Origin of the sequence: Corynebacterium sp. c8Ua_99 (assembly GCF_039907185.1) — a bacterium.
GTDB classification, from domain to species: domain Bacteria; phylum Actinomycetota; class Actinomycetes; order Mycobacteriales; family Mycobacteriaceae; genus Corynebacterium; species Corynebacterium jeikeium_D.
In genome coordinates, this window is the sequence record NZ_JASBOG010000014.1 from 1 (window position 1) to 57,237 (window position 57,237).

The 57,237-nt window shown below is 59.1% G+C and carries 54 protein-coding genes and 1 riboswitch (1 of these 55 only partly in view); of the genes, 30 read left to right on the forward strand and 24 right to left on the reverse strand.

What is annotated here, in order from left to right:
- Together QKE19_RS08505 and QKE19_RS08510 are read left to right on the forward strand one after the other, a co-directional pair.
- Window positions 1-450 (forward strand): hypothetical protein (locus tag QKE19_RS08505; RefSeq protein ID WP_347890818.1); only part of this gene is annotated, 450 nt, incomplete at its 5' end.
- A gap of 126 nt (window positions 451-576) precedes the next feature.
- Complete coding sequence (locus tag QKE19_RS08510; RefSeq protein WP_005511580.1) at window positions 577-1,419, forward strand: DUF4442 domain-containing protein; 843 nt, start codon at window positions 577-579, stop codon at window positions 1,417-1,419.
- 9 nt (window positions 1,420-1,428) lie between these two features.
- Here the strand turns inward: QKE19_RS08510 and QKE19_RS08515 are convergent, their stop codons facing one another.
- The 3 genes from QKE19_RS08515 to QKE19_RS08525 form a co-directional block, all read right to left on the reverse strand.
- Entirely contained in the window at window positions 1,429-2,202 is a 774-nt protein-coding gene (locus QKE19_RS08515; protein ID WP_347890819.1) for an alpha/beta fold hydrolase, read from the reverse strand.
- A complete protein-coding gene (locus tag QKE19_RS08520; RefSeq protein WP_336314284.1) occupies window positions 2,192-2,959 on the reverse strand; it encodes an alpha/beta fold hydrolase in 768 nt (255 codons plus the stop codon). The genes QKE19_RS08515 and QKE19_RS08520 overlap by 11 nt, the downstream gene beginning before the upstream one ends.
- 122 nt (window positions 2,960-3,081) lie before the next feature.
- A complete protein-coding gene (locus tag QKE19_RS08525; RefSeq protein ID WP_347890820.1) occupies window positions 3,082-3,504 on the reverse strand; it encodes an HIT family protein in 423 nt (140 codons plus the stop codon).
- 80 nt (window positions 3,505-3,584) lie between these two features.
- On the opposite strand from QKE19_RS08525, the gene purD reads away from it, so the two are divergent.
- The 3 genes from purD (at window position 3,585) to QKE19_RS08540 (ending at window position 7,177) form a co-directional block, all read left to right on the forward strand.
- A complete protein-coding gene (gene purD, locus QKE19_RS08530) occupies window positions 3,585-4,859 on the forward strand; it encodes a phosphoribosylamine--glycine ligase (protein WP_070601145.1) in 1,275 nt (424 codons plus the stop codon).
- A gap of 221 nt (window positions 4,860-5,080) precedes the next feature.
- Window positions 5,081-6,208, forward strand: a complete 1,128-nt coding sequence (locus QKE19_RS08535) for an aminotransferase class I/II-fold pyridoxal phosphate-dependent enzyme (protein WP_256886825.1) — start codon at window positions 5,081-5,083, stop codon at window positions 6,206-6,208.
- Between the two features lie 813 nt (window positions 6,209-7,021).
- Window positions 7,022-7,177: a hypothetical protein gene (locus QKE19_RS08540; RefSeq protein WP_162837147.1), complete on the forward strand. Its 156-nt coding sequence runs from the start codon at window positions 7,022-7,024 to the stop codon at window positions 7,175-7,177.
- A gap of 66 nt (window positions 7,178-7,243) precedes the next feature.
- Here QKE19_RS08540 and trpB read toward each other — a convergent pair whose 3' ends face one another.
- Window positions 7,244-8,569: a tryptophan synthase subunit beta gene (gene trpB / locus QKE19_RS08545; RefSeq protein WP_069359118.1), complete on the reverse strand. Its 1,326-nt coding sequence runs from the start codon at window positions 8,567-8,569 to the stop codon at window positions 7,244-7,246.
- A 422-nt stretch (window positions 8,570-8,991) separates the two neighbouring features.
- Here trpB and QKE19_RS08550 point away from each other — a divergent pair, with 422 nt between their 5' ends.
- Together QKE19_RS08550 and QKE19_RS08555 are read left to right on the forward strand one after the other, a co-directional pair.
- On the forward strand, window positions 8,992-10,422 hold the full coding sequence (locus tag QKE19_RS08550; protein WP_070856070.1) for a potassium transporter TrkG: 1,431 nt from the start codon (window positions 8,992-8,994) through the stop codon (window positions 10,420-10,422).
- On the forward strand, window positions 10,415-11,116 hold the full coding sequence (locus tag QKE19_RS08555) for a TrkA family potassium uptake protein (RefSeq protein WP_070833248.1): 702 nt from the start codon (window positions 10,415-10,417) through the stop codon (window positions 11,114-11,116). Before QKE19_RS08550 ends, QKE19_RS08555 begins: the two co-directional genes overlap by 8 nt.
- 270 nt (window positions 11,117-11,386) lie before the next feature.
- On the opposite strand, the gene QKE19_RS08560 is transcribed toward QKE19_RS08555, so the two are convergent.
- Window positions 11,387-12,145, reverse strand: coding sequence for a thiamine phosphate synthase (locus QKE19_RS08560; protein WP_347890821.1), 759 nt, complete (start codon window positions 12,143-12,145; stop codon window positions 11,387-11,389).
- A gap of 70 nt (window positions 12,146-12,215) precedes the next feature.
- Window positions 12,216-12,338: riboswitch (TPP riboswitch) on the forward strand.
- 7 nt (window positions 12,339-12,345) lie between these two features.
- Here QKE19_RS08560 and thiO point away from each other — a divergent pair.
- From thiO to QKE19_RS08580, 4 genes are read left to right on the forward strand one after another with little or no spacing between them, the layout of a single operon-like run.
- Window positions 12,346-13,521: a glycine oxidase ThiO gene (gene thiO, locus QKE19_RS08565; protein ID WP_347890829.1), complete on the forward strand. Its 1,176-nt coding sequence runs from the start codon at window positions 12,346-12,348 to the stop codon at window positions 13,519-13,521.
- A gap of 13 nt (window positions 13,522-13,534) precedes the next feature.
- Entirely contained in the window at window positions 13,535-13,768 is a 234-nt protein-coding gene (gene thiS / locus QKE19_RS08570; RefSeq protein WP_016421421.1) for a sulfur carrier protein ThiS, read from the forward strand.
- Window positions 13,769-13,797: 29 nt separating this feature from the next.
- Window positions 13,798-14,643 carry a thiazole synthase gene (locus QKE19_RS08575; RefSeq protein ID WP_070603984.1) on the forward strand — a complete coding sequence of 282 codons (846 nt, stop codon included), beginning with the start codon at window positions 13,798-13,800 and terminating at the stop codon, window positions 14,641-14,643.
- Window positions 14,643-15,845, forward strand: a complete 1,203-nt coding sequence (locus QKE19_RS08580) for a ThiF family adenylyltransferase (protein ID WP_347890822.1) — start codon at window positions 14,643-14,645, stop codon at window positions 15,843-15,845. The genes QKE19_RS08575 and QKE19_RS08580 overlap by 1 nt, the downstream gene beginning before the upstream one ends.
- Window positions 15,846-15,881: 36 nt before the next feature.
- Here the strand turns inward: QKE19_RS08580 and QKE19_RS08585 are convergent, their stop codons facing one another.
- On the reverse strand, window positions 15,882-17,468 hold the full coding sequence (locus QKE19_RS08585; protein WP_016421418.1) for an alkaline phosphatase D family protein: 1,587 nt from the start codon (window positions 17,466-17,468) through the stop codon (window positions 15,882-15,884).
- 209 nt (window positions 17,469-17,677) lie between these two features.
- Between QKE19_RS08585 and QKE19_RS08590 the strand changes: the two genes are divergently transcribed.
- Window positions 17,678-19,489, forward strand: a complete 1,812-nt coding sequence (locus QKE19_RS08590) for a BCCT family transporter (protein ID WP_049193825.1) — start codon at window positions 17,678-17,680, stop codon at window positions 19,487-19,489.
- Between the two features lie 216 nt (window positions 19,490-19,705).
- Here the strand turns inward: QKE19_RS08590 and QKE19_RS08595 are convergent, their stop codons facing one another.
- From QKE19_RS08595 to QKE19_RS08615, 5 genes are all read right to left on the reverse strand, one after another.
- Window positions 19,706-20,644, reverse strand: a complete 939-nt coding sequence (locus QKE19_RS08595) for an amino acid ABC transporter permease (protein ID WP_016421416.1) — start codon at window positions 20,642-20,644, stop codon at window positions 19,706-19,708.
- The gene (locus tag QKE19_RS08600) at window positions 20,644-21,330 is read right to left on the reverse strand and encodes an amino acid ABC transporter permease (RefSeq protein ID WP_042388211.1); all 687 of its coding nucleotides are present in this window, start codon (window positions 21,328-21,330) and stop codon (window positions 20,644-20,646) included. The genes QKE19_RS08595 and QKE19_RS08600 overlap by 1 nt, the downstream gene beginning before the upstream one ends.
- 19 nt (window positions 21,331-21,349) lie before the next feature.
- Entirely contained in the window at window positions 21,350-22,291 is a 942-nt protein-coding gene (locus tag QKE19_RS08605; protein ID WP_070429293.1) for a glutamate ABC transporter substrate-binding protein, read from the reverse strand.
- Between the two features lie 15 nt (window positions 22,292-22,306).
- Window positions 22,307-23,035: an amino acid ABC transporter ATP-binding protein gene (locus tag QKE19_RS08610; protein WP_076773177.1), complete on the reverse strand. Its 729-nt coding sequence runs from the start codon at window positions 23,033-23,035 to the stop codon at window positions 22,307-22,309.
- Between the two features lie 120 nt (window positions 23,036-23,155).
- Complete coding sequence (locus QKE19_RS08615; RefSeq protein ID WP_347890823.1) at window positions 23,156-24,427, reverse strand: MFS transporter; 1,272 nt, start codon at window positions 24,425-24,427, stop codon at window positions 23,156-23,158.
- 259 nt (window positions 24,428-24,686) lie between these two features.
- Here QKE19_RS08615 and QKE19_RS08620 point away from each other — a divergent pair, with 259 nt between their 5' ends.
- The 4 genes from QKE19_RS08620 to QKE19_RS08635 all read left to right on the forward strand — a co-directional run bounded on the left by QKE19_RS08620 (window position 24,687) and on the right by QKE19_RS08635 (window position 30,032).
- Window positions 24,687-25,136, forward strand: coding sequence for a MarR family winged helix-turn-helix transcriptional regulator (locus tag QKE19_RS08620; protein WP_070862583.1), 450 nt, complete (start codon window positions 24,687-24,689; stop codon window positions 25,134-25,136).
- 34 nt (window positions 25,137-25,170) lie between these two features.
- Window positions 25,171-26,601, forward strand: coding sequence for an adenylosuccinate lyase (purB, locus tag QKE19_RS08625; protein ID WP_069359129.1), 1,431 nt, complete (start codon window positions 25,171-25,173; stop codon window positions 26,599-26,601).
- Between the two features lie 185 nt (window positions 26,602-26,786).
- Window positions 26,787-27,716 carry an alpha/beta hydrolase gene (locus QKE19_RS08630; protein WP_049193820.1) on the forward strand — a complete coding sequence of 310 codons (930 nt, stop codon included), beginning with the start codon at window positions 26,787-26,789 and terminating at the stop codon, window positions 27,714-27,716.
- A 336-nt stretch (window positions 27,717-28,052) separates the two neighbouring features.
- Window positions 28,053-30,032, forward strand: coding sequence for a VWA domain-containing protein (locus QKE19_RS08635; RefSeq protein WP_347890824.1), 1,980 nt, complete (start codon window positions 28,053-28,055; stop codon window positions 30,030-30,032).
- Between the two features lie 2 nt (window positions 30,033-30,034).
- Here QKE19_RS08635 and QKE19_RS08640 read toward each other — a convergent pair whose 3' ends face one another.
- The 7 genes from QKE19_RS08640 to QKE19_RS08670 all read right to left on the reverse strand — a co-directional run bounded on the left by QKE19_RS08640 (window position 30,035) and on the right by QKE19_RS08670 (window position 37,030).
- Window positions 30,035-30,730, reverse strand: a complete 696-nt coding sequence (locus QKE19_RS08640; RefSeq protein ID WP_347890825.1) for a VOC family protein — start codon at window positions 30,728-30,730, stop codon at window positions 30,035-30,037.
- Window positions 30,731-30,850: 120 nt separating this feature from the next.
- Complete coding sequence (locus QKE19_RS08645; protein WP_016421405.1) at window positions 30,851-31,426, reverse strand: NADPH-dependent FMN reductase; 576 nt, start codon at window positions 31,424-31,426, stop codon at window positions 30,851-30,853.
- 42 nt (window positions 31,427-31,468) lie between these two features.
- Entirely contained in the window at window positions 31,469-32,473 is a 1,005-nt protein-coding gene (gene nrdF, locus QKE19_RS08650) for a class 1b ribonucleoside-diphosphate reductase subunit beta (protein WP_080971523.1), read from the reverse strand.
- Window positions 32,470-32,934, reverse strand: a complete 465-nt coding sequence (gene nrdI, locus QKE19_RS08655; RefSeq protein WP_080971522.1) for a class Ib ribonucleoside-diphosphate reductase assembly flavoprotein NrdI — start codon at window positions 32,932-32,934, stop codon at window positions 32,470-32,472. The genes nrdF and nrdI overlap by 4 nt, the downstream gene beginning before the upstream one ends.
- Window positions 32,935-33,285: 351 nt before the next feature.
- Complete coding sequence (locus QKE19_RS08660) at window positions 33,286-34,248, reverse strand: MaoC/PaaZ C-terminal domain-containing protein (RefSeq protein ID WP_016421402.1); 963 nt, start codon at window positions 34,246-34,248, stop codon at window positions 33,286-33,288.
- 53 nt (window positions 34,249-34,301) lie between these two features.
- Window positions 34,302-35,660: a 3-oxoacyl-ACP reductase gene (locus tag QKE19_RS08665; RefSeq protein WP_049173074.1), complete on the reverse strand. Its 1,359-nt coding sequence runs from the start codon at window positions 35,658-35,660 to the stop codon at window positions 34,302-34,304.
- Window positions 35,661-35,707: 47 nt separating this feature from the next.
- Window positions 35,708-37,030 carry an acetyl-CoA C-acetyltransferase gene (locus tag QKE19_RS08670; RefSeq protein ID WP_016421400.1) on the reverse strand — a complete coding sequence of 441 codons (1,323 nt, stop codon included), beginning with the start codon at window positions 37,028-37,030 and terminating at the stop codon, window positions 35,708-35,710.
- Between the two features lie 296 nt (window positions 37,031-37,326).
- On the opposite strand from QKE19_RS08670, the gene QKE19_RS08675 reads away from it, so the two are divergent.
- From QKE19_RS08675 to QKE19_RS08695, 5 genes are all read left to right on the forward strand, one after another.
- Window positions 37,327-38,220, forward strand: a complete 894-nt coding sequence (locus tag QKE19_RS08675; protein WP_016421399.1) for a phosphoribosylaminoimidazolesuccinocarboxamide synthase — start codon at window positions 37,327-37,329, stop codon at window positions 38,218-38,220.
- 50 nt (window positions 38,221-38,270) lie between these two features.
- On the forward strand, window positions 38,271-40,457 hold the full coding sequence (locus tag QKE19_RS08680) for a S9 family peptidase (protein ID WP_076773412.1): 2,187 nt from the start codon (window positions 38,271-38,273) through the stop codon (window positions 40,455-40,457).
- A 4-nt stretch (window positions 40,458-40,461) separates the two neighbouring features.
- Window positions 40,462-41,133, forward strand: coding sequence for a 5,6-dimethylbenzimidazole synthase (gene bluB, locus QKE19_RS08685; RefSeq protein WP_048732096.1), 672 nt, complete (start codon window positions 40,462-40,464; stop codon window positions 41,131-41,133).
- Window positions 41,134-41,266: 133 nt separating this feature from the next.
- A complete protein-coding gene (locus QKE19_RS08690) occupies window positions 41,267-42,076 on the forward strand; it encodes a polysaccharide deacetylase family protein (protein ID WP_222865203.1) in 810 nt (269 codons plus the stop codon).
- 46 nt (window positions 42,077-42,122) lie between these two features.
- Window positions 42,123-42,614 (forward strand): glutathione peroxidase, encoded by a 492-nt coding sequence (locus tag QKE19_RS08695; RefSeq protein WP_048732101.1) that lies wholly within the window; start codon window positions 42,123-42,125, stop codon window positions 42,612-42,614.
- Between the two features lie 6 nt (window positions 42,615-42,620).
- On the opposite strand, the gene QKE19_RS08700 is transcribed toward QKE19_RS08695, so the two are convergent.
- Window positions 42,621-43,559 (reverse strand): hypothetical protein, encoded by a 939-nt coding sequence (locus QKE19_RS08700; RefSeq protein ID WP_224783816.1) that lies wholly within the window; start codon window positions 43,557-43,559, stop codon window positions 42,621-42,623.
- 119 nt (window positions 43,560-43,678) lie between these two features.
- Here QKE19_RS08700 and QKE19_RS08705 point away from each other — a divergent pair, with 119 nt between their 5' ends.
- Entirely contained in the window at window positions 43,679-44,386 is a 708-nt protein-coding gene (locus QKE19_RS08705) for a hypothetical protein (protein ID WP_049193818.1), read from the forward strand.
- Here QKE19_RS08705 and QKE19_RS08710 read toward each other — a convergent pair.
- A complete protein-coding gene (locus QKE19_RS08710) occupies window positions 44,383-45,390 on the reverse strand; it encodes an acyl-CoA thioesterase (RefSeq protein ID WP_016421392.1) in 1,008 nt (335 codons plus the stop codon). The genes QKE19_RS08705 and QKE19_RS08710 overlap by 4 nt on opposite strands.
- 29 nt (window positions 45,391-45,419) lie before the next feature.
- Between QKE19_RS08710 and QKE19_RS08715 the strand changes: the two genes are divergently transcribed.
- The 3 genes from QKE19_RS08715 to purM all read left to right on the forward strand — a co-directional run bounded on the left by QKE19_RS08715 (window position 45,420) and on the right by purM (window position 48,702).
- Entirely contained in the window at window positions 45,420-45,860 is a 441-nt protein-coding gene (locus QKE19_RS08715) for a sterol carrier family protein (protein ID WP_016421391.1), read from the forward strand.
- A gap of 101 nt (window positions 45,861-45,961) precedes the next feature.
- Window positions 45,962-47,479, forward strand: a complete 1,518-nt coding sequence (purF, locus tag QKE19_RS08720; protein ID WP_222865207.1) for an amidophosphoribosyltransferase — start codon at window positions 45,962-45,964, stop codon at window positions 47,477-47,479.
- Between the two features lie 158 nt (window positions 47,480-47,637).
- Entirely contained in the window at window positions 47,638-48,702 is a 1,065-nt protein-coding gene (purM, locus tag QKE19_RS08725; protein WP_016421389.1) for a phosphoribosylformylglycinamidine cyclo-ligase, read from the forward strand.
- Window positions 48,703-49,072: 370 nt separating this feature from the next.
- Here the strand turns inward: purM and QKE19_RS08730 are convergent, their stop codons facing one another.
- On the reverse strand, window positions 49,073-49,255 hold the full coding sequence (locus tag QKE19_RS08730; protein ID WP_005511943.1) for a DUF3073 domain-containing protein: 183 nt from the start codon (window positions 49,253-49,255) through the stop codon (window positions 49,073-49,075).
- A gap of 260 nt (window positions 49,256-49,515) precedes the next feature.
- On the reverse strand, window positions 49,516-50,670 hold the full coding sequence (locus QKE19_RS08735; RefSeq protein ID WP_016421388.1) for a folate-binding protein YgfZ: 1,155 nt from the start codon (window positions 50,668-50,670) through the stop codon (window positions 49,516-49,518).
- A gap of 80 nt (window positions 50,671-50,750) precedes the next feature.
- Here QKE19_RS08735 and QKE19_RS08740 point away from each other — a divergent pair, with 80 nt between their 5' ends.
- A complete protein-coding gene (locus tag QKE19_RS08740; RefSeq protein ID WP_049190238.1) occupies window positions 50,751-51,638 on the forward strand; it encodes an aminodeoxychorismate lyase in 888 nt (295 codons plus the stop codon).
- A 77-nt stretch (window positions 51,639-51,715) separates the two neighbouring features.
- On the opposite strand, the gene QKE19_RS08745 is transcribed toward QKE19_RS08740, so the two are convergent.
- Both QKE19_RS08745 and QKE19_RS08750 read right to left on the reverse strand, forming a co-directional pair.
- On the reverse strand, window positions 51,716-52,396 hold the full coding sequence (locus QKE19_RS08745; RefSeq protein WP_049173064.1) for an FABP family protein: 681 nt from the start codon (window positions 52,394-52,396) through the stop codon (window positions 51,716-51,718).
- Between the two features lie 101 nt (window positions 52,397-52,497).
- On the reverse strand, window positions 52,498-53,355 hold the full coding sequence (locus tag QKE19_RS08750) for a DUF2993 domain-containing protein (RefSeq protein WP_070438789.1): 858 nt from the start codon (window positions 53,353-53,355) through the stop codon (window positions 52,498-52,500).
- A gap of 81 nt (window positions 53,356-53,436) precedes the next feature.
- On the opposite strand from QKE19_RS08750, the gene mshD reads away from it, so the two are divergent.
- The 4 genes from mshD to pstA form a co-directional block, all read left to right on the forward strand.
- Window positions 53,437-54,345 carry a mycothiol synthase gene (mshD, locus tag QKE19_RS08755; protein ID WP_347890827.1) on the forward strand — a complete coding sequence of 303 codons (909 nt, stop codon included), beginning with the start codon at window positions 53,437-53,439 and terminating at the stop codon, window positions 54,343-54,345.
- 377 nt (window positions 54,346-54,722) lie between these two features.
- Entirely contained in the window at window positions 54,723-55,784 is a 1,062-nt protein-coding gene (gene pstS, locus QKE19_RS08760; RefSeq protein WP_224433877.1) for a phosphate ABC transporter substrate-binding protein PstS, read from the forward strand.
- A gap of 237 nt (window positions 55,785-56,021) precedes the next feature.
- Window positions 56,022-57,065, forward strand: coding sequence for a phosphate ABC transporter permease subunit PstC (gene pstC / locus QKE19_RS08765; RefSeq protein ID WP_323633034.1), 1,044 nt, complete (start codon window positions 56,022-56,024; stop codon window positions 57,063-57,065).
- Window positions 57,066-57,142: 77 nt separating this feature from the next.
- Window positions 57,143-57,237, forward strand: the start of a protein-coding gene (gene pstA, locus QKE19_RS08770; RefSeq protein ID WP_256881912.1) for a phosphate ABC transporter permease PstA. The gene runs 799 nt beyond the window's last position; the window shows 95 of its 894 coding nt (coding positions 1-95); the start codon lies at window positions 57,143-57,145; the stop codon falls past the right edge of the window.

A 57,237-nucleotide genomic window follows, 5' to 3' on the forward strand; every position in this document is an offset into this window, starting at 1 on the left:
GCTGGGGTGATTTCTCTGAGAAAAATATTCTACGATAGAGCCATGTCAGAGGTGCTCTTTGTCAGTAGTTCAAACATGGGACTCTCACGCGTACTAGAAGGGCTGCTGCGGCAAGCTGCCCCGGGCCTGACAGTTTTGTCAGCAGGTATCAGCATCGATGATGATGACCGCGGTCTGGATGAAGACGCGCGGCGTGCACTCTGTGAGGTGGGGGCACGGTGCGATGGAGATCCTCATCAGCTCACGCCATCTCTCGCGGACAGTGCGGATGTGGTCATTGTTGTGGGGAAAATCGACGTTTCGGACTACATCGCACCAGATGTAGAGACGGAGCGCTGGGAATATGATGACCCGGCTGACCGCGGCATTTATGGTTATCCCCGCTACGCGCAATTGCGGGATTTCTTCACTCGGCGCGTCAATACGCTGGCGGAACGGTTTGCTGCCTAAATAGTCGCTGACTTCATAAAAGGTGGGGCGCGGGAACCGTCGTAAAGCATGTGCTGAAGCCGACACACTTTTGTTTTCGGACAATAATACCCGCGTCCGTCCGGTCAGCACCTAATGTAAGTAGTTATGTCTATTGGTCCCTCGCTGCGACGCACCCTGTACAAGCTTGCTGAGAAAGAGATGTCCCCGGCTAAGGCAAAGTTCTTGCTGAACATTTGGCCGCCGCTGTTTGGCACCGGCATCCGTATCACCGAGATTGCGGATGACTGGTCGGCAGGTCGGCTGGAGCTGCGCCTAAACGCTCTGACTGCGAATATGCATGGCGCGGCATTTGGCGGTGCGCTGTTTTCGATGACGGATGTGCTGTTTGGCACGCTGGTTATGCAGCGCCTGGACGTCAAGAAGTACGAGGCATGGACCCGAACTGGGTCGTTTGAATTTATCCGCCCAGGTAAGAACGGTGCGTACCTCGAGGTAGAGGTGCCGGATGAGATGGTCGAAAAGCTTAAGGCCGAAACTGAAGGCGGCTATTCGACGGTCGTTCCATACACCTCTGTAATCCGAAACCGCGATGGTTCCCTGGTCGGTATTGGCCAGCAGGAGCTCTACGTGCGCCGTCGCGGCCGCAAGAAGCCGCCGGCCAACCCGAATCAGCAGGATCGTGTTGCCGGTGAGAACCTTATCTCTGCTGCTCGCACTCTTGCTCGGCTGGGGATGCGCGGGGTGGAAAACCGCGATGTGCTCGTGCAGCAGGAACGCACCGCACGACGCTGCATTTCGCCAGAGTCGCGTGCAGTCGCATGGCTCCACGGCGTCCTTGAGTACGGCGATGTCACTGTCGACGACTACCGCGCCGCAGGGCTTCCCGACGTCGTCATCGAGGCCCTCACCTCCGATAACCCCTCGCCAGCTGCGCAGCAGCTGCTTGCGGATGTCGTCACCGCGCGCGAGTCGTTGACCAAGTTCTAGGTCGAAGCTCTACGCCAATAGCCGAGTGATCAGATCGATCACTTCGGGGTCTGTTTGCTGCTTCCAATGCGCAACAGACCTGCCCTCCAGCTCGGATTCGAGCAAAATAGTTCGACTGTCTGGCAGGAAGCTCTGTGCGGTATCGGACCATGGAATGACCAGACTGTCATGGTGGCTGATGACATTAATCCAGTCAGGTGCAGTTGCCTTGCGCCCGCGGAGGTGCGGGGCAGTGTTGGCGGCAGGAAGTTCGTATTTTCCTGCCGCTACCGCAATTTGATCGGCTAAAGCCTGTCCCATTAGCCAGCGGGCAAGAGACCCATTTCGCCAGCCCAAAATGCGGGAAATTCCAGTCAGATTTACGCCGCCGACAGAGCCCGAGACACTGATGACACGCCGAAACGAAAATCGCTCGTATTCAAGGTTCTCTAGGCGTGTAAATAACAGGAAAGCCAATAGCCCACCCTGAGAGTGAGCCACAATGTCGACCGTGTCCGAGTTCGTTTCAGCGCAAACTCCGTTGATATAGTCCTCGACTTCGGCGACAGAATCCGCAAGGGCAGCAGTGCCGCGGTTTCCGTAGGCCGGTACATAGACTCGGCGGCCGAGGGAACGGAGCCCGTCGGCAAGCGGTGCCCACGCGCCGGGACTATCGAGCGTGCCATGTAATGCGATAACCGGAACGGGGTCGCTGAGGTTCCCCGCTGCCGGACTCGGATTTGGCAGGGACGGACGAGCGGCTGTCGGCGGGAAGATCCGCGTTAGGAGCGGTCTATTCCGCATGCTCGGTTGGGTCAAAATCCTCGCCTACCAGCTTGAATAGTGCCTCGCGAGTAAGAGTGCGGGGACGCCAATCGTGTGCCATCTGCTCATGCAAAACGATGGCTTGAGGGAACGTGTCCTGCACATAGAGATTGGTGACCATGTCTGTGTCACCGTCATCCAAGAAACAGGACTGTGGCGGGGAAATGAGCTGGTCATACTTAGTGGCAATGCAGGTATAAGTAACGCCGGGGCCGAGAATGTCGTGGGAATTGGAGTTCAAAACCATCTTTGAGCCCGTGAGCTGTTCCAAGCCGGAAACGCCCCAGTAGCTCTGAACAAAGTTGCTCATCAGCGACCTCGTGCCGGGAATCTTAGTGATGCCGGAAGCGATGCCGCCCAGGTTGGTGCCGTGATTGGGGGCGGCAAGACAGACAACATGCTTGATGTACTTGGAAATGCGTAGAGAAAGCAGGGTGGCAATTAAGCCGCCTTGCGAGTGCCCCACGATAACGGCGTGCTTGGCGTCAGTCGCGTGCAGGACAGCCTTGATGTAGGGCACGAGCATGTCGATGGACTGATTGATGGGGTCTGTTGCACGGTGCCCAAAATCTGGCGCGAAGACAGCCCAGCCATCTTCCCGCAACTGACCGCCAAGGGTCTCCCAAATGCCCTTGACCTGGCCTGTTCCGTGCAGGAGGATGACCGGCCACGGCCGGGACTTGGATACTTTGGCTCCCCAGTTATCTTCGAAAACACCGCGCAGCGGACGGAAGATGGCATAGGGAAGCGATGCTGATCCTTCAGCTGCAGCCGGTTTATGCGCCTCCGGTTCCTGCGCTTCAGGGGCAGGGGCTACCGGAAGTTGTTCTTCCCGAAAATCCTCGTTTGAAGCGGCGATTAGCGCACCAACTTTCCGTCTTCGTCAGTCCCGAGGGCCTCCCGTAGCTTAGCGGCGGCCTCATCCATGGACTCTGCGGAAGGATTGCGATTCACCGACTGCAGGTTGTACCCGGACATATCGTGGGCAGGGAAGATATGAATGTGGGTGTGCGGAACTTCGAAGCCGGCGATGAGGTAGCCAGCACGCGGAGCGTCAAAAGCGGAGACAACAGCCTGACCAAGCTTCTGGGCAACCTCATTGAGGTGGGCCCATAGCTCAGGCGAGGCGTCCGTCCACTTGTCCACCTCTTCAACAGGGACGACCAGCGTATGACCAGGCGCAATTGGCTCGATGGTCAAAAATGCGACGACCTTGTCATCGCGGTAGACAAAACGACCGGGGAGTTCACCGTTGATGATCTTGGTAAATACTGTGCTCATGTGCCAAGGGTAACCCGAATAGCGGATTGAGGGGTTGGGTGCGATGAGAGTTATCCGGGCTGATTAGTAAGATGATTGCTATGCGCATCCTCGTAATTGGCTCCGGTGCCCGTGAGCACGCCCTGTTGTACGCAATGAGTAAGGACCCGCAGGCTACTGATCTTCACGTAGCCCCTGGTAATGCGGGTATGAGTGAAATTGCAACCATGCATCCACTGGTCGTGGATGACCCCGCTGGCGCTGTTGCGCTGGCCAAGGAAATTGGGGCCGATTTGGTTGTTATTGGCCCTGAGGTTCCGCTGGTCGCGGGTGTCGCAGACGCGCTGCGCGACGCTGGTTTCGCAGTCTTCGGACCGAACGCTGATGCAGCTCGGATTGAGGGGTCCAAGGCTTTCGCTAAGGACGTCATGAAGGCGGCTGGGGTAAAGACCGCCTCGGCAGAGGCCATTCAGCCGGAGGCCTCCGACGAAGACATCGAGGCCGCCATTGACCGCTTTGGCCCGAACTGGGTCGTGAAGGATGACGGTCTGGCTGCTGGCAAGGGCGTTGTGGTCACTAAGGACCGCGCTGAAGCTCTCGAACACGCAAAGGCGGTGCTGGCAGCCGGTAACCCGGTGCTGCTGGAGTCCTTCCTGGACGGCCCGGAAGTTTCCCTGTTCTGCCTGGTCGACGGCGAAACCGTCGTCCCGCTGTTGCCGGCTCAGGATCACAAGCGCGTCGGTAATAATGACGAGGGGCCGAACACCGGTGGCATGGGTGCTTACAGCCCGCTGTCCTGGCTGCCGGAAGGCGCAACTGAGCGCATTGTCGCCGAGGTCTGCGAACCGGTCGCTCGTGAAATGGCTGCTCGCGGCTGCCCGTTCCAGGGTCTGCTGTACGCGGGTCTGGCCTGGGGCGAGGACGGCCCGGCTGTCATTGAGTTCAACTGCCGTTTCGGTGACCCGGAGACCCAGGCCGTGCTGGCGCTGCTGGAGTCCCCGGTGGCGCAGCTGCTCAACGCCGCTGCTACCGGAACATTGGCGGACTTCGGTCCGCTGTCTTGGCGTGATGGTTACGCTCTGACTGTTGTACTGGCCGCTGAAGGCTACCCGGTATCGACTCGCACGGGTGATGTCATTGAAGGTGCAGAGCCTGGCCGCGAGGAAGATGGCATTCTCCACGCTGGTACTGCCCGCAACGCTGCAGGTGAGCTGGTCTCCGCTGGTGGTCGTGTGCTCAACGTCATCGGCGTTGGTGACACGCTGGAAGAGGCCCGCGACAAGGCGTACGAGACCATCAAGACCATTAAGCTCGAGGGCTCGCACTACCGCACCGACATTGCACTACCTGCAGTTGAGGGCCGCATTTCCATCTAAATAATGCCCGAGGTGTTTAGGCTGCACTCGGATACCTCACTGGTGCACCCACCCGGGTTGAACTGGATTTCCCGGGTGGCCTCGGTGGCTGCAAAGATGAAGGTATGCACGCCGAATCTCCGCAGTCACCGCAGCCGTTAAACTCCTCGCAGTCACCGCAGGCATCCCAGCCCCAGCGCAACCTAGCATCCCGCCGCTGTGAGGTCGCACCCTTCCATGTGATGGATGTTCTCGCGCTCGCACAGGAGCGTCAGCGTACTCACGGTGACGCTCTATTCCTCTGCGTGGGACAGCCCGCGACCGCGGCCCCGGCTGCCGCGATTGCCCGTGCGCGTGCTGATTTAGAAAATCAGGTTCTGGGCTACACAGCGGCCGTCGGCACGCCTGAGCTGCGCGAAACCATCGCCGCCTGGCATCGTGAAAACTACGGCACGGCCACGGAGGCTGCTGATGTTGTCATCACTACCGGTTCTTCCGGCGGTTTCGTGGCACTCTTCCTCGCAGCGCTCGACGTCGGCGACGATATTGTGCTCGCGCGCCCGGGCTATCCCGCATACCGCAATACGCTGCAGGCGCTCGGCGCCAACATTGTTGAGATTGACTGCGGTCCCGAGACTCGTTTCCAACTCACTGCCCAGCACCTGGAGGCACTTCCGCGCGTGCCCAAGGCCGTGATTGTCACCAGTCCGGATAATCCCACTGGCACCATTATCGATGCCGACGAGCTGCGTGCCATTGCGAAGTGGTGTGAGCAGCACGATTGCCTGCTCATTTCCGACGAGATTTATCACGGCATTACTTATGGCCGACAGTGTGCGTCTGCACGCGAGTTCTCCGACGCGGCGGTCGTGGTCGGCAGTGTCAGTAAGTACTTCTCGATGACCGGCTGGCGCGTCGGCTGGCTAATCGTTCCCAAGTGGCTGCGTGCGCCGCTTGATCGCCTCGAAGCCAACCTCACTGTCTGTCCACCGGCAATTTCGCAGGCAGCGGCGGTGGAAGCGTTCAACTCCGAGTCCATTGCCGAGCTCAATTCGCACGTGACGCGTTACGCACGCAACCGCGACGTTTTGCTCGAGGGGCTGCCCCGCGTCGGTCTCGGTAATATCGCTCCGCCCGACGGCGGTTTCTATATCTATGCCAATATCGCAGGGCTTTACGACGACCCGAACTCCGTCGACTCCATGACATGGGCACGGGAACTGTTGGCTGCAACGGGCGTGGCCGTTGCCCCTGGAATCGACTTCGACACAGAGAACGGCCATGAGTGGGTTCGCCTCTGCTTCGCCGGTGAGACTTCCGAGATGGAAGAGGCTGTTCGGCGTATTGGGGTATTTACTGGTCGTCGTTAAAGCGGCTTTAGTGGCGCTCACGGTGTGATTTACCTCACCCTTTCAGGGGTGTTTTTCAGCCGGTCGAGATAGGGAGCTCGACGGGCGAATCGCTGCTTTAAATCCTCTACCGGCGGCCACTGGTAGAGCCGATGTTGGGGCATTCCTGGAAGGAGCCGTTGGGCCTCTGTTTTCTTGATCGCCCGTTCGCTCTAAAGGCGGAAAAACTGCCTCAGATTGAGGGCTCTGTGGCTGCAGTCACATCAAGTGAGGCTGGGGTTGGGGCGATAGTGGAGTGGGGTGGGCTTCGTGGCAGCATCTTTGACAGCCGGCAGCTCTGTCGGTGGTCTATTTCCGCTGGCAGGGGGACCCTTTTTCTTTAATTGCCGATGGGGTTGACCTCTGAGGAGTTGACGGCTATCCCCGCACGGGGTGACGATTGAGCGCGGTGTGTAACTCATGTTCAACGATGGTTGCAAGCGCTTTTAGTGGGGATAGTTTATGTCCGACCGAAAGATGCTTCCGCGCCCTGTTTTTGGCTGTGTAAAAGCGCGATTTTTGAAGCCGCTGTCGGGAGCGGTAAAGCGAGGCATGGGGTGGCGTTGGGGCGCTGTTTGTGGCTCAGTGCCTGAGCTAAAAAGCGTCCAAAAGTTAACAAAAGGTTAACTAAAAATAAAGTTTAGTGCTTGCCAGGTCTTGTGTTGTCGTCTACGGTTGCAAGTCATAAGTTCCAAACGGTTCGATGAAACATTGTTTCAACTGCGGAATCGCAAAGAATCGGTTGGATAAGTCCAACAATAAAGATCAAAGAGATCTTAAGAGAGGTGACCTCTGATGAACGCATTCAACGAGATTATGGATACTGTGTCCCCGATTTTCCAGGACGGCAAGGAATCCAAGCAGGATGCGCTGGCATCGCTGCTTGCCGAAGCCATCGTGGAGGCGAACCCGAAGCAGGGCATCGCCGCCGACGATCGCCGTGCTGCCTAACAAGAATTAGCTTTGGTCCGATTCCTGCTAGGCAGCTAGTGGGGAAGCAATCCCTACTGGTTATTCCTACTGGTTCAGGAACTCCCGGACCTGCTCCATATCCTTATCACCGCGACCCGACAGGTTCACGAGCAACAGCAAAGGCTCATCGCCTTCGTGAACCGGCAGCCCGAGCTCGCTACCAGCGGCAGGGTTGGTTTCACGGAGCCGCGCAATCTTAATGGCCTGCGCCAGCGCATGCGAGGATTCCATCGCCGGAATAATGCCCTCCATGCGGCTGAGCAACTGGAACGCTTCCAGCGCCTCCTCGTCGGTAATTCCGACATAGCTGGCGCGGCCATTCTCCTTCAGCATGCCGTGCTCCGGGCCAACGGACGGGTAATCCAAGCCCGCCGAGATGGAGTGCGATGGCAACACCTCGCCGTCGTCGGAAAGCATGACAAATGAGCGCATGCCGTGAAGGACACCAGTCTTGCCCCCATTGATGGGCGCGCCATGGCGGTCGGTGTCGAGTCCCTCACCTGCAGGCTCGACGCCAATGAGGGCGACATCGGAGTCGTCGATGTAGTTAGCAAATGCGCCAATGGCGTTGGAGCCGCCACCGACGGCTGCGATGACAGCGTCGGGAAGCTTGCCGTAACGCTCGACCATCTGACTGCGTGACTCCTCCGAGATGACCTGCTGGAATTCACGCACGATAGTGGGGAATGGGTGCGGCCCGGCGGCTGTGCCCAGCAGGTAGAAAGTGGAGTCGAGAGTCTTGCTCCACTCGACCAGTGCCTCGTCAATAGCATCCTTCAAACCGGCCTCGCCGGTGGTGACGGGAACGACCTTCGCGCCCATGAGCTCCATGCGCTCGACATTGGGGTGCTGGCGGGCGACATCGTGCGCGCCCATGTAAATCTCGCACTCAAGTCCCAGCAGCGCTGCGGCCATCGCGGTGGCCGTGCCGTGCTGGCCTGCGCCCGTCTCAGCAATGAGACGGGTTTTTCCCATGCGCTTTGCCAGCAGCGCCTGGCCGACCACGTTGTTGCCCTTGTGCGCGCCGCCGTGGTTCAAGTCCTCGCGCTTGAGCACAATCGTCGTGTTCGGCGTGGATAGACGTCGGCATTCGAACAGCGGGGTTGCGCGGCCGAGGAAATCGCGACGCAGTTCTTCCAGCTCGCGCTGGAACTCCGGATCGCTCATCGCCTCGATGTAAGCCGCTTCCAGCTCATCGAGTGCTGGCAGCAGGAACTCCGGCACTTCCTGTCCACCGAAGCGACCGAAAAATGCAGGCAAGAGGGTTTCGCGCACCTCGCCCGCGCCGTTAACGCTTGCCGACGGCACCCTGGTTGCAGTCGGTGCTGAAGCCTTAGCGATGGCATCCGCGCTGGGGTTGTAATCAGTCATTGAAGAGAGCCTTTCGTTGCTGTTGTTTATTTCAGCGGGCCCTGGTTCTCTTCGCCGAACCGATAAAAGAAAAGAGCCCGCCAGATTTATCTTCTTGCGAGCTCGTACTTGACGGGTTTGCCGTCGACATTAATGAGATGACGTGACGTTGCTCGCGGACTTAAGCGAGCCACCACCACTGTGCGCCGCACGGCGCGGGTGTGTTCATCAGGGGTGTCATCATGAATCTGACCATAACTCAAGGTTTCCGCAGTAGCCAAAGCGGGGTGGGGTGTGGGGGCGGGGATGGGGCGCGAAATGTGTACGGGATATTGCAACGGTGTCTGGGGTCGTAAAGCAGCTCCCCGCTAAGTCCCGGCATATGCAGAGGCGGAATATCAGCATTCCCCTCGACATCGCTGGCCACGAGGACTAACGTTCCGATGGTGATTACGCTGTCGCGGCACGCCACTAAATCACGTCGGGGAGTTCGTCCCACGACGTTGGTGGTGTGGTGTTATGTCGCCCTGATAACCGCTGGCACGGTTTTGTTAATGCTGCCGATTTCGGCGGCCAATAGCCATCCCACGGGGCAGTGTGCCCCGAGCCCTGGGGATATGTGTTTGCCCACGGCGCTGTCTGATGCGCTGTTCACAGCCACCTCAGCAACAAGCCTGACCGGCCTGATCACCGTAGATACGGCCACCCATTGGTCAACCTTCGGCAAGGTCGTCATCATGTTGTTGATTCAGCTGGGTGGTCTCGGGTTCATGACCTTGGCTTCACTTTTCGGCCTCTTCGTAGCAGGAAGGCTCGGCCTTAACCGCCGTGCCGGTGCCCGCGTTGAAGGCCGCGGTATGGACATGGGGGAAATCTCATGGGTTGTCCGTGCTGCTGTTAGCTTCACTCTGTTGGTGGAGTTTGTGGTCGCAGTGGCACTAACGCTGCGGTTCCACTTCGGTTATGAGTACAGCTGGGGAAGAGCTGTGTGGGAAGGCTTGTTCCATGCCATCTCCGGCTTTAACAACGCCGGCTTCGCTCTGTATACCGACAATGTCATCGGGTTCTATAGCGATGCCTGGGTGCTTTTGCCACTGGCCTTCGCCCTCATCGTGGGTGGTCTGGGTTTTCCTGTTTTGCTCGAGGCCTGGCGGCACGGCAAAGCGTGGCTTAGTGTCTGCACTCGAGGACAGCTGCCTAAACGCTGGTCGCTGACTACTCGCTTCACCATTAAAGGCACGATTCTGCTGATTGCTTTGGGTACGCTTATGGTGGCTTTTGGGGAGTGGTCCAATGCCATGTCTGGATTCACTACGGGGGAGAAGATACTCAACTCATTCTTCGCTGGTGTGAGCCCGCGTACCGCGGGGTTCAACGCGCTCGATTACGCGGATTTCCACCCGTCCACACTGCTGGGCACTGACTTCCTCATGTTCATTGGTGGCGGCACCGGTGGTACCGCAGGTGGCGTGAAAATCACGACGTCGGCAGTCATTCTCGCCGCTGTTCTCGCGGAGATTCGCGGTGACACCTCCGTGTCCGTGGCTAGGCGGCGCCTCAACCCAAAGGTGCTGCGCCAGGCCCTCGTCGTCCTGGCCTTCGGTATTGGCCAGGTATTCCTGGCAGTAATCGCCGTCAGTTTCCTAGCGCCACAGTTTTCTACTGACCAAATCCTTTTTGAAGTAGTCAGTGCTTTCGCCACGGTGGGCCTTTCCACAGGTATCACCGCTGACCTGCCGGTGGCGGCACAGGCAATCTTCATCGTGCTGATGTTCACCGGTCGTGTTGGCCCAATCGCCTTGGCGACGGCCTTGGCCGCCCGCCCACGCCAGCGCGTCTATGAATATCCGGAAGAAAGGCCCTTCATTGGCTAACTCGAAATTCAATCCGTTCGCAGGTTTCGCGGAGCATTTCTCCAACCAAGCCAGCTCTTCGCCTGTTGTCATCCTCGGTATGGGACGTTTCGGACAGGCACTCGGCGAGGAGCTGGTCGCTGGCGGTATCGAGGTTCTCTGCGTAGACCATCGCGAAAAGGTAGTCCAGGAGCTGTCTTCGACCTTCGACCATGTGGTCACCGCCGACACCACCATGCCGGAGGTACTGAAGCAGCTCGGTGTCGATGAAGCCGAACGTGTTGTTATCGCCATCGGCAGTGACATCGAGGCATCGCTGCTAACTGCATCCGCGCTGGTAGACATGGGCGTGCCCATGATTTGGGCAAAGGCCGACAACCAGGCCCACGCCAAAATCCTGGGCCAGATTGGTGTCCACCACGTCATTCGCCCGGAGGCCGACACCGGTCGTCGTATTGCGCACCTCATCGGCGGCAAGGTCCAGGACTTCCTGGAGTTCGACCGCGATTACGCAGTAGGCAAGGTCGCGCCGCCAATCCACTGCCTGGATAAGACGGTGGCGGAGATTAACCAGAGCGCACCGATTACGGTTGTCGCCGTACAAAAGCGCGGTCAGCGCTTCCGCCCTGCGCTTGCCGACGACCGCATTTCCGCAGGTGACCTGTTGATTGTCTCCGGCGCTATTCGGCAGTTGGAGACATTCGCCGGAGAGTAACAGGAAGCGACGGAGTCCGTGCACGCGGGGCTTCGTCGCGATGGAAATCAACAACCAACAGTGTGGAAAGGCGGGGTCCACGCCCAGCTCAACGGGCTGCAAATGTGAAACTGTGCGAGTTTATGACGCTTTCAGGCCGGTAGGGTCAGGCCAATTTTGTCATAAACGCAGTCACTAACTCGCATTGGGGCGAAGTAGGGCTAAATAGCAAATGGTGCCCACCCAGCGACACGCCGAGCGGACACACTTTTGTCTATTAACCCATGAAACTCAGCGACCGCCCGCAACCACAGCGCGCAAAGCACGCGCTGCCTCTTCCGGATTTTCTGCCTCGGTCAGTGCGCGAACCACCACAATGCGCTCCGCACCAGCGGCGATAACTTCACCAGCGGTCTCGGCGTTGATACCGCCGATTGCCCACCATGGCTTGACGGGGTCACTTGCGCCGCGGTCGTGTGGGCGCACAATATCGGCCACGGAATCCTGGTGGGACTCCGCTGATCCCTGTGCCCGCACTCTCCGCACCAGTGCCGCAGCCTCACTGACCATCTCGACTCCGACGGGCTGACGGTCGGGCTTCGTCGGGGTGGCATAAACCGGACCGATTACCGCGTAATCGATGCCATCGTCGGCAAGTGAGGCGGCGAACATGTCCAGATTTCGGTTGGACCGGCCGATGAGAACCTCGGGGCCAACGATCTGGCGGGCCTGCTCGGTCGTGAGGTCTTCCTGGCCCACATGCAGAATGTCTGCGCCGGTCAGCGCGGCAATGTCGGCGCGGTCATTGACGGCGAAGAGCTTGCCGTGTTCAGCGGCGACCTCGGCGAGAACCTCTACGGCGGCAATTTCGTCGCGGGTGTCGACTTTCTTGTCGCGCAGCTGAATGATGTCGGTGCCGCCTTCGTAACAGGCGTGCAGGAATTCGCGCAGATCACCGCTGGATGCGCGCGAGTCGGTGCAGAGGTACAGGCGGGCGTCGGCAAGCAGGGCGCGTCGTGTTGTGCGAGTGGCGGCTGATGAGGCGTTCATGTCCCCATGTTAGGCGAGGTTGGGGATGCGGTGTCGTGGCGGTGAGTCCGAAGTCATATGATGGGGGAGTACCACGTTCCGCGGGAGCCGTACTCGGTATCGATGAGATGCCGCTGGCTGAGAGGGCGAGTAACGCCGACCGCTTTTACCTGATGCGGGTTATGCCGCCGGAGGGAGGAATGGCAGTGAATGCTGCCGCTATGGGTGCCGCCTCGACAACTGAGGGCGGCACAGGGGATACGTCGTCGAGCGTTGTTATCGCAGGCGCGGGGATTATCGGCTTGGCGACGGCATGGAGACTACTCCGCCAGGGATTCGATGTGACTGTCCTCGATGCCGAGCCCGTTTCCGGCGCAACTTTCGCCGCAGCTGGCATGCTGGCGCCGGTGGCCGAAGTCGTGTGGGATCAGCCGACGCTGTATCCGCTGATGGTGGAGTCGGGCAAGCTTTACCGCGACTTTGCCCTCGCCATCGCCGAGGAATCGGGCCACGATGTCGGCTACATCGAGAATTCCACGTTTGTTTGTGCGGGCGATGCCGCTGACCGGCAGACACTCAGCGAGCTCGTTGAGCTGCAGCATGACATGGGCATGGAGATTAACCGCATCACTGCCACCGAGGCGCGCCGGGCAGAACCGGCACTGGGGCCGGGCTGTGTTGGTGCGGTGGATATTCCGGGAGATCACCAGGTCAATCCGCGTCTGCTCGCCGAAGCGTTGCTGACCATTCTGGGAGACCGCGTCATCCGCACCCGCGCGGAAGAGGTTATTTACGCTTCCGATGCCGACCCCCGCCAAGCCATTGGGCTGCGCGGTACGGACCGAAATGACTACCTCGCCGATGAGGTCGTTCTGGCTGCGGGGCTGAACACTGCTGACATCGCGGGGCTGCCGGAGAATCTGAATCTGCCGCTGCGCCCGGTCTATGGGGATGTGCTGCGGCTGCGTGTACCGGAGCGCTTACAGCCACTGGTCACTCGCACTATTCGCGGTGTGGTTCAGGGGCGTCCGGTTTATATCGTCCCGCGTGCCGACGGCACCGTCGTGCTCGGCGCAACCTCGCGTGAAGATGACCTGACCGGTGTCTCCGCCGAAGGAGTCCACCAGCTACTCCGCGACGCATACCGCCTGGTGCCCGGCATTCTCGACTGCGAAATCTACGAGATGACCGCCCGCGCCCGGCCTGGCTCCCCAGACGATGTCCCCATGATTGGTCGCGTGGCTCCAGGACTGACCGTGTCGACCGGCTACTTCCGCCACGGCATTCTGCTTACCGCCATCGGTTCCAAGCTCACGGCCGATGTCGTCGCAGGTCGAGAAACTGACAACGACCCGGCGCTTCTTTCCGCCGTCAATCCATTCCGCTTCAGCGATTAGAGGAGGCTCGCTTATGTCCACCACAACACTCAATGGCGAAGGCTACACACCGGCTGCGGGGGAGATGGTCGCAGATCTCGTCGCAAAGCACACGGGGCACGCGCTTAACGACGACGGCACCGCCGCGGACGGCACCCGCCTGGGAATCGCGGTAGCCGTGGATGGCGCGGTAATCCCGCGTGCCAAGTGGACGACCACACCCGTGGCAGGCGCCATCGACATCGTGACAGCAGTTCAGGGAGGCTAGAGATGACCGCGAATTCCGCACAAGCAAAGATGTCCGCACAGGAAAATGAAACCGGGGCGGCAAGCGAAGTTACACGCGAACCGCTGCGCATTGGCGGGCTGGAGTTGAACTCCCGTCTGATTATGGGAACTGGCGGTGCGACCAGCATGGATACGCTGGAGCGCGCGCTGGTGGCTTCGGGCACCGAGCTGACTACGGTGGCGATGCGCCGTTTTACGCCCGGCACGAAGCAGAACGTTTTTGAGATTTTGCAGCGCAACAATATTGCGGCGCTGCCGAATACTGCGGGGTGCTATACCGCTCGTGACGCGGTGCTGACTGCGCAGTTGGCCCGCGAGGCGCTGGAAACCAACCTGCTGAAGCTCGAGGTCATCGCCGACGAGGACACGCTGCTGCCGGACCCGGTCGAGCTGGTCGCGGCAGCGGAGCAGTTGGTAGCTGACGACTTCGTCGTTTTCGCCTACACCAACGACGATCCGGCGCTGGCCAAGCGGCTGGAGGATCTGGGCTGTGCAGCTGTCATGCCGGCGGGTTCGCCTATCGGTACTGGCCTGGGAATTCTTAACCCACACAACATCGAGCTGATTGTGGACCGGGCGAAAGTGCCCATCATCCTGGATGCGGGCATCGGTACCGCGTCTGAGGCCGCGCAGGCGATGGAGCTTGGCTGCGATGCAGTGCTGTTGGCATCCGCAGTGACCCGTGCACATGATCCGGTGGGCATGGCCACAGCGATGCGCTTCGGCGTTGAGGCAGGACTGACTGCTCGCGAGTCGGGTCGCATCCCACGGCGTCGACTGGCCCAGGCGAGCTCGTCGTTTGAGGGAATCATCACTGAGCGCGTCAGCGGCGCACGCGAGCAGGATTCTCTGTAATGGCGGAGCAGGGTGTCAATCTTTCGGACCGCGACCTGCGCCGGTACGCACGGCACCTAACATTGCCGGGCTTTGGTGCCGAGGGTCAGCGAACTTTGCGAGCCTCCCGCGTCCTCGTTATCGGAGCTGGCGGCTTGGGATCGCCTGCGCTGTTGTACCTGGCCGGGGCAGGGGTCGGGCACATCACCATCATTGACGATGACGTGGTCGACGAATCCAATCTTCAGCGCCAGGTCATTCACCGTGAGTCCGACATTGGTCGCCCGAAGGCCGAATCCGCCGCGGATGCCGTGCGGCGCCTTGACTCCGAGGCATCGGTGACCGCAATCGTCGGCAGGTTAAGCGTCGACAATGCTGAGGAGCTCTTCGCCACTCACGATGTAGTGCTCGACGGCGCGGACAACTTCGCCACGCGCTACCTGTCCTCCGATGCCGCGGAGTTGACCCGAACGCCACTGGTCTGGGCCACAATTCTGCAGTTCGCAGGACAACTGTCCGTCTTCTGGCCCGGCCACGGCCCCATGCTTCGCGATCTCTACCCCGACATCCCCGACCCCGGCTCCGTGCCGTCGTGCGCCGCAGGCGGTGTCCTCGGCGCAATGGTCGGACAGATTGGCTCCATGATGGTCGTCGAAGCTATCAAGGTGCTCACCGGTGTCGGCAAGGTCGCCGTCGGCAAACTCGTGCTTATCGACGCCCTGGAGGCAACCACCCGCACACTGTCCTTTGCGGCCGACCCGGAGCGCGAACCCGTTTCCGACTTGACCGAAATTGCGCAGGTGTGCGCAGCTTCGTGGACCGAGGACGAGGAGGCCCCGGCGCAGAGCATGCGCAGCATTGGCCCCAACACGGCGCACGAGCTTCTTGCCGAGGGTGTGCCTCTCATCGATGTACGCGAGCCTGAAGAACACGCGGAGGCTGCCATTGCCGGATCTGTGCTTGTGCCACTCGGCGACATTCGCAGCCGTGGGTGGGCTGCTGTGAATGAGGCACTTGCACAGGCTGCCGGCGACGCTACTGAGACAGAGGGCATCATTATTCACTGCCACTCGGGAGCCCGCTCACAACAGGCAATTGAGCTGTTGGCCAGCGATACCGAGGCTGATGGCGCCATACCGGAGCTCATCAATCTGGACGGGGGCATTGTGGCCTGGCAGGCTGCGGGGCAGGAGACCGTCGTAAAGCGTGGCGGAACGCACTAATTAGTGGCTACCGCCACGCGCTGTTGAACAGTCTGCCTACGCCTGCGGCTTCAGCGTTGTCGACCACAACTCGGTGCCACGAGTGGTGAGCAGACGGACGGTCATCTCACGTGAGTCGCCGTCGATGTCGACTTCGCCGAAGTGTTGGAAATCCTGTGTGGGGTCGGCGTTGGCATTGTCCTTACCCGGTGCGTGGACGTACTCCACCTTCGGCCCGAAGGTCGAATCCATTTCGTTGGGGCCGAAAGCGCCCGCGTGGAGAGGACCGGAGACGAATTCCCAGAAGGGTGCGAAGTCGGTGAACTGTGCGCGCTCTGGGCTGTAGTGGTGAGCCGCGGTGTAGTGCACATCGGCGGTGAGCCAGACGACATTTGAAACATCTTTAATGGCGCTGAGCAGGCGGGCGATTTCACGTTCACGTCCTGCAGGTGCACCGGCGGCACCATTGGATACGCTTTCTTGATCACCATCGTCGCCGTCGGGGACGATGATTCCAAGCGGTAGGTCATTAGCAACAATCTTCCACGTCGCGCGGGAGTCCTTGAGGGAGTCGATTAACCAGTTGGTCTGCTTTTCGCCAAGGATTGGTTCTTCGGTTGTCGAGCGCGGATTATTGGAAGTGTTTTCTCCCTTGTAACTGCGCATATCCAGAATGAATATGTCTAGCAACGGGCCGTAGGAAACCTTGCGGTAGACGCGCCCATCTACAGCCATTTGTTGATCAATTGGCTGCCACTCATGGAAGGCCTGGTAGGCACGCTTGGCCAGGGTGTTGACATCGCGCTCGGTATAGCGATCATCGTCTAGGACTTCGTTGGGGTACCAGTTGTTGACTGTTTCGTGGTCATCCCACTGGACTAGCTGCGGAACCTGCGCATTGAAGGCCAAGTAGTTCTTGTCCATGAGGTTGTAGGAGTACTGGCCACGATACTCTTCGAGGGTTTCAGCAACCTTGGATTTGGCCGGAGTGACATGGTTGCGCCACACAGTGCCGTCGGAAAGCGTGACGGATTCATCCAGCGGACCGTCGGCATAGCAGGTGTCGCCTGAGTGAATGAATAGGTCTGGATTGCGCTCCATCATGGTGGAAAAGCCGGTGTATCCACCGATTTCGTCGTTAATTCCCCAACCCTGACCTGCGACATCGCCGGACCAGTGCAGGCGGATGTTGGATGCGCGGTTTGGGGCAGTACGGAAGGTGCCGATAACGGGATCAGAGCAGATTCCAGTATCTGCCTCTTCGAGCGTGACGCGATAGAAGATTTCCTGCCCCGGTTCGAGACCGACGACACGTAGACGTCCGGTGCCGTCAGTGTCTGGAGTTAACAGAGAGTTACTGCGGAATACCTTGGCATTCTGGAAGCTCTCAGTTGCAGCAGTTTCAACCACCATATGGGCGGGGCGGTCTGAGCGAGCCCAAATCAATGCGCCGTCGCCGCGGATATCGCCACTTGCAACGCCGTGGGTGAGCTGTGGCCGAGAACGCAGTAACCCTGGGGAGGCCAGTGACGGCGAACCCGGTGTAGCTGAAGCCGCAGCTCTAGAGGCATGAGCGAGCGTGACTGAAGTGGCAAGTGCGGTGGATGCGCCTAAACGTAGAGCGCTGCGACGGGAAAGCTGCATGGAGTCGAACGATAGGTTTTCCACTTTGACGTTCAGTTAAACCAGCGTGAACTCGAAGGAAAAAGTCGCAATTACAGCACAAAGGCTTAGTTATTGAGAATGACTGGGCTTCCTTTTGTAACGTAGATAACCGACTTGGGAGGAATGTGTCTTCCGAGCTGTCTTTTCTGAGACAGACAATCTAGAAGTGAAAGGCGCTGACCCCGATAATGGGATCTACACAAACGCCACAAGTAAAAACGCAAGAAAAGAAGTCGGGCGGTTTTCTTAAGAACCTGCCGACCGACCCGTTGATCTTCACGACGGCGATGGGTTTCATTGTCCTCTTTGTGGCAGTGACCATAGCGCTGGGGGATACCGCTCGGGATGCCTACTCGGCCGCTTCCGATTGGGTTACGTCTAACATGGGCTGGCTGTTCATCGGTGGTGTCTCGGCAAGCTTTATCTTCCTCATCGGCTTGTTTGTGTCCCGATACGGACGCATTCAACTTGGCGATGATGACGAAGAGCCCGAATACACCATCGCCGAGTGGTTCGGCATGCTCTTCGCCGGCGGTACTGGCTCCATGCTGATGTTCTGGGGCGTGGCTGAACCGCTCAACCATGCCTACAACCCGCCGTTCGGTCAAGAGCCGATGAGCCGCGAAGCTCAGAACACTGCGATGGCATTTACCATCTACCACCTGGGTATTCACATGTGGGTCATCATGGCGCTGCCGGGGCTCGCGCTCGGGTACTTCATTTACAAGCGTCACCTGCCGCCGCGCGTCTCCTCCATCTTCGCGCCGCTGCTCGGTACCCGCATCTACTCATGGCCGGGCAAGCTTATCGACGCCGTCGCCATCATCGGTACCGTCGTCGGTATCGCGGTATCGGTGGGCATGGGTGCGCTGCAGATTAACTCCGGTGCTGCTCGTGTAATCGGTACCCCGGAAAACTCGATGGTGCAGCTCATTCTGATTGCCATCATTATTGTGATTGCCTCGATTTCCGTGGCCCGCGGTCTGGACAAAGGTATTAAGGTGTTGTCCAATGCGAACATTTGGGCCGCCATGGCATTGATGGTTTTCGTGCTGCTCATGGGGCCGACTTTGACGCTGCTGCGCCAGACCGTCGATACGACAGGTGTCTACTTGGATGCGCTGCCTCGCATCATGTTCTGGACTGACTCTTACGACGTCAACCCGAATTGGAAACAGGGCGCCTGGACGGTCTTCTACTGGGCCTGGACAATCTGCTGGTCGCCATTTGTGGGCATGTTCGTCGCCCGTATTTCCCGCGGCCGTACAGTCCGTCAGTTCATTGCCGGTGTGATTGCACTGCCGACAATCGTGTCAATCATGTGGTTCTCTATCTTCGGCCGCGCTGGCTTCGAACTGGAAAATGAGCAGCCCGGTATTCTGACCAAACCAGTTGTCGAGGGCGGAGACCCGTCACCGGCGCTCTTTATCCTCCTGGAGCAGTTCCCGTTGGCAACGCTTGTCAGTGTGTTTGCGCTCTTTGTGATTATGATCTTCTTCGTCACTTCCATCGACTCGGCTTCGATGGTGATGGACATGATGTCTACCGGTGAGGAAAACAAGACTCCGACCTTCTACCGCGTGCTGTGGGGCGTCATGATTGGTGCAGTGGCAGCTTCTCTGCTGCTGATTTCTGGTGAAACCGCACTGGAAGCGCTGCAATCTGCGGTGATCGTCATCGGTGTACCGTTCTTCTTCCTCCACTTTGTGATGATGTACTCCTTGGTCAAAGGCATGAGTGATGACCACATGGCAGTGCGCAAGCCGGTTACCCGCCAGTGGGAGAAGACCGATACTCCAGAGAAGTTGGAGAAGCACGAAGCCGCACCCGCGCCGGGCTACGACGAAGAGGGCAATGAGCTGCCGCGCTTTGAGTACACCCACGATGAAGAGGGACGTCTGGTTATTCAGTCCGATGTGGTCGTTGAAGGTGAGTTTGAGTCTGGCGAAAAGTCGGAATCGGAGAGCCCAGAGGAGTCGGGGACGAAGTCTGAGTCGTAGGAGAGCACGGTCGCAGTAGTGCCCGGCACTTGTGGCCACGCTATTCACCTATCGTTGCGCTGTAGCGTGGCCATCAGTGAGTAGCGCATCGATAAGAGCGAAGGCAAAGGCTGTAGCCAAATAAAAACGCCGCCCAGCGGAAACCTTTAGCAGTTTCCGTGGGCGGCGTCGCTGTGTTCGTCGTAAAGCAAGTGTGGCGTTAAGCCGTGATTAGCTCTACTCGTAGGTGCCTCGGAGGTCCTTGTAGTCCTCATCGTGCCAATCCACGTTGGCCTGGTCCTTGGTGGTGACACCGACGTCAGGCTGATGCGGGACCTTCGCAATGATGTTGCGGCGGGCGCGGCCGGCGCGGAGCTGGCTTTCGATACGCTCGGCAAGGTTGGCCAGGCCGAAGTTGATGGCAATGAGAATGATCGCCACGACGACCAGCGATGGAATCATGGCGCCGTAGTACTCGCCAAGCTGGCGGCCAGAGCGGACAACCTCGACGTAGCCAATCATGTAACCCAGCGCGGAGTCCTTCAGCGCAATGACCATCTGCGAGATAATCGCCGGCAGCATGGCGGCGACTGCCTGCGGCAGCAAAATAGTGACCATCGTCTGGCGGTGGGAGAGACCCAGCGCAATCGCGGCCTCACGCTGGCCCTTCGGCAGCGACTCGATGCCGGAGCGCAGTGTCTCGCCAATGACGGAGCCGTTGTACATGGTCAGGCCAAACACAACGGCGGCAAAGCCGAGGTAGTTCGACGGAAACAGCTGCCAAAGCGCGAACACCGAGTAGGCAAACAGCATGAGCACCAGCACCGGAATGGCGCGGAAGAACTCGACAATCACCGAGCACAGCCAGCGCACCGGTGCGACCGGGCTCAGCCTGCCGACGCCCAGGAGAGCGCCAATAACCAGTGCCAACACAATAGAGACGACAGCCGCGACAATGGTGCTGACCAGACCGGGCAGAATGTATGTGGTCCAGGTTGTGGATTCGAGGAAGAACGACCATTTATTGGCCTCGAACTGGCCCTTGTCGGCCAGCTTCATTCCCACCCAGGCGAGAATCGCAACGGTGATTGCGGCCACGATCCAGGTGAGGGTTCGGTTGAAGCGCTGAGCCTTGGGGCCCGGCGCGTCGTAAAGAACTGTTGCGCGAGTAGCCATTAGCGCTTCACCGCCCATCGCTTGCCAGCCCAGCCGAAGAACAGGCCGGTCGGCAGAGTCAGAATAATAAAGCCGACAGCGATGATGCCGAAGATAATCAGGATATCGCTGGCGTAGTTTTCGGTCATGGTCTTCATCAGCAGCGACGCTTCAGCCACACCGATTACCGAGGCAATCGTGGTGTTCTTGGTCAGCGCGATCAGGGTGTTGCCGAGCGGCACGATAGCGCCACGGAACGCCTGCGGGAAGATGATGTAGCGGAAGCTCTGGCCGAAGCTAAGCCCCAGGGAGCGGGCGGCTTCGGCCTGACCGAACGGCACAGTATTAATACCGGCGCGCAGGGACTCCGCAACGAAGCACGAGGTGTAGGCAACAAACGCCAACACCGCGAGACGGAAGTTCTGCTTGACAATGAAGGAGTCATTCTCCGCAGCCAGCAGCAGCCCCAAGTTGTAGTAGAGACCCATCGAGGCCAGCAGCACAATCAACGTCAGCGGGGTATTGCGGACAATGCTGATGTACCAGGTCGACAGGGTACGTAGGATTCCCACGGGGCTCACGCGCATAGCGGTGAGAAGCGTGCCAAAAATCAGGGAACCAATTGCCGAAGCAATCGTCAGTTTGATGGTTACCCAGAAAGCCGGAAGCAGTTCCGGCCCCATTTCACTCCATAGTTCTGGATTCATTGTTTGCTCGCACCCCTTCCTACTTCTTCTCTACGAACGACAGATCGCCGATTGCCGGCTTGTCGTCGAGCTCGAACTTGTCGCCCAAATGCTTCTTCAGGATCTTCTGAAGCTCACCGGTGTCGTACAGCGACTCCAGCGCCTCATTGATGGCCTCACGGCTGGCATCATCACCCTTGGGCAGGCCGATGCCGTAGTACTCATTGGTCCAGTAGGAACCATCGGGGTTGCGCAGCTCGACCACGCGGAAGTCGTCGCCGAAGCGCTCCTTGTAGCGCTGGGCGAAGCCCGCGAGAATAGTTGCATCGGTAGTCAGGGCATCGACGACACCCTGCTTCACACCTTCCGCGCACGCGGCGTAGGTATCGAACTCCTGCAGCTGCACCTCCGGTAGAGCGTCCTTGACTTTCTGCGCTGGGGTGGAGCCGGATACAGAACACAGGCGAGTGCCCGGGGCGACGTCGTCAAGCCCCTGGATACCCTCGGAACCGCGCACCAACAGTGCCTGGTGCGTGACCAGGTACGGGCCGGCGAAGTCGACGGCAGCCAGGCGGCCAGCGTTGATGGAGTAGGTGGCGGCGATCATGTTGACCTCGCCGTTGTTAATCAGCGTCTCGCGCTGAGCGGACGGGGTCTCGCGCCACTCCATCTCGGGCACATCCCAACCGTTCTTGTTGGCGATGTACTCAATGACGTAGCGGGAAACATCGTTGTCGACGCCCGCGAACTCACGGTCCGGGGTGCGCTCGCCGAGACCCGGCTGGTCAAACTTCGTACCCAGTGTCACGTGCCCGGCTTCGATATCGGCCAGCAGGTTTCGGGGTCCGCTGCTACCGCAGGCCGCGAGGCTCATTGTCGTGGCAACAGCTACGACAGCCGCCGCAACTCGCTTGCCGACGACACCTCGGCGGCCCTGGTTGCGACTGCGTCCCCGGCCTCCTCGTAATAGTGAAAGCTTCATGGTGACCAGCCCCGCCTAGTGTCCGACGATCTTGGCCAAGAAGTCCTTGGCACGATCGCTCTGCGGGTTGGTGAAGAAGGTCTCCGGGTCGGTGTCTTCGACAATCGCACCGTCGGCCATGAACAGGATGCGGTCGGCCACGCGGCGGGCGAAGCTCATCTCGTGGGTGACGCAAACCATGGTCATGCCGCCCTTGGCCAGGTCGGTCATGACATCGAGGACCTCGTTGATCATTTCCGGGTCGAGCGCGGAGGTGGGCTCGTCGAAAAGCATGACCTTCGGGTCCATGGCCAGGGCGCGTGCGATGGCGACGCGCTGCTGCTGACCGCCGGAGAGCTGCGCCGGGTACTTGTCAGCCTGTTCCGCAATGCCGACACGGGCGAGCAGCTTGTCCGCACGCTCGCGGGCCTCGGCTTTGGAGATCTTGCGGACCTTCAGTGGGGCCAACGTGACATTGTCGCGAATGGTCATGTGGCTGAAAAGGTTGAACTGCTGGAAAACCATGCCAACCTCAGCGCGCAGGCGGGTGAGTTCCTTGCCCTCTTCGGGAAGAAGCTTGCCGTTGATGCGAATTTCGCCGCTGTCGATGGTTTCCAGGCGGTTGATGGTTCGACACAGTGTGGACTTACCGGAGCCGGAGGGGCCGAGGATGACTACGACCTGACCAGCTGGGATTTCCAGGTTGATATCACGCAAAGCGTGGTAGTCGCCGTAGTACTTATTCACCCCGGCAATCGAAATCATGCTCTGTGGTGTGGATGATTCAGTCATGTGAAAAAGTATAGGTGACTCACGACACATCACTGCTATCGGTGTTCCTTGTCCGATATTCACCTGTAAAAAGTGACTGCACACCAATTAGTTCTAAAGATCCACGCGATGGCGCCTCGCAACAGGCTTGCGGCCATGCACGAACCAGTAGAAGACGGCCGCGAGAACCACCACGACCGCCAGGCCTGCGTACATCTTGTCGAAGCCCATAGTGGCGGCTACCGAACCAAGCACGATTGGGCCGAGGCCGATGCCCGCGTCGACAAGCAAGAGCAGCGTCGAGATGCCCGTGCCCAACTTGTGCGCCGGCGCCAGGTGCACAGAGATGGTCTGGCAGGCCGGCATCAGCGTGCCGTAGCCCAGGCCGCAGAGCGCACCGGCGGCGATAACGTGCCAGTCAGCGCTAGCGAAAGCCAGAACAAGCAGTGAGATGGTGAAGCACACCAGGCCGATGGCGATGACGGGGTTGTCGCCGCGGCGATCTTGTAGGCGTCCCAGTGAGAAACGCGCCGCCATCATCGCCACCGCATAGGCGATGAAGAAGAAGCTGGCGCCTCTAGTCAGGCCGCTCAGCTGCGAGTATCGGTTCAGAAATGTAATCACGCCCGCATACGCCAGGCCGATGAGCAGCATGAACAGGCCGATTGGCACCACTCTCGGCGTCATGATGTCATCGAAGGAAAACGTGCGCTTCGTCTCGCTTGCCGACGAATCCTCGGTGGCCTCGTCCTTGGTTGCCGCAGTGGTGGGCTCGTTGTGTTGTGGCAGAAAGAGCGCCAGCACCAGTCCGACAATGGACAGGCCGAGGGCTGTGGCAAAGAGGACGCTGTAGCCGACCGAATCAATAAGGGCCAGGCCGAGAGCTGGGCCAATCGCTGTGGCCAGGGTGGTGCCGAGCGAGATATAGCCAGTACCCTCTGCGCGGCGCGAAGCCGGAATAGCGGTCTGGGCGGCGGCCATCACGGCGGTGGAAGCGAAAGCGTAGGTCAGGCCGTGGATGATGCGGATTGCAATCAGGACCGGCAGGGATGCGGCCCACATGTAGGCGGCACAGGCTGCCACGATGACAGCGAGCGAGCCAAGCATGATTCTGCGACCACCGAAGGTGTCCACCAAGTAGCCGGAAAAGAGGCGAGCGATGGTGGCACCGACCACGAAAGAACTGGCGGCGAAACCACCGGCGGCATCGGAGGCGGAGAAGCGCTGGACGGCGTAGAGTGCCATGACTGTGATTGAAAGGTAGAACACCAGGTACATGCTGAAGTTAATCAGCCAGCTGATGATGAACGCGGGGGAGAAGAGCTTGTCTTGCCCGTGCTGCTCGTCCTGTTTGTGCCTGTTCTGTGTGGTCGTATGCGTTGTCATGCTGAAGATACGGTCTCTTTTCTCGTTTGAAAACGATCGTGGAATTAGTGCTGTGGTAAAACTGCTTCCCGGCATTTGTATCGTGCAAAAATGCAGTTAGGGGTCGAATTATAACAATTGGTTTGTATGATGCAAACGCGCTTTTTTGGCCTTAACCCCATCCGCGGCACGCTAGAATAGGAGCTGTTCAGCAAACAGATACATCCCGCAGGCCCATTAAAGGGTCGACATAAAGGCGACAAGAGGATTGACTGCCACCGTGCGAAACGACGACCTGGCCGCGCTCGTTTACGAGAACATGCTGCTATCCCGGGTGAGCTCCAGCGGCTACCGACCACATCGTAAGGACATCCTGTTGGATCGCTCCGCCGCAGCACTGCTGGCTAGGCTGGAAGCACAGCCGGATATGACAGTCGCCGAGCTCTCCGATGCACTAGGGCTGGACATTTCTACAGTGCATCGCCAGCTGGCCGCCGCCATGCGGCAGGGATATATCGCGAAGAGGTCCGCGCCGTCGTCAAGCGCGAAGGTGCATAGCGCGACCGACAAGGGGCTAGAGCTGCTGCACCGGGAGATTGAGGCGCGTAAGAATACCGTCGATGACATTACGCATGACTGGGAAGACTCGGAGCTCGCGGAGTTCGTGCGATTGATGCGCAAATTCAACGAGGGCGTGGAAGAAATGCGTGGTCATCCATGGCCTAGATAACCGCGGATGCAGTGGTCATGGAATACTTGAGGGCGTGGCTGAGAAAAAGAAGATCGCAAACGTCCTTGCTAACCGATACGCCTCTGCGACTCTGGCGGAGTTGTGGAGCCCTGAGTACAAGATCATCCTCGAGCGCAAGCTCTGGATTGCCGTTCTGAAGGCTCAGGTCGCCCGCGGAATTGAGGTGCCGGAGGGCACTATCGAGGCGTATGAGAAGGTCATCGACCAGGTTGACCTCGACTCCATTGCCGCCCGTGAGCGTATTACTCGCCACGATGTGAAGGCTCGCATTGAAGAGTTCTGCGACCTGGCTGGCACCGAGCACATTCACAAGGGTATGACCTCGCGTGACCTGACCGAAAACGTTGAGCAGCTGCAGGTTCTGCAGTCGCTGAAGGTCGTGCGCGACAAGGCCGTTGCCGTTGCCGCCCGCACTGCGGAAAAGGCCTCCGAGTACCAGTCGCTGGTGATGGCAGGTCGCTCCCACAACGTCGCCGCACAGGCAACAACCCTGGGTAAGCGCTTCGCCTCTGCTGCGGACGAGATGCTGCTGGGCATCGAGCGCGTAGAAGACCTGATTTCCCGCTACCCACTGCGTGGCATCAAGGGCCCGATGGGTACCGCCCAGGACATGCTGGATCTGCTTGACGGTGACGAGTCCGCACTGGCCTCCCTCGAAAACGAAATCGCTGAAGGCCTCGGCTTCGACCGCGTCTTTGACTCCGTTGGTCAGGTCTACCCGCGCACCCTCGACTTCGACGCTCTGTCCGCACTGGTCGAGCTGGGCGCAGGCCCGGCGTCGCTGGCCACCACCATCCGCCTGATGGCCGGTAATGAGACCGTCACCGAGGGCTTCAAGGAAGGCCAGGTCGGCTCTTCCGCCATGCCGCACAAGATGAACGCCCGCTCCTGTGAGCGCGTCCACGGTTTCCAGGTCATCCTGCGTGGTTACATGACCATGCTCTCCGAATACGCCGGTACTCAGTGGAACGAAGGCGACGTTTCCTGCTCCGTGGTTCGCCGCGTTGCACTGCCGGATGCTTTCTTCGCCATGGACGGCATGTTCGAAACCTTCCTCACCGTCCTGTCCGAGTTCGGTGCATTCCCGGCCATGATCGACCGTGAGCTGGAGCGCTACCTGCCGTTCCTGGCTTCCACCAAGATCCTCATGGCAGCCGTTCGCGCTGGTATGGGCCGCGAGGAAGCCCACGAGATCATCAAGGAGCACGCCGTCGCCACCGCACTGGATATGCGCGAAAAGGGTGCTGAGCAGAATCTCACTGAACGTCTCGCTGCAGATGAGCGTTTCCCGCTGGATGCCGCAGGGCTTGCCGACGCTCTGGCGAACCGCCATGCGTTCATCGGTGCCGCGGAATCCCAGGTTGACCGCGTAGTTGCACGTGTGCAGGCTGTCGTGGACAAGTACCCAGAGGCCGCGGCCTACAAGCCGGGCGAGATTCTGTAGCTTCGCGAGCGTCACGCGCGAAACACGTAAACGAAAAAACGTAAAGACGTAAGGTCCCTTGAAAAACTCTGTCACGTTGGTGGCAGAGTTTTTCTTTGTTTGTTGACGAAAGCACCAGTGAGCAGCCAAGTTCCTCGGTACGATGAGCGATAAGCATCGAAACCTCTACTCGAAAGGTGCCCGACGTGACATCGGCTGTTAGGACTTCGCTTTCTCGCCCAGGTGCCACATTGAATGTGCTGCGCTGGGTTCCAGAAAATGACAAGGGCGCGCCCATTACTCCTAAGGGAGTGGTGCAGATTGTCCACGGCATGGTCGAGTACGCCAACCGCTACGCCAAGTTCGCCGAGTACCTCGTATCCCAGGGTTATGCCGTCGTCGCGCACGACCATCGCGGCCACGGTATGACCAAGACGGATGCTGGCATCCCGGGCTTCTTCGCTGACTACGGTGGCTGGAACCTGATTCTCGAAGACCTCCACGCGGTGCGCCAGTACGTTGATGCAGAATTCCCAGGTAGCAAGCACTATATTCTCGGCCACTCCATGGGGTCGCTTCTGACTCGTAACTACATCGCCAAGTACGGCGAGGGGCTCACCGGTGTCATTATCATGGGCACTGTGTCGTGGCCAGGGGCTAAGGGCGACGCGGGAATGAAGGTGGCAAACCTGCTGGCTAAGATTCGTCCTACCGCGCCGGGCAAGCTGCTCAACACTCTCACCTTTGCTGATTACAACAAGGACTTTGAGCGCCGCACTAAGTTTGATTGGCTCACCCGCGACCACAAGATTGTCGATGCTTATATTGCGGACGACAAGTGTGGTTTCGTTCCCACCAATGCCTTTTTCCGCGACCTTCTCGTCGGCACGCACTACGCGAACTCGCCTGAAGCCTATGAGAAAGCGCCTGATGAGCTGCCGCTTTTCGTGGTTTCCGGTGCCGTTGATCCGGCGGGTGGCGCTGCCTGTGTGACTGAGGTCGTGGGCAAATACCTGAACGCGGGCAAGAAGGACGTGCGCTTTAAGGTCTATCCGGATGGTCGCCATGAGATTCTCAACGAGTTGAATAAGGAAGAGGTCTACTCCGACATTGTGGCGTGGTTGGAGTCCCGCTAGGGGAGCTGGTTAATAGATAAAAAGTATGCCCGTTCGGTGGGGTCGACTGGTGGGCATCTTTTGCTACTTATCCCAATGCGAGTTACTGACTGCGTTTATGTCAGCGGCGGCGGGCCAATGCAAGTTACTGACTGCGTTTATGACAAAAATGGCCTGAAAAATTGCCTGAAAGTGTCATAAACTCATACAGTTTCACATTTGCAGCCCGTAATCATATTTGGCGCCCGTAATTTTTGGGGTCTGCCCAGTCATTATCTTGAGAATCAGACATACTTTTGTCATGTAACGTTCTTTTTACGCTTGAAGATTTACGCTTGAAGAAAAGGAACCGACCACATGATCAGAAGAAGACAACTCTCAGCGGTCGTGCTCACCATCTCCATGCTGCTGGTGCTCGTAGGCTCTTTTGCGGGAATCACAACAGGGCGTGCACAGGCGCAAGAGGCCACGAGTACTATCTCGCCAACCATGGTGATTCTGGATGCTTCAGGGTCAATGCTTGCCGACGACGCGGGCGGCCAAACCCGAATGGAGGCAGCGAAGACTGCCACGAGTAAGTTCGCAGAATCTGTGTCAGAGGACTCCGAAATTGGGTTCATGGTCTACGGCACGGAAGTTGGCAATTCGCCGGAGGAGCGGGAAGCTGGCTGTCAGGACATCACCACGCTGCTGCCCGTGCAGGCGGGTAACTCGGCGAAGATTCCTGCTGAAGTAGGAAAGGTCCAAGCGTCCGGCCACACCCCGATGGGGCCTGCGCTGCGTCAGGCTGCCGATGAGTTGCCGAAAGAAGGGCAACGTTCGATTGTGTTGGTCTCCGATGGTGAGGACACCTGTGCTCCGCCACCGGTGTGCGAGGTAGCCAAGGAACTCAAGCAGCAGGGCATTGACCTGGTCATCAACACAGTTGGTTTCCTTGTTGATGCAGGTGCACGTGCTGAACTGGAGTGCATTGCTGAGGCCACTGGCGGTGAGTACCTGGACGCCCAGGACTCCGATTCGCTGGCTGAGTCCATGAAGACGCTGGCGACCCGCACCGCACGCACCGCGCAGTCCAGCGCGCAAGAGATACAGGGCGGCGACGCTCCTACGAGCGCTACCAAGGTGCCTGCCGACGTGGAAACGTTCTCGACCAAGCTGCGGGAAAAGACTCCTGAGTCCGAGCGCAGCATCGGTAATCAGGAAGGCGACGGTGCTGAGTACTTCTCCGTCCCGGTTGCTGAGGGAGAGCGGCTTGCAATTAGTGCGGCTACCGTGCCGGGAGCGTCGTCAGGCGCGACGTTGATGGACCTAGATGTTCGTAACTTCGCGCTCACTATGCATTTGGATGACAGCAGTTGCTTCCTGGCCAATGATTTCGGCAATGGCATCATCGACTCCAATGGCCCCTTTTTCGCATCGATAACAACCAAGCAGTCCGGGGGAGCTGAGGGGGACTGTAAGCCGGGCAATGTGGTGTTCTCCGTGGCTCGGAAAGGCGGCTCCTTCGAGGGCCAGGACATTCCTGCAGAAGTAACCATCAAGCGCTTCGCCAACGAAAACCTGACCGATGTGCCGGCGGCCTTCCCGTCCGACAAGGAGAGCTTGAACCCTCCACCCGCGACACCAGAGGTAGATCAGGCTAAGAAAGTCACCCCAGGTTCGTGGTTCGATGACGCCACGGAACTTACTGCCGACAACATCAGCAGCGTCACGGCCGACATCGTTCCTGGTGAGACGCATGTGTACAAGATCAAGTCCGAGTATGGGCAGCAGCTCCGCGGCGCCGTCAAGCTCATCGACGCCCCAGAAGCGGACAAGCTTGCACAGATCTCCGGCCTGGATATCAAGACGCTGAACTCGGCACGCCAGCTCGCCGGCAGCGAGGAAAACCGTCCGGCCAATGAACACCAGATCGGTGAAGAGACTACATTTGGTAACTCGGCCCGGATTAACTACCGCAATCGGATTGGCGAAGATGGTGAAAAGTCGGGCGATTACGAGGCTGAAAGAGCGTGGCTGGATGGTGACCAGTACATCGTTGTCTTCTTCAACAACAGCTGGGGCGCCGGTAAATCTCACGATGTCGCGGATGTTCAAAACGTCCCGGTGACCTACCAGCTGACCACGGAGTTGGTCGGCGAGAAGATTCCGGGCCCAGCTTTTGAACAGGTCGCGCACAAGTCGCCAAGTAGCGAGGCCCCGACTAGTAGCCAGCAGAATCCGAAGGGCACCGAAGAAAACGAGGATGACGGCTCTTCCAACATGATGTGGATTTCTATCGGTGGAGTTCTGCTAGCCGTATTCGTCGGCGCAGCGATCGCATTGACACGCAAGTAACACTAGAGCGTCCAGTACACGCCGAATCGGTCAGGCTTGACGACGGCTTCCGTGCCCTCGGCAACCTCAGCGCCTGCCAGGCCAAGTGCTTGGCAGGTGCTTTCGATCTCTTCGGCGGAATCGCTGGAGAGGCGCATCGCCACACCGTCGCCGAAGGTGAAATTGTGCATGCCCGGCGAGTCGAGCGTCATGAAATTCCCTGACCCGAAAAGCCGGTTGTATACCTCGGTGGCGGCGGCAGCCTGTGGTTCGTCGCCTGTCCACATGAAGTAGGGAATAACGGCGGGATTCGCTGTCTTTGCGGCAGCGTCCGTGCTTGCAGCCCCGCTGGTTAAGGAATCAATCATCAGTTGCCAGTTGACCCCATTGCCGTCGACCAACCAGCCAAAGAGCGGCGAGAAATCGTAGCTGGTCAGGGGCATGAGCGTAGCACCACCGCTGATGGTTTCATCACCCGCCATCAGATGCTCCCACAGTCTGCGCAGCTGGTTTTCCTGACCAGGGGCAAATCGCACCATAAAAGACACAGCGGGGGTTAATCGGCGGTTCCCGTTCTCAATGAGTTCAAAGTCCATCCCGCCGATGGTGAGCGTGGTGGAGTTGGGCTTGATGTTGGAGTGAAAACCTTCGGCGTAAAACCGCGCAGCGGCGCGGGGGTCGTCGTTAAGCGCGATCACGGCCGAGATAGAAACAGTCATGAAAATGAGCCTAACGACGAGCGCCTAACCGCGCAGAGAACGCAGCGTTTGATCCTAGTCAGTGAAGAATCTTCATACGGCGATATCCCCAGTAACGCTGCGCTGATTAGGGGATTTCAGTTAGTGGCGTGGGCTCTGCTCGCGAACTAGGTCTGCAAATCTGTTGATGTAGTCGCGAACAAAGTCCTCAGTGCTTGACGACGTGAATTCTCCTTGTTCGTCAATGAGTGTTGGCGATTGTCCCAGGAAGACCTCTGGCTGACCGAGCATCGGCATGTCGAAGTACGACAGCGCGAGTCGCAAGTTCTTCTGAGAGCTATAACCGCCCATACGGCCGACGGAGTGGCTGATAATTCCCGCGGGCAGGTTCTTCCATGCCACATCACCGTTGGGCTTAGATCCGATGTCAACGGCATTCTTCAGAGCTGCAGGAATTGTGCGGTTGTTTTCTGGGGTGACAAATAGGATGCCATCGCTGGCTTTAATGGTTTCCCGGAAACTGGTGTATTCCGCGGGAGTCGCAATATCGGACACTGCGGGGTCGTCGTAGTCGAAGTTGTAGAGAGGGAGGTCACGAATCTCGACGATGTCGACTTTGAAGTCATCGGGGAAGTACGTGGCTGCCTTGAGTGCAATCTTTCGTGCATAGGAGGCTCGACGCAAGCTTCCTACCAGGATAGAAATCTGTGCAGTCATGCGAATGTTCCTTTCTTAGGATGTATGGGGAAAGACGTGGATTTAGAAATCCCAGTCTTCATCTGCGGTGTCTTCGGCTTTTCCGATGACATATGCGGAGCCGGAACCGGAGAAAAAGTCGTGGTTTTCATCTGACCCCGGGGTGAGGGCGGCGAGAATTTCGGGCTTGAAGGCGGTCTCTTCATGGTTAAACCGCTGCGGGTATCCCAAGTTCATGAGCGCTTTGTTGGCGTTGTATCGAATGAAGTTGGCAACGTCGTCGTAGAGCCCGAGTGGTTGGTATAGGGCTTCGGAGTACCTCAGTTCGAGCTGGTATAGATCATCGAGAAGTTCGAAGACGAAAGCCTTCATCTGCGTTTGCGTGGCGGTGTCGTAGGTTTCTACGCCTCGCTGGAATTTGTAGCCGGAGTAATAGCCGTGAACAGCTTTGTCACGCAGAATCAGGCGCACCATGTCGGCGGTATTGGTCAGGATGCCACGTGATGCGAAGTGCAGCGGGAGGTAGAAGCCGGCGTAGAGCGAGAAGGACGAAAGAAGCGTTGCTGCCGCCTTTCGCTTGAGTGGAACGTCGCCGTAATAGTGTTTGAGCACAGCTTTTGACCGAGCCTGCAGGATGTCATTGGCGACTGCCCATTGGTAGGCAGCGTCGATGTCAGGGGTATTGGATAGCGTAGAAAATACTGAAGAATAAGACTTTGCATGCACTGCTTGCATGAAAGCGATATTCGTGTAGACGGCCTCTTCATGTTCGGTGCGGGCATCTTGAATTTGGGAAATCTCCCCGACAGACGCCTGGACTGTGTCGAGCATGGTCAGTCCGGTGAAGACCTTCATGGTCAGCTCGCGTTCTAGATCGGTGAGACGTCGCCAGTCTGCAAGGTCATTGGACAGCGGAACTTTTTCGGGCAGCCAAAAATTTGCTGTTAGGCGATTCCACACTTCGAGATCTTTGTCATCTTGCACTCGGTTCCAGTTGATCGGCCGAAGGCGGGCAGCTGGGTCCTTTCGAAAAGACGGTGGCGTAGTTGAATAGCTGTAGATGTTCAAGAAGTAGCGCTCCTCCAGAATTTTTCCAGGCCCTCTTTGACGTTTTCCACATCGTGGTCTGTCCCCAGTAGCTCGTAGTGGTATAGCTCCGGAACCTGGCATTTTGCAGAAATGATGGCTCCGGCTATGCAAAAGTCGGTGCCGAAATTTGTGTTGCCCGAGGTGATGACACCGCGGATGAAACTCCTGTTGGTTTCGTCGTTGAGAAAAGCGATGACTTGCTTAGGTACCGCGCGGCGCCGACATCCGCCACCATAAGTCGGTGTGATCAGGACAAATGGGCTGCAAACGCGAATCATTCCGTCTTTTCGCGGATGTAACGGGATGCGTGCTGCTGGTTGAGCCAGCTTTTGGACGAACCGGTGAGTGTTTTCAGAAGCACTGGAGAAGTACACGATTCGGGGTGACTCCTCCGGTGGGAGTTCCGTGAAAGTCAGCGGCGTCTTCGATGATGAAGACACTCGATTACCTCCTATGTTCAATGGATTGAACATAAAATAGAGGAGTGAATGGGGTGTCAACAAGGCGTTGCCTACATGCGGTTGAAAAGTGCTTAGTCACGCAATTGCGAAGTAAAGCCGCGACTCTTCATTAACGGCGGAAAAACCCAGCAGCTGATCTTCAAGGCGGGAAAGTGGCGGGGTTGCCGGCCGGGGGGAGAGGGAGGAGGTGGTGTCTCTCGGAGGGGGCTCCAGTCGTGCCCCGGGCAAAAGCACAACAGGGAAACAAAACCGCCGCGCTTTGGAAAGGCCCAGTCGATGAGGAGACTGGTTTTCCAAAGCGCGGCGTTTTCTACAGCGCTTTCGCATCAACTACTTCAGCGGACGAACACTTCCGGTGAAGTGCGGACGCTTCTTCTTGCGATCCCACGCGACAATGTTGACTGCGCGGCCGATGTTGGAGCTGCCCTCAGTCAGGTTGTGAGCAGCACCTGCACCGTCACCGGTGTGGGTGAGTGCGACATTGATGGTGGTCGGCAGAACGACCGGCGCACCGAAGGAAATCTGGAACTCGTACGACTGACCCGGCAGAACCTGTGCCTCAGCCAGCGCGCGGGAGGCGGTGTACATGCCGTGTGCAATCGCTGCTGGCATGCCCAGAGCCTTCGCGGAGACAGAGGTGATGTGAATCGGGTTCCAGTCACCGGAAACCTTGGCCCACTTGCGGCCGGTGTTGCCAGCCAGCTTCCACTGAGCGGTGGGGAAGGGAACCTTGAACTGCTCGCGTTTGATGGTCTCGGCGCCGGACTTGATGGCCTCACGCTGTGCCTGGACCTCTTCGAAGCCCTCGGCATCCTTCAGGCGAACGCCCTTGGCCAGATACACCGACTGCTCCTCGACCAAGGTGGCGCCGGATGTGGACGATGTAACAGTTGACTCCAGAACAACCTCAGTGCCCGAGCGGTGAGCGCGGAATGCGGCAACCTTCACCGCGATATCAACTTTGCCACCGAGTGTGACAGGCGAGATTTCGCGGTAGGTGTTCTCGGTGTGGACCAGGCCCATCATCGGCAGCGGGAAATCATCCGCAGCCATTAGCTCCATCTGGATGGGCATGATTAGGGCGTGGATGTGGCCGAAGAAAGCCTGTTCAGACTTCGGGGCGCCAACGACGTCGCGGAAGTCCTGGTCACGGTCGGCATCGACAGTGACGCCCTTGACCACTAGTTCATCGACCTTGATTTCGGTGGAGTTCGGGCGTTTCTTCGCCGAACCAGCAGCTGCCTTGGCGTAGAGCGGAACCAGATTGGGAATGGCATCCAGGGTCTTAGCCATAAGTTTTCCTCTTTCCTCCTTATCGGGAGCCTATGCGGAAGCCGCGACTTCGCTTAGGCGCCGACGATGTTCTGACCGCAGACGCGCAGGACGTGACCATTGACGCCGAGAGCGCGGTCGGAGACCAGGAAGGCGATTGCCTGGGCGACATCGCCCGGCTGGCCACCCTGCTGCAGCGAGTTCACGCGTCGAGCAACCTGGCGGTTGACGAACGGAATAGCAGCGGTCATGTCGGTCTCGATGAAGCCCGGAGCAACAGCGTTGATGTTGCCGCCGCGCTTAGCAAACTCCTCAGCGTAAGCCTCGACCATTGCGATAACGCCGGCCTTGGAGGTGGCGTAGTTGGTCTGGCCGCGGTTACCTGCGATACCGGAGGTGGAAGCCATGGTGGCAATACGCGGAGCCTTCTCGAAGGCCTTGTGGTTCAGCAGCTGCTCGTTCATCTTCAGCTGAGACTCGATGTTGACGGCGATGACCGAGCCCCACTTGGCGTCGTCCATGTTGGCGAACATCTTGTCGCGGGTGATGCCTGCGTTGTGGATGACGATGTCCAGGCGACCGTAGCGGGCCACAGCGGCATCGGCAATGGCGTTGCCGGCGTCGTCGGCAGTGATGTCCTGCTGCAGAGCCAGGCCACCGAGCTCGTTGGCAACCTTGGACAGAGCCTCGCCCGCCTGTGGAACGTCGATGACGATGACCTCTGCGCCGTCAGCCTTGAGCTGGCGAGCGATAGCGGCACCGATACCACGGGCGGAACCGGTGACAGCGGCAACCTTGCCAGCCAGCGGCTTATCCCAGTCGGACGGGATCTCGCCAGCGTCGGAGGTGACGCGGAGGAACTGGCCGTCGATGAAGGCCGAGCGGCCGGAGAGGAAGAAGTGCAGGGAGGAAATCACGGATGGCGCGGTGACCGAGACCCCCGGAGCAACGAGGATGCCGTTGGCGGTGGAGCCGCCACGAACCTCGTGGCCGAGGGAGCGAATCAGGCCCTCGATACCACCGGCGACAGCGTTCTCAGCGATCTCGGCCGGGGTTGCGTTGTGGTGAGCATCCTTGGCGCGGGAGACGGTGACGATGCGGCCACCCTTGTCCAGCTTGCGCATGTGCTTTGCAGCAGCGAGCACTGGGCCCTGCAGCTCTGCCGGACGCTTGGCCTCAGTGGCGACGAGGACAATGGCACCAATCTTGTCGTCAGCGGCGTTGCCACGACGAACTTGCAGGCCCCACTCAGCCAGCTGGGCTGCAACTGCGTCTGCATCTGCACCCTCGCCGGTGACGAGCACCTTGTCGTTGTTCAGCAGCGGACCGCCCGGCTTGTGGCGGCGCAGGAACGGTGGCTGCGGCAGGCCAGCGGCCTTAGCCAGTCCAGTGAGCGGACCACCGTTGACGAGTTCCTGGTACTTATCGGTCATGGAAAATTCTCCTTGAAAGTAAAAGTGTCTTTATCGGTGGTGCGCTTTTAGACGCGAGCCTCGAGAACTGCGACAACACCCTGGCCGCCCGCAGCACAAACGGAGATCAGGCCGCGAGTGGTCTTGCCGGTCTCGTCTGCCTTCTGGCGCAGCATCTTGGCGAGGGCTGCCACAATGCGGCCGCCGGTAGCGGCGAATGGGTGGCCGGCTGCCAGGGAAGAGCCCTTGACGTTGAGCTTCTCGCGCGGAATGGAGCCCAGCGGGCCTTCCAGTCCGAGCTTGGTGCGGCAGAACTCCTCGTCCTCCCATGCCTTCATGGTGGACAGGACGGTGCCGGCGAAGGCCTCGTGGATCTCGAAGAAGTCGAAGTCGTCGAAGGTCCAGCCGTTGCGGGCCAGCAGGCGCGGGGTGGCGTAAGCCGGAGCCATCAGCAGGCCCTCGTCGCCGTGGACGAAGTCGACTGCGGCTGCCTCGGAATCGACGACGTCGGCAAGCACCGGCAGACCGCGCTCAGCGGCCCACTCCGGGGTGGAGACGAGGACGGCGGAGGCGCCGTCGGTAAGCGGAGTGGAGTTACCAGCGGTCATGGTCGGCTCTGCTTCCAGACCGCGGCCGAAGACTGGCTTGAGCTTGGCCAGCTTCTCCGGGGTGGAGTCCGGGCGCATGTTGGTATCGCGGGAAACGCCCTTGTACGGGGTGACGAGGTCAGTGAAAAAGCCCTCGTCGTAAGCGTTTGCCATGTTCTGGTGGGAAGCGGCGGCGAGCTCGTCCTGCTCAGCACGGGTAACGCCCCACTTGGCGGTGGTGATGGCCTGGTGCTCACCCATGGACAGGCCAGTGCGCGGCTCGCCGGTCGACGGAGTGTCTGGAGCCAGGTCGGACGGACGAGCCTTCAGGAAGACCTTTGCCATGTCCAGAGTGGACTTCTGGCGGCTGGCCTCCAGCAGGATCTTGCGCAGACGGTCGTTGACAGCAATCGGAGCGTCGGAGGTGGTGTCCACGCCGCCGGCGATAGCGGAGTCAATCTGGCCCAGCTTAATCATGTTGGAGACAGAGTTGAGGGCCTCCATGCCGGTGGCACATGCCATCTGAATGTCGAAAGCCGGGGTGTCCGGCGCCAGTGCGGAGCCGAGGACACACTCACGGGTGAGGTTAAAGTCACGGGAGTGCTTCAGCACGGCGCCGGCGGAGACTGCGCCGAGGCGCTCGCCGCCGATACCGAAGCGGGCGACGAGACCGTCGATTGCGGCGGTCAGCATATCCTGGTTCGACTCGTTAGCGTATTCCTTATTAGAACGAGCGAACGGAATGCGGTTACCGCCGACGACGACTGCGCGGCGCAGAGAGTTATTGTTGGCCTGAGCTGCCATGTGATTGTTCCCTTCAAAATCCTTGAAGTGTGACGTGAATTACTAAATTTAGACAATACTGGTATCGGTGTTTTCTGTCACGTTTTTAGAAATATTTTTGTCCAGTCATCTACCGAGCGGGGGAGGTGAGGGGTAAACACCGTCGTCCACCTGTGAAAAATTCGATGGGCAGCACTCCGGAATCTCAAAAGTTTTCCCGCTTGACGACGGTAATTGCGTCAATCCCCACTAGTTGGGGTGGCGGCCGGAGGTATCAATAGAGTGCAAAGGCGTATAGGGGTTTAGACTTTATCGCCATGCGACCTGAACTTTCCTCGTATAACCATCTTTCCGCGGGCAAGGTCCGGGAAATCTACGAGATTGACCCTGAGACTCTGCTGCTTGTGGTCAGTGACCGTATTTCTGCCTTCGACCACATTCTGGAGACCCCGATTCCTGACAAGGGTCGAGTGCTCACCGCGATGAGCGTGTTCTTCTTCGATGAGATTGACTTCCCGAACCACATGGCTGGCCCGGCTGACGATGAGCGCATTCCGGAGGAGTGCCTCGGCCGTGCGCTGGTGTGCAAGAAGCTGGACATGCTGCCATTCGAGTGCGTCGCACGTGGCTACCTGACCGGCTCTGGTCTGGTCGAGTACAAGGAAAACGGCACTGTCTGTGGCATTGAGCTGCCAGAGGGCCTCGTCGAGGGCTCCAAGTTGCCAGAACCGATTTTCACCCCGGCCACCAAGGCCGAACTGGGCGAGCACGACGAGAATGTCTCCTTCGACGCCGTTGTGGAGTCCCTGGGGCAGAAGCGCGCCGAAGAGCTGCGCGATGCCACCCTGCGTATCTACACCCAGGCTGCTGAACTGGCTGCTGAGCGCGGCATCATCCTGGCCGACACCAAGTTCGAGTTCGGTCTCGACTCCGACGGCAATCTGGTGCTGGCCGACGAGGTTCTCACCCCGGACTCCTCCCGCTACTGGCCAGCCGACTCCTACCAGGAGGGTTCGGTTAACCCGAGCTTTGACAAGCAGTACGTACGAAACTGGCTGACCTGCTCCAAGTCCGGCTGGAAGAAGGACGAGGGCACTCCGCCGCCAGCGCTGCCGGGTAGTGTTGTGGAAGCAACTCGCGAGCGGTACGTCGAGGCCTACGAACGACTGTCGGGCCGCCGCTTCTCGGACTGGATTGGAGAACCTGCGTGAGCGAAGTGACCTTGGACTCGGCATCCGTCGGCAAGCCTGCAAAAAAGGATTTGCCTGCACCCCGTGCACAACGGAAGCCGGTGACTCGGTCCTTCCACGGAAGGGACTTCACCGATAACTTCGAGTGGCTCCGCGATAAGGAAAACTCCGAGGTTATCGAATACCTAGAGGCTGAAAATGCCTATACGGAGGCTTTTACCTCCGATCTTGACGGCACCGCGGACGCGATTTTTAAGGAGATCAAGTCGCGCGTGCAGGAGACCGATATGTCGGTCCCAACTCGCCTTAATGGCTGGTGGTACTACTCGCGCACGCAGGAGGGTAAGTCCTACGGGATGAGCTGTCGCGTGCGTGCGGAGGCCGGTGACGGTCTTGCCGCGTGGACTCCGCCGACCATCGCCGACGATGCCCCGGCACCAGGAGAACAGGTCATCCTGGATGCCAACGAGCTGGCCGAAGGCCATGATTTCTTCGCCCTCGGCGCAGCGAGCGTCTCCGCGGACGGCAATCTGCTGGCCTATTCCACCGACGTCACAGGCGACGAGCGCTACACGCTGCGCGTAAAGGATTTGCGTACGGGCGAACTGCTTGACGACGAAATTGCGGGCATCGCCGCAGGTGCTACCTGGGTCGGCTCCGAGTGGATCTTCTACCAGAAGGTCGACGAAGCCTGGCGGCCGGATTCCGTGTGGCGTCACCGCGTGGGCACCTCCACCGAGGATGACGTCTGTGTCTTCCATGAGCCCGATGAGGCCTACTGGGTCGGAGTCGGTACGGTACGCAGCGAAAAGTACCTGATTATTGAGAGCTCCTCGAAGATTACCTCCGAGGTTTGGTACCTGGACGCCAGTGACCCGACCGGTGAGTTTACCTGCGTGCGCCCGCGCGAGGCCGGTGTTGAATACGACATCGACCACGCCGTCATCAGCGGCCGGGATATGTGGCTGATTACACACAATATGACTGGTTCGAACTTCGCACTGGCCATGGTGCCAGTGGGGTCTTTCGACAGCGTTTCAGAGCTCACTGAGCTGGTTCCTCACCGCGATGACGTCCGCGTTGAGGGCGTCGACTGCTTCGCTGGCCACATCGCGTTTGGCTACCGTCGCGGCGGTATTGGCCGTGTGGCGCTGGCGGTATTGGATCATGACGAGGATGGTGCTGGCTCCGCTGGTGATATCTCTGATACAGGCGATGCTGCTGTTCCAGTGCCAGCGTCCGCTGTGAACTTCGTCGAGCTCGACTTCGACGAAGAGCTCTATTCCGCAGGCACTACCGGCAACGCTGAATGGGACACCCCGGTGTTGCGCTACGCTTACGGCTCCTTCACCACGCCGTCGCAGCTCTGGCAGATTGACATTGCCTCTGGCAAGCGAGTGCTGCTCAAGGAGCAGAAGATTCGCGGGGAGTTTAATCGCGGTGATTACGTCGCCAAGCGTGAATGGGTGAGTGCAGCCGACGGTGCCCAGATTCCGGTATCGATCATCCACCGCGCGGACCTGGACCTGAGCAAGCCGAATCCGACGCTCCTCTACGGCTACGGCTCCTATGAATCGTCGATGGATCCGGGCTTTTCCATCGCGCGGCTCTCGCTGCTGGATCGCGGGATGATCTTTGTCATTGCACACGTCCGCGGTGGTGGCGAGATGGGTCGTGGCTGGTGGGAGAACGGCCGCGCAACCACGAAGAAGAACACGTTCACTGACTTCGTCGCCGTCGCTGACTACCTGCTGGATTCCGGTTGGACCACGCGCGAGCAGCTGGTAGCACTCGGCGGTTCGGCGGGTGGCATGCTGATGGGCGTGGTCGCAAACATTGCTGGCGATAGGTTCGCGGGCATTCAGGCCGTGGTCCCGTTTGTCGACTGCCTGACGTCCATGCTGATGCCAGAGCTGCCGCTGACCGTGGTGGAGTGGGATGAGTGGGGCGATCCCTACCACGACCCGGAGGTCTACGACTACATGGCCTCCTACGCGCCGTACGAGAACATCTCGGCCGATGCGAAATACCCGAAGATTCTCGCGATTACTAGTTTGAACGACACCCGCGTGCTCTACGTGGAGCCGGCAAAGTGGATTGCCAAGCTGCGCGAGGTTGCCGGAGGTCAGCCGGGGCAGTTCCTGCTCAAGACCGAGATGTCCGCTGGTCATGGTGGTGTTTCCGGTCGTTACGAACGTTGGCGTCAGACTGCCTTCGAGTACGCCTGGATTGTCCACACTGCTGGTGCGGTGGAGTAACGGCATGGATATGCGCACGCTGCTGGCAGCGCAGGGTTTTGACACCGATTCGCTTTCCGACGATCAGTTGGCCGTCTACCACACCCTTTTTCGGCGGCGGGATGTGCGCCGCGAATTCGCCGGAGAAGTGGTGGACAGGGAGCGATTGATGCGCGTGTTGGCGGCGGCCCACGCTGCCCCATCGGTGGGGCTGTCCCAACCATGGGACTTTCATATCATTCAGAGCCCGGACCGCCTGCGGCAGTTTGCCGACCACGTAGCCGGACGCCGCGCTGAATTCGCGGCCAAGCTCGAAGGCGAGCGGCGTGAGACCTTCAATCCGATTCAGATTGAAGGAATTGTGGACTCGGGAACGGGCATCGTCGTCACCTATGACCCGACCCGTGGCGGCAAGAACATTCTCGGCCGCGACACCGTCGATGACACCGGCCTCATGTCAGTCGCGCTGGCTATTCAGAATCTGTGGCTGGCTGCTACGGCAGAGGGGCTCGGCGTCGGCTGGGTCAGTTTCTACCATGAGGATTTCCTGGCTGACTTTGTCGGTGTCGAGGCACCCGTGCGCCCGGTGGCCTGGCTGTGCATTGGTCCAGTAACGCACCTGGCCGAGGAGCGTGACTTGGAGAAGTTCGGTTGGCGCAAGGGACTGGCGCTCGATGAGGTTGTGCATTGGGGATAATCCGCGCTGCAGACGCGAATTGATGCCCTGCGATGGCGCTTTTTGAACTCTTACTTGAAAGGCTTCTGAGTATTCTCCAAGCCTTGTCCTCTCCGTTACCAAAAATTTACATACGCCTGTTTTTGTTGAATCCATGGCAGGCAGTGGGGTGCAAGAACAGATTCGGACGACCGACCAGGTCATTCGTCCAGCGGGCAAAGAGCTCGTAACTGTTGACGGTGGTGAGGTCGGTTCGCCGCTTTTGGTGTCGGTGTCGGGTTTGCGCGATGGCACATTGCTCGACGTCGCTCGTTTCGTGGCAGCGATGGAACAGCGCGGTATTACACCGTCTCTGCTGGTAGCGCCGCATGCGGGTAAAAACTGGTCGTTGCGGGAAGCTCCGGCGGTGCTGGATTGGCTCCGCCGTCGTAGCGATGACGGCATCGAGATTGTTCTCGCGGGGTTTGATCAGTCAGTTCGAGGCCGGGGCGCGGAATTTGCGTCGTTAAGCGAACATGAAGCGCGTTTGCGCCTGACCGCCGCAACGCGCCAGATGCGTGCGATGGGTTTTGAGACGGACGTCTTTGCACCGCCGAAGTGGACCATGTCGCCAGAGACCATGAACGTGCTGCCGGAGCTGGGCTTCCGTGTGGCAGCGGACCGAAATGGTGTCCGCGACCTGACCACTGGTGCTGTTGATCCGACTCGCGTGCTGGCTATCGGCGAGGGCTTCGGCGGCGCCGGTTGGTGGCGCCGTGCGGTGCGCTCCTCGGTGCAGCGCTCGCTGGAGAAGGGCCGCGCGGTGCGCATCTCCGTCAACGCTTTGAAACTGCGGGAGCACAAGCTACGCCAGGATGTTGTCGGCATCATTGACCAGGCGGTCGATGGGGGTGCGCAGCCGGTCAACCACTCTTCGGTGCCGCTGGGCCGCGAGCTCTTTGAAGGTATGGAGCAGGTCGGCTAGTCGCTACCTCTGACGGCTATCGGGGCACTGCCCTAGTGTGGGGTTTATGAGCAATCTCTTCGACATCCCAGTGACCACCATCGACGGCAACGAAGCAACGATGAATGACTGGGCAGGCCACGTTCTGCTTATCGTCAACACCGCCTCGGAGTGCGGTTTCACAGATCAGTACGACGATCTGCAAGGACTTTTCGACGAATTCGCACCCCGCGGCTTCTTCGTCCTCGGCTTCCCCTGCAACCAGTTCGGTGGGCAAGAGCCCGGCAGCGCCGAGGAAATCAAGCAGTTCTGCCAGCGCGAATTCGGCGTTACCTTTCCGCTCTTCCAAAAGACGGAGGTCAACGGCGATGGTGCGCACCCACTGTACAAGCTGCTTAAGGAAACCCCGGATGCCGACGGCGAGGCTGGGGATGTGAAGTGGAACTTCGAAAAGTTCGTTGTCTCGCCCGAGGGTGAGGTCATCGGCCGTTTCCGCTCCAAGGTCTCGCCTGACGACGATGCTCTGCGCGACCTCATCGAGGAAAACTTGCCTATTTAAACTTGGCTATTTGGTGGCGTCCAGCGGTGCCTGCTCGAAGTAGCCCGTGGCACCGTAGCCCACGATGCCACCTCGGTTGCGCAGGGTCATGCTAGCTAGACCGACCTTGCCAAGCTCATCGCCACCGATGGTGACCCAGTCACCCTGAACCGCGACAACCATGTTGGCGTGCACCCCAAGGCCTGCGGGGTAGCGGTAGAAAATGATGTCACCCACCTGAGGAGAGAAGTCCTTGTCGGTGACGAAAGCATCATGTGCCTTGTAGGCATCCATGAGCTGTTCGACATCCGTAACCAGCCATGGGTTCTCGGCTGCGGCAGCCGAATCCTCGGGCGTATCAAAGACCGGAACACCCGCGGACGCGAGCAGGAATGACAAGAATGGCGCAGTCCAGGAACCGGAGCAGTCGACCGTGTTGCCGAATGCGTCAAGGTTTGGATTCAGCTTCGCGGTCTGGTTCGCAGCTGTGGGTGCAGAACCCGGCCTGGTGGCAGCAGCGGCGGCGACGGCATCTGCATCAGCAGTTGGGTCTGCGTCTGAATTCGGGTGCTCGCCGACCTTGGGGATAACGCTGCGGATGTCGTCATCAGTAGCGCCACACGCCAGGCCGAAGTAAACCTCAGGGGAGGGCTGCTCCTCGTACTGATAGCGCGCAACATCCTTCAGAGCCTGCTGATAGTAAGGGCGGTCTGCCTCGGTGCGGGGGAACGTGCCACCACGCCACGCCAGAACATTGATAGGACCGAAGAGCGTGAACCACCCGGCGAAGAGGAATACCGCCGTCAGTACCAGGATGGAAACAGGCGGGATAGCGGCGCGAACACGTTGCAGCATGCTCGGTGAGGATGCGTTCTCCTGGCCGTCGTCAAGCGATGGTGAGGAAGACTCAGACCGTGCTGCGTGAGGCTGCTGTGCGGGCACAGGCGCGGGTGAATCGGTGGTCATATCTTCTCAGGATAGTAGGCGGCGCTGCGCTCGTCCTTGGCGAGTGCGTCTGAGCCGTACGTAATGGCCTAGTCTGCGGCTCCTGCTGCAGAAGAGGGCGTGCAGTTAAACTGTGGTTCATGACTTCACCCGACATGCGTAACGAGGCCGAGCACGACCCTCGTGAGGATCTGCCGAGCTTCCTGCGTGAGCCGGACAAAATAGACAAGCTTCTCTATGCATCGCTGATGCTGGTTGCCGTGTACGGCTTTGCAATCATCCCGTTCCGTGCGGTTTTGCTGCTCAAGTACACGTTCTTGCACACATGGCTGACAGGATCGAATCTGTCGGTGCTGATTCTCGCGTCGGAAAACGAGGACCGGCCGCTCTTCCTCTTCGCTGTTGTAGTGATTGCGGCGCTTTCGACAATCAAGTTCATGCCGTTCTTCTACTGGATGGGCAAGAAGTGGGGCACGGAATTCATAACGATGAGTTTCGGCGGACACCCACCGCGATGGTTTAAGAAGATGGAGAACTTCATCTATGAACGCATCGGGCTGAGTGTGCTGGCATCGTTTGTGCCATTCTCGCCGATTCCGGCCACGATTGTCGTGGCCATCGGTGGTATTGCGAAGGTGCGCGGCTGGGTAGTAGGCGTGTACCTCTTCTTCTGTGCCGCAATGCTCAAGTGCTTCTACCTGTACTTGGGCCTGAAGTTTGGCCCAAGCATCCAGGGCTCCCTGCAGACGATTGACCGGTACGTCACCTACATCACCTTCGCGCTGATTGGCTGGATGTTCCTATCCATCTGGTGGAAAAACAGGAAGCCGGGTAGCCAGGCGGCTTAATCCTGTTCGCGCTCAATCAGCGGCAGCGGGCTGTACTTGTCACGCAATGCCTTCAGTGACAGATCGTGAGCGTGCAGGCGCTTGTCCTCATCCGTCGTCGGCTGGAAGTGCGGTACCGGCTGCGGGTTGAAATCGTCATCAATTGCGACATACGTCATGGTCGAATGCAGTGCCTTGCGCAGGCCGCCGACACCCTTGCGGGGCTCACAGCAGTAGACCTGCACCGACAGGTGCATCGAGGTCGTGCCTGTACGCAGGATGCGTGCGCGCACCTCAACCAGGTCGCCAATGTGGATTGGGCTGTAGAAGCGAATACCACCTGCGTAGACAGAAATGGTCTGGCGCCCTGCCCAGTTGGTGGTAACTGCCGTCGCAGCCTCGTCGATCCACTCCATGGCGGTGCCGCCGTGGACGTTTCCGCCCCAGTTGACATCGGTCGGCTTTGCCAGGAAACGTGTGGTCAGTTCGGGTGCGGAAGAGTCCGCGGAGTAGGTCTGCGCGCGCATGCTGGCTTCGATGTCGCGGCGGAGCTCAAAACGGGAAAGAGCGGCTTTCTCAACGCGCTCTTCTTCCTCTGTTTGCGGCACCCACTTCGGCACCGGAGTCGACTTACCGTTTTCATCCATGGCCACGAAGATCACCAGGCAGTCAGCTGCGCGGGTGAACTTGCCCTCGCGCGGATCAGCCGAGAGCACTTCGTTGACGATGTGCATGGAACTGCGACCGGTATGCGCAATCTTGGAGCGCACCTCGACAATGTGGCCGCTGGGAATCGGGCGAGTGAAGTGAATGTGACCGAAGTACGCAGTCACGCAGTAGCGTCCCGACCAGCCGGTCGCGCAGGCGTAAGCGGCCTTGTCAATCCACTGCAACACACGGCCGCCGTGGACAGAATTGGTTCCGGCCATAATGACATCGGTCGGCGATGCCATAAAACGGAGTACAAGAGATGGTGACGCTGGAGCATGCACCTGTTCAGCTTTTTCAGTTGACTGCGTATCCATATATGAAAGCATAACTCTAGGATGAGGTTATGGTATCCAAAATCTCGCCTTTCGACGTTCGCAGCGCTCTTTCCACCGCCGCACCCTGGGCGGCGCAACGGCTTCTCGGCCGCGAATTGCTATCTGACCAAGAGGCTGCCTCCTTCATCGGGCCGGATGGGGCGCAGGGGTCGTCGTTAAGCCGTGCGAGCCTTGCCAAAGCGGTGCGTCTGTCCGTGCGGATGCTCGCCCAAGAGGCTCCGGGGCATAGCGTCGAGGTGCGCGTGCCGCCCTTCGTCGCGGTCCAGTGCATTGAGGGCCCCAGGCACACGCGCGGTACGCCGCCCAATGTCGTGGAGATGTCGCCGGAGATTTGGCTGGGACTCGCGTGCGGAATGATCACGTTAGAGCAGGTGCAGGCGCACATCGATATGTCGGGAACGCGCGCGGCGGAAATTGGGAATCATCTGCCGGTGGCGCGCATTTCTTAAAGCCCGTGGGGGGATGCTGAATTGGTGCCCAGGCGGGTGGGGCTATTAGTGTGAATGTCGTGGCCGATACCAACATTTCAGGTGCACCAAAGACCAAACTTTTGCCAATTTCGCCATACGACGATTTGGGGGAGACATCCCCGCGCGAAGAATGTGGCGTTTTTGGCGTTTGGGCACCTGGCGAAGACGTGTCCAAACTCACCTACTATGGCCTGTTTGCCCTGCAGCATCGCGGCCAGGAAGCCGCCGGTATCGCAGTCGGCGACGGCGACCAAATTCTCGTATTCAAGGACCTGGGCCTTGTTTCCCAGGTTTTTGATGAGCAGACGCTCGACGCTCTGAAGGGGCACGTAGCGGTGGGGCACACGCGCTACACCACCGCTGGCGCTCCTGCGTGGGAGAATGCACAGCCGATGTTCCAGATGGCCTCCGACGGCACGGACATCGCGCTGGGGCACAACGGCAACCTGACCAACCACCTCACGCTGTTCCATGAGGCGGTCGACAAGGGCCTGCTGCGTGAAGAGGGCGAGCTGCCCAGTGACTCCGCAATCATGACCACTTTGCTTGCCGACGAAACCGGCAAGATTGACCACCCCGAAGATTACGGCTGCAGCACCAATGTAGAAGCGGCCGCGATGGCACTGCTGCCGCGTTTGAAGGGCGCTTTCTGTCTTACTTTCACCGATGGCGAGACGCTGTACGCCGCGCGTGACCCATACGGTGTGCGCCCGCTGTGCCTGGGGCGCCTGTCCGGTGGCTGGGTAGTCGCATCCGAGACTTGCGCGCTGGATATCGTCGGTGCATCGTTCGTCCGCGAGATCGAGCCAGGCGAGATGGTGACCATTGATGCTTCCGGTGTGCGTTCGCAGCGTTTTGCCGAGACCACCCACGCTGGATGCATTTTTGAGTACGTCTACCTGGCGCGCCCGGACTCCAACATCCGTGGTCGCTCCGTCAACGCGGTGCGTCTTGAGCTGGGCCGCCAGTTGGCCCGCGAGTTCCCGGCTGACGGTGACCTGGTGATGCCGGTGCCGGAATCCGGTACCCCGGCCGCTGTTGGCTACGCCCAGGAATCGGGCATCCCGTTTGGACAGGGGCTGACCAAAAACGGCTACGTGGGGCGTACCTTCATTCAGCCTTCGCAGACGATTCGTCAGCTGGGCATCCGACTGAAGCTGAACCCGCTGAAGGAAGTTATCGCCGGTAAGCGCTTGGTCGTGGTCGATGACTCCATCGTCCGCGGCAACACTCAGCGTGCCCTGATTCGCATGCTGCGTGAGGCCGGTGCAAAGGAAGTGCACGTGCGCATCGCCGCGCCGCCGGTGAAATGGCCGTGCTTCTACGGCATTGACTTCGCCTCTCCGGGCGAGCTGTTGGCCAACGGCGTAGATGAGAATGACATCGTCGCCGGTATCGCAACCGCGATTGGCGCCGACAGCCTGGGATTTGTCTCCATCGATGGCATGGTCGCCGCTTCCGAACAGGCAAAGAGCGAAGTGTGCTGTGCCTGCTTCGATGGCAAATACCCACTGGGGCTGCCGGAGGGCAATCCGAATGCGGCAGCTGTGGAGAGGATGCAGGCAGCCCAGGCTGCCAAAGCCGCAACGAGCAATTAGCCTCGAAACCTCCTTAGAATGAACTACGAGAACTGAACCGAGAACGAAGCGCAAGCGGTGCCGTGGAGTGCAGCCGTTGCTTTGTTCCTGGTCCGCCAATACTCCCGGATACGGCAGTAACGCCGCCCGGGGGAGAAAGTTTAAAGCGAGAGCCTCTAATGACCGAGAACGTTTCTGGTGCTTCCTACGCTGCAGCCGGTGTCGACATCGAAGCCGGCGACCGCGCTGTTGAACTATTCGCCCCGATTGCCAAGAAGGCCACTCGCCCAGAGGTCCGTGGCGGGCTCGGTGGTTTTGCCGGCCTGTTTGCACTGGGCAACTACGAAAAGCCGCTGCTGGCCGCATCCTCCGATGGTGTGGGGACCAAGTTGGCCGTGGCGCAGGCCGTCGGCAAGCACGACACCATTGGCCTGGACCTGGTCGCCATGGTCGTCGATGATCTGGTCGTGTGCGGTGCCGAGCCGCTGTTCCTGCAGGACTACATTGCAATTGGCAAGGTCGTGCCGGAGCACGTCGCCGAGATCGTTTCCGGCATCGCCGAGGGTTGTGTCCAGGCGGGTTGCGCGCTCCTGGGTGGCGAGACTGCAGAGCACCCGGGTGTGATGGAACCGGGTGAGTACGATGTCTCAGCTACCGGCGTCGGTGTCGTGGAAGAGGACAAGCTTCTCGGCCCGGACCGCGTGCGTGAGGGCGATGTCATTATCGCCATGGAGTCCTCTGGACTTCACTCCAATGGCTACTCGCTGGCTCGCTACGTTCTCCTGGAGAAGGCCGGTCTGGAGCTCGACGGTTATGTCGAGGATTTCGGGCGCACCCTCGGTGAGGAGCTGCTGGAGCCAACCAAGATTTATGCGAAGGATTGCCTGGCTCTCATGAACGAGGCCGAGGTCCGCACTTTCTGCCACGTCACCGGTGGTGGATTGGCTGGCAACATGGTTCGCATCATGCCGGAAGGCCTGACCGCCGACATGAGCCGCGCAACTTGGACCCCGGGTCCGATTTTCAAGACCATTGCTGAGCTCGGCAACGTCTCCCGCGAGGAGATGGAGAAGACCTTCAACATGGGTGTCGGCATGGTTGCGATTGTTTCCGCAGAGGACCGCGATCGTGCCCTGGCTCTGCTGACTGCCCGCCACATCAACGCTTGGGAGCTGGGTACTGTCCGCAAGAGCGAGGCTGGCGAGGACGGGGCTGTTTTGCGCGGCAGCCACCCGCGCTTCTAAGCGTCGGCCGGCCGTCGGTTTACTGCGACGGGCGGCCGGGGACTGGGCCGGCTGGTCTGCCGTGGAGGGCGGCCTACTGATGCGACGGGGCGGTCTAGATTCTGGGTTGCACAACGGAGATCCCAGAAAACCACGGGCTGCAAATGTGAAACTGTATGAGTTTATGACACTTTCGAGCCGTTTTTCGGGCGATTTTTGTCATAAACGCAGTCAGTAACTCGGATTGATCCGCCACCGCCGAACATAATCGGCGGAACATAAACGCAGTCGACTAAGCAAAAGCAAGCACCCACCAACGGAATCGTTGGTGGGTGCTTGCTTTATTGAAATAGAAACGCTTTGCGGAAAATACGACAGCGGTTAGCTTGCGCTAGCTGTCGCGACCAGCGCCTGAGGCCCATTCCTCCCAGTCAGAGTAATAGTCGTCTCGATCGGACTCGTTCGACTTGCCGACGAGTTCCCGCTGCAGACGTTCCAAATCCATTTCTGGTGAATCGTACTTGAGCTGACGGGCAACCTTCGCCTGCTTTGCTTTCGCACGGCCGCGACCCATGGCCTGACCCCCTTGTGTAATCCGTGGGACGGCACGGGGATACGGCCGACCCACTTATGTCTTATTGCGTTAATTCCTGTAAGACACCATAGCCGATTTTTAGACGAAGGGGTTACGCGGGGAGGCCCATAGTGGGTTGTGTCCTCGCGCTCAGGCAACTCAATATGTGCTGTGGCCTGGGGAAATATCCTTTCTGAAAAAGAATGGAAAAAGTTATTTTTTCACCACTCTGTCTGGTGGCTTTACCTATTTCCTGTTACCTATTTCCCACGCAGGCGGTTGATGGCCACACGGCCCGGCGGCAGCTGCTCAACGCGGTCGATGGAGGAAGGGTCGACGGCCACGGCGCAGTCACCCACCACAAGGCCCTCGCGCTCCTGAGCTGAGCGTTTAAGCAGAGCCAAAGCAATCGGGCCGTAATCGGCATGTTGCACGACGGTGCCCACGCGGCCCACGGCGCGCTTGCCCATCATCACTGGATCGCCGGTTTCCGGCAGGGTGGCCGAGCCGTCGAGCTGCAGCATCACCAAAACTCGTGGGGAGCGACCAACATTGTGGACACGTGATACCGTCTCTTGGCCGCGATAGCAGCCCTTGTCCAAGTGCACGGCAGCCGTGTCGAATTCAGAGGCAATCCAGCGGGGAGCCTCATGCGGAATCATCTTCTCGTCTACGTCGATTCCCAGCTCTGGCCGCAAGGAGACTACGCGTTCGGCCTCCCAGCCCATCAGGCCGACTGGGGAGGCGCCAGCGGCCACCAGCGCGTCCCAAGCACCGACTAAATCCTGTCGGCGTACGAGCACATCCACACGCCCGCCGCGTGGCCACGGCAGGTGCCGGACGTAGGAATGTCCCACAGTCGTAGCTTTACCCACCTGCGGGAATGCGAGGCCGGCGGCTACCAGTACCTCAGGGGCATTCGGCCCCATGACGGAAATAATCGCCCGTTCTACTTCAGCAATTTCCACCTTGGACCAGAACACCATCATGTTCAGGTACTTCAACAGGGAGTCGAAGCCAGCAGGGGGCACGTCGATAAGCACGGAATCGTCCAAAACAGTCAACGTCATGTGATGGAGAACGTGACCGTTTGCATCCAGGTTCAGTGCTTCAGTGACAGTGCCGGGAGCGGCTTCGTCGACCTTCTGCGAAAAAAGTGTGTTGAGGTAGGTCAGGCGATCCTCGCCAGTGACCTCAATAACGCGGTAGTACGAGCGATCTACTACGCCGCAGTCCTCCTGCAGATGACGTTGCTCTACCAGCGGACGGCCGTAGTGCCATGCCACGCTAGCTTGCCCTGCGGTTTGCTCAACGTTTTTCGCTGAGTTTCCGTCTGGGGCGTTCTCTGAGGCCTTCTCCAAACCTTCCATCTGTCCGCCCAGTTCGAGGGCAGCGGCGCCAGCCACGTGAGACATCAAAGGACTTACATACTCAACACTCACTCCCTCATGTTAACCAGAAATCCTCAAATTAAGCATGGATTAAGCTTGTGTGTATGACGGATTCGCTTTCTTCTCTAGTGCTTATCGACGTCTTCGCAGACGGCGGCCCGATTGCTGTCGAGGCAGGACAGCCGTTCCTCTACGCGGATGATCTCGGAGCTATTCGCGGCGACGGAGTTTTTGAAACACTCCTGGTCAGGGGTGGTCATACCTGTAATACCGACCGGCATGAGAAGCGATTCGCATCGTCAGCGCTAATGCTGGATTTGCCAACCCCAGATCTGCAGCAGTGGCGGGCGGCTACCGAGGTCGCACTACAGGAGTTGCGCGATAGGTCAATTGAGGGGGATGCGACGTTGCGGTGGGTGTACTCGCGTGGTCGCGAGTCCACCGGAGAGCCGACTGGCTACGTTTTGGCTAGCTCCGCGGAAAAGGTGGCGGAAAACCGTCTGAAGCCGGTATCGGTCATGCTTGCAGAGCGCGGTTTCTCGCTCGACCTTGGCTCCCGTGCACCGTGGGCGCTCATCGGCGCGAAAACGTTGTCATACGCAGCTAATATGGCCGCTTTGCGCTATGCCAAGTCCAAGGGGTTTGACGATGTCATCTTCACCTCCGCAGAGGGCAAGCTCTTGGAAGGCCCAACATCGACCATCATCGTTCAGCGCGGCAATGAGCTGCTGACTCCCAACCCCGGTGAAGGAGTGCTGCCGGGCACAACTCAGGCAGCGCTGTTTGAAACAGCCGCCAACTGCGGCTGGAAAGTCACCCCGACGGTCCTGGTGCCCGGGGACCTATTCACCGCCGATGCGGTATGGCTGGTGTCTTCGGTGCGTATCGCGGTCGTGGTTAAGTCCATCGATGGTGAGCCCATCCGGCAGCCGGATGCAATCGCGGAAAAGGAATTCCGCGACCTGTGTGACAAGGCGCTGGCGACGCAGTAGGGCCCCAAACAGTAGGGCTTGATGCAGTTGGGCGCCGCAGTAAGGCCACACAACGCCCGTCGTAAAGCGGGGAGAACCTAGCCCGCGTAGCGCTTGAGCTGCGCGGACATGCGGGGAGCGAACTCCTCATCCCGCAGGCGCTCGTCTACCCACCCGAGATCGTTGTTCGGCATCAGCCCGTAGAGGCGCTTGCCCGGGCCAAGGGATGCAGGACCGGTAGCAGTGACCATTGTGGAGGCTGCTTGCAGCTCCCATGCGCGCTCGGAGACCGGCTTGCCGTAGTAAATCTCAGTGACGCCGGTGGAGTGGACGCAGATGAACTCAATCTCGTCCTCGTTGTTAATGCGCCAAAATCCTGTTTCGCGCTGGTCAGGGCCGGTCGGCTCGCCTTCTTCGTCCAGCTTCCAGATGCGCGACTCATACTTCAGGTAGTTCTCGCCATCATGGCTGAAAATGAGCTGCTGGCCGAAGTTGTACTCACCGTCGACGACAGTGTTCGCTTGCCCCTCACCGCGCCACACGCCGACCAGCGGCAGTAGTGCCAGCAGGCCGTCGTGAATATTCGGGCCGAAGCGCAGGTTAGCGGTCTCGTCGGGGATCGGGAGCCCCTCAAGCTCAGTGATGTTGCGCGTAGCGGTGCTCTTGGCCTGTTCGGCCGCGCGGTTGATGGCCTCGTTGCCGTCGAGGCGAGGGGCTTCCGCAGCTGCAGGCTCCTGTGCAGCGGCGTCTGTCTGGTTGCTGCCATTCTTCTCGGTCATGCTTCACACTCTACCGCTGAAGCTCTTGTGGCCATGTATGGGCTGTTGTCGCATGGTGCTAACGCTGCACCGACGCTTAACGGCGATGCTTGACGACGGCCTTAGCGACGCACCCGACAGTTCTTCTCCGGCAGCTTCTCCGTGGATTGAGCTGACGCCTCGGCATCCTGCTGGGATGTCGGCGGCATGAAGTTTGTTGGCGACACGGTGCACAGAATCTGTTCGCCTTCGATGGTGATAGAACCGCCCGACACGTACACGCGAGTCGCCGGCATGCCCATCGGTATATCTGAATCCCGCAGTGTCAGAGCGAAGGTGTCCATAATGTGCTGCGTATCAGCCTCAGACAGCTCAGGTTTGATGTGGCTTTTAGAATCCGTTGGGGACGAGGGCGCAGAAATAATCTCCATCGGCGTAATGACCACGTCGCGGCTGACAATGCGCAACTTCGCCGTAACCTGGGTTTTTCCCTGCCATCCGGCTGGCGTGGCCTCGAAGATAGCCTCGGTCTCCCAGCCGCCGGTGGGGGAGGAGTCCTTCAGGCTCTGGATGCTCAAATCGGTCAGTCCCAGCTTGTTTCCCAGAGAGACTCCGTCGAGCGAGAGCTTAGTGAAGTACTGCTTCGTCGGCGATTCTGGGAAATTACCGCTGAGCACTGCCGATGCCGGGATCTTAACGTTGGAAGCTCCGTACTCCAGAGATACCAAGCCGAAGTCGGGCACCTCGACATCGCGGATGCGCGAGGTTACGGAGCTCCACTTACCCGTAACAAAGGAAGACAAGTAGGCCTTGCCACCAATGGCGACGTATGGGGTCATCTCCAGCTGAGCAGTCTCCTGAATATGCTCGGAGAGCTTGTACTCCGCATGGCTGGCGAAGCCCATGTCGGTGGCGACTACCAGCGCGGCAACGGCGAGGATAGAGCCACCGATCTTCTTCTGTCGTCGGGAAATGGACACACTCTATTAGTACCCCATCGCTTTTGGCTCAGACGACATCGGGGAAGTGTTGAATTCGCTGCTGTGTATAGGGTGGGGCGTATGAACGTAACCGAACTGCTTGACGTAGACACCACCGCCGCCGATACGCTACTGCAGCACGCCCACTCCGCCGACGGCGTGGAGGCGTTCGGCGAGGCTTTCGTCCGAGGGCTTGACGACGACTCTTTCGGGCATCGACACTTTGCGATTATTGAGAACGGCCGTTACTTGGGCCTGGCCGCCGTTGCGCCGGATGCTGTGGAGATGGTTGTTGACCCGGAGTTTCGTAAGCAAGGAGTGGGGGCGAAGCTGCTTGCGCACATCGATGCTGAGGTCGGCGAGCGCCTGCCTGTCTGGGCTCACGGTGATGTCGCCGGTGCCAGTCGTTTGGCAGAGTTGACGGGACGCAAGGTCATCCGCGAGCTGTTGCAGATGTCCATTTCGGGCTCAGCGTTGGAGAAGGCTGCGGGGGCCGTCGATAAGCGCGATGATGTTGAAGCGCTAACCCTGACTGCGGCACGCGCGAAGTGGGGTGAGGCGGCCGTGGATCGGGCGTGGTTGGCTGTGAATAATGAGGCGTTTGACTGGCATCCGGAGCAGGGAGGTTGGTCGCAGCCACAACTCGATCGCGCTCGGAACGTGCAGTGGTTCGACCCGGAGGGCGTGTTCTTTGCTGCGGATGTGGCCGGGGCGCGCGACAGTGCGGAGGAGATTTGCGGTTTCCACTGGACGAAGTGGCACGCCGAGGAGTCTGTGCCAACTGGTGAGGTGTATGTGATCGGGCTGAGCTCGAAGGCACGCGGACGTGGCCTGGGGCGATGGCTGACCAATGTTGGGCTTTCCTATCTCCGGAACCGGGGAGCGGAAAAGGTAATTCTCTATGTGGAAGGCGACAATGCGCCGGCAGTGCGCACGTACCGTGCGGTCGGTTTCGAGGTGGCCCGCCGTGATGTGATGTACGGCGCGTAGATGCGACGGTTCGGTTTATTGGGGGAGTTATTGAAGGCGAGTTGTTGAAGGGGGAGCTTAGCTTTATCTCAGTTTTAGGTGGTTTTCCTCTGGCGCGGGGGCAATGATTCTTGTGTTTTTGAGGAGATGCTGTCCAATCCTCAGTGTTTCAGGGGCGCATTTTAGGGCCTCTTACAGGGAAAATGAGGATAAATAAAGAATTACTTGCGCCGTTCACCAATTGTTAATGTTCTGAACAGGTTCCGGTTACTATCGGTAGATAGGTTCAGCGCAGTGGACCGGAGTGTGGCGGTTCCACGTGAACTGTTTCACTCATTGTGTAAAACCCCGGAGGATTTACTGTGCTGAAGAAGAACCGTGCGGCATCTGTCATTGGTTTGGCCGCTGTTGCAAGCCTTACCCTGGCTGCTTGCTCTGAAGAGGGCGGCGAAGGCGCTTCTAACGTTGAGGGTCTGGCTGACGTCACCGGTGAGCTGCAGGGCGAGGGCGCTACCTCGCAGCAGCGCGCCATGGATTTGTTTGCCACCAAGTTTGAAGAGACCGGCTCGACCCTGTCGTACAACGCATCTGGCTCTGGTTCCGGTCAGACTCAGTTCATTGCCGGCACCGTTGCTTTCGCTGGCTCTGACTCCCCGCTGAAGGAGAAGGACGGCAAGGACCAGGTCGCAGAGGCTAAGAAGCGCTGCGACGGCAATGAAGCATGGCACCTGCCGATGGTTATCGGTCCGGTTGCCGTTGCCTACAACCTCGAGGGTGTTGACGTCGCTCTGACCCCGGCTCTGGTTGCTGAAATCTTCGACGGCAAGATCACCAAGTGGAACGACCCGAAGATCGCTGAGGTCAACGAGGGTGTCGATCTTCCGGAGAAGGACATCAAGGTTGTCTACCGCTCTGAGGAGTCCGGTACTACTGATAACTTCATGAAGTTCCTGAGCGCAGCTGCTCCGGAGCAGTGGCAGCACGAGGCTTCCAAGTCCTTCCCGACTGCTACTGGCCAGGGTGCTAACGGCTCGGCTGGTGTTGTCAACGAGGTCGCCAACATCGACGGTGCTATCACCTACGTCGAGGCTGGCTTCGCTGAGGACAAGGACCTGGGCATCGCCAAGATGGACTTCGGTCATGGTCCGGTTGAGCTGAACAACGACACCGTCGGTAAGGCTCTGGATTCCGTCACGTTCAAGACTGAGGGTCACAACATGGTTGTTGACACCGACGCTCTGTTCGCAATGGATGAGGAAGGCGCTTACCCGCTGGTTCTGACCACTTACGAAATCGTCTGCTCCGCTGGTTACGACGAGCAGACTCGTGACCTGGTTAAGAACTTCCTGAAGGTTGTTCTGGAAGAGGGCCAGGGCCCAGAGCTCGAAGAGCTGGGTTACATCCCGGTTCAAGGTGAGTTCAAGGACAAGCTGTCCGCAGCGGTTGACGCTATCAAGTAATTCTTTGCGTGCAACGCGGGTGAAAGCAGAGTGAGCTCTGTCGTTACCCCAGTTGGCGCGAGGGTCACTTCAGCCGGCCACGCAGATTTGAGCTGTAGGCCGAAAACCTGACGTAGACCGGTTGGCTTTATATATCGACACCTCAGTTGATTGGGTACCGCTCGTAGAGGGGTACTGAGGCCAATCGGTCTTCATGTGCGTTGAAGCACAAATCACTTCTACTTAGGAAATGAGATCATGAGTTCCTCGACTCCCATTGAAGGGAAGCAGGAGGCTGTAGACAGCAGTCTGTTGCAGTCCTCAGCACCGCAGGTGGATTCCTCCGGCGACGAGAGCTCGGAAGAGCAAGCCATTCAGACCGGCGTTGTTCGTCCTGGTGACCGAATCTTCAAGATTCTGGCGGTAGGATCTTCCGCATTGGTGACTGCTGCCATCATCGCAATTGCAGTGTTCCTGCTCCTGCGCGCAGTTCCGGCAATGTCCCGTAACGAAGCGAACTTCTTCACCTACACCGAACGATGGAACCTGGCGGATACCTCCGCCATGTACTTCGGTATTCCGAACATGTTTCTGGTGACCGTCGCGGTTTCCATCCTGGCGCTGATTCTGGCTATGCCGGTTGCGCTGGGTATTGCTATCTTCCTGACTGCCTATGCTCCAAAGCAGATGGTCAAGCCGCTGGGTTACCTCGTGGATTTGCTGGCCGCAGTGCCGTCGATTGTTTACGGTCTGTGGGGCTTTATGGCTCTCGGTCCGGCCTTGGCTGGTCTGTACGGGTGGTTGGCTAAGACACTGGGCTTTATCCCGATGTTTGCCCTGTACCCAAACTCGCCGGCATTCGAGACCGGTCGAAACCTCTTCACCGGTGGCATTGTGCTGGCAATTATGATTCTGCCGGTTATCGCGGCTACCACCCGTGAGGTCTTTGTTCAGACCCCGCGTGGTCACATTGAGGCATCGCTGGCTCTCGGTGCGACCCGTTGGGAGATGGTCAAGCTGGCTATTCTGCCATTCGGTCGTTCTGGCTTTATCTCCGGCTCGATGCTGGGTCTGGGACGTGCTCTCGGTGAGACGATGGCTCTCTACCTCGTGATCTCCCCGTCCTCGGCATTCCGTGGCTCGCTTTTCGATGGTGGTACCACCTTCGCAACCGCAATTGCTAATGCGGCACCAGAGTTCAATGACAACCTCAAGGCCGGCGCATACATGTCCGCAGGTTTGGTGCTGTTCTTGCTGACCTTCGTGGTCAACTCCGCAGCCCGAATGATTGCGAAGAAGTAGCAAGGTCGTAGGAAAAGAAACGAGAAGTAACAATGACTAGTTCAACTACTGATTCTTCGCCTCACGGCCCTGCAGACATGGTCCCCACCACGGAGTCGGCTTTCACCCAAATTAAGGGTTCCCGCAAGGTGGCAGACAACGTCTCCACGGTCCTCATTTACTGCTGCATGGC

Coding starts and splice junctions, on each gene's coding strand:
- QKE19_RS08510 (WP_005511580.1), top strand. CDS start 577: ATGTCTATTGGTCCCTCGCTGCGACGCACCCTGTACAAGCTTGCTGAG.
- QKE19_RS08515 (WP_347890819.1), bottom strand. CDS start 2,202: ATGCGGAATAGACCGCTCCTAACGCGGATCTTCCCGCCGACAGCCGCT.
- QKE19_RS08525 (WP_347890820.1), bottom strand. CDS start 3,504: ATGAGCACAGTATTTACCAAGATCATCAACGGTGAACTCCCCGGTCGT.
- purD (WP_070601145.1), top strand. CDS start 3,585: ATGCGCATCCTCGTAATTGGCTCCGGTGCCCGTGAGCACGCCCTGTTG.
- QKE19_RS08535 (WP_256886825.1), top strand. CDS start 5,081: ATGGATGTTCTCGCGCTCGCACAGGAGCGTCAGCGTACTCACGGTGAC.
- QKE19_RS08540 (WP_162837147.1), top strand. CDS start 7,022: ATGAACGCATTCAACGAGATTATGGATACTGTGTCCCCGATTTTCCAG.
- trpB (WP_069359118.1), bottom strand. CDS start 8,569: ATGACTGATTACAACCCCAGCGCGGATGCCATCGCTAAGGCTTCAGCA.
- QKE19_RS08550 (WP_070856070.1), top strand. CDS start 8,992: ATGGTGATTACGCTGTCGCGGCACGCCACTAAATCACGTCGGGGAGTT.
- QKE19_RS08560 (WP_347890821.1), bottom strand. CDS start 12,145: ATGAACGCCTCATCAGCCGCCACTCGCACAACACGACGCGCCCTGCTT.
- thiO (WP_347890829.1), top strand. CDS start 12,346: ATGGGTGCCGCCTCGACAACTGAGGGCGGCACAGGGGATACGTCGTCG.
- thiS (WP_016421421.1), top strand. CDS start 13,535: ATGTCCACCACAACACTCAATGGCGAAGGCTACACACCGGCTGCGGGG.
- QKE19_RS08575 (WP_070603984.1), top strand. CDS start 13,798: ATGTCCGCACAGGAAAATGAAACCGGGGCGGCAAGCGAAGTTACACGC.
- QKE19_RS08580 (WP_347890822.1), top strand. CDS start 14,643: ATGGCGGAGCAGGGTGTCAATCTTTCGGACCGCGACCTGCGCCGGTAC.
- QKE19_RS08585 (WP_016421418.1), bottom strand. CDS start 17,468: ATGCAGCTTTCCCGTCGCAGCGCTCTACGTTTAGGCGCATCCACCGCA.
- QKE19_RS08590 (WP_049193825.1), top strand. CDS start 17,678: ATGGGATCTACACAAACGCCACAAGTAAAAACGCAAGAAAAGAAGTCG.
- QKE19_RS08595 (WP_016421416.1), bottom strand. CDS start 20,644: ATGGCTACTCGCGCAACAGTTCTTTACGACGCGCCGGGCCCCAAGGCT.
- QKE19_RS08600 (WP_042388211.1), bottom strand. CDS start 21,330: ATGAATCCAGAACTATGGAGTGAAATGGGGCCGGAACTGCTTCCGGCT.
- QKE19_RS08605 (WP_070429293.1), bottom strand. CDS start 22,291: ATGAAGCTTTCACTATTACGAGGAGGCCGGGGACGCAGTCGCAACCAG.
- QKE19_RS08610 (WP_076773177.1), bottom strand. CDS start 23,035: ATGATTTCGATTGCCGGGGTGAATAAGTACTACGGCGACTACCACGCT.
- QKE19_RS08615 (WP_347890823.1), bottom strand. CDS start 24,427: ATGACAACGCATACGACCACACAGAACAGGCACAAACAGGACGAGCAG.
- QKE19_RS08635 (WP_347890824.1), top strand. CDS start 28,053: ATGATCAGAAGAAGACAACTCTCAGCGGTCGTGCTCACCATCTCCATG.
- QKE19_RS08640 (WP_347890825.1), bottom strand. CDS start 30,730: ATGACTGTTTCTATCTCGGCCGTGATCGCGCTTAACGACGACCCCCGC.
- QKE19_RS08645 (WP_016421405.1), bottom strand. CDS start 31,426: ATGACTGCACAGATTTCTATCCTGGTAGGAAGCTTGCGTCGAGCCTCC.
- QKE19_RS08660 (WP_016421402.1), bottom strand. CDS start 34,248: ATGGCTAAGACCCTGGATGCCATTCCCAATCTGGTTCCGCTCTACGCC.
- QKE19_RS08665 (WP_049173074.1), bottom strand. CDS start 35,660: ATGACCGATAAGTACCAGGAACTCGTCAACGGTGGTCCGCTCACTGGA.
- QKE19_RS08670 (WP_016421400.1), bottom strand. CDS start 37,030: ATGGCAGCTCAGGCCAACAATAACTCTCTGCGCCGCGCAGTCGTCGTC.
- QKE19_RS08675 (WP_016421399.1), top strand. CDS start 37,327: ATGCGACCTGAACTTTCCTCGTATAACCATCTTTCCGCGGGCAAGGTC.
- bluB (WP_048732096.1), top strand. CDS start 40,462: ATGGATATGCGCACGCTGCTGGCAGCGCAGGGTTTTGACACCGATTCG.
- QKE19_RS08690 (WP_222865203.1), top strand. CDS start 41,267: ATGGCAGGCAGTGGGGTGCAAGAACAGATTCGGACGACCGACCAGGTC.
- QKE19_RS08695 (WP_048732101.1), top strand. CDS start 42,123: ATGAGCAATCTCTTCGACATCCCAGTGACCACCATCGACGGCAACGAA.
- QKE19_RS08700 (WP_224783816.1), bottom strand. CDS start 43,559: ATGACCACCGATTCACCCGCGCCTGTGCCCGCACAGCAGCCTCACGCA.
- QKE19_RS08705 (WP_049193818.1), top strand. CDS start 43,679: ATGACTTCACCCGACATGCGTAACGAGGCCGAGCACGACCCTCGTGAG.
- QKE19_RS08710 (WP_016421392.1), bottom strand. CDS start 45,390: ATGGATACGCAGTCAACTGAAAAAGCTGAACAGGTGCATGCTCCAGCG.
- QKE19_RS08715 (WP_016421391.1), top strand. CDS start 45,420: ATGGTATCCAAAATCTCGCCTTTCGACGTTCGCAGCGCTCTTTCCACC.
- purM (WP_016421389.1), top strand. CDS start 47,638: ATGACCGAGAACGTTTCTGGTGCTTCCTACGCTGCAGCCGGTGTCGAC.
- QKE19_RS08730 (WP_005511943.1), bottom strand. CDS start 49,255: ATGGGTCGCGGCCGTGCGAAAGCAAAGCAGGCGAAGGTTGCCCGTCAG.
- QKE19_RS08735 (WP_016421388.1), bottom strand. CDS start 50,670: ATGTCTCACGTGGCTGGCGCCGCTGCCCTCGAACTGGGCGGACAGATG.
- QKE19_RS08740 (WP_049190238.1), top strand. CDS start 50,751: ATGACGGATTCGCTTTCTTCTCTAGTGCTTATCGACGTCTTCGCAGAC.
- QKE19_RS08745 (WP_049173064.1), bottom strand. CDS start 52,396: ATGACCGAGAAGAATGGCAGCAACCAGACAGACGCCGCTGCACAGGAG.
- mshD (WP_347890827.1), top strand. CDS start 53,437: ATGAACGTAACCGAACTGCTTGACGTAGACACCACCGCCGCCGATACG.
- pstC (WP_323633034.1), top strand. CDS start 56,022: ATGAGTTCCTCGACTCCCATTGAAGGGAAGCAGGAGGCTGTAGACAGC.